We start from the raw sequence: 57079 nt of genomic DNA, 5'->3' as shown, positions 1-57079 counted from the left end.
CGGGAGGCATTCCCAGTCATGCGGCTCCAGAAACTCCCGGTTCCATCCATGAAGGCGGCGAACTCGGCTATGCGCTGGTGCACGCCTATGGCGCGGCCCTCGACAATCCCGACCTGATCGTCACCTGTGTCGTCGGAGACGGAGAAGCGGAGACAGGCCCCCTCGCCGCGTCATGGCACTCCAACAAGTTCTTGAGCCCGACGCATGACGGCGCGGTGTTGCCCATTCTTCATCTCAACGGTTACAAAATTGCCAATCCGACTGTGATGGGGCGAATGAGCGACGACGAAATACGCCATCTGTTTCATGGTTACGGTCATGAGCCGATGTTCGTCGAGGGCAGCGATCCCGCCATGATGCACCCGCTGATGGCACACACGCTGGAGCGCGCCATCGACAGGATTCGTGCGATCCAGGCTTCCGCTCGTGACGGTCGCGCAATGGTGGATCGGCCGAAATGGCCCATGATCGTCATGCGCAGTCCAAAGGGCTGGACTGGCCCAAAGGAAGTCGATGGCCTGAAGGTCGAAGGTTTCTGGCGCGCTCACCAAGTACCGATTGTCAACCCGCGCGGCAATCCCGAACATCTCAAGTTGCTCGAAGAATGGATGCGCGGCTACCGGATCGATGATCTGTTCGACAACGCCGGTCGGCTGCTACCTGAGTTGCAGGCTCTGGCGCCGCAGGGGCGCCGGCGCATGGGAGCCAATCCCCATGCCAACGGCGGTTTGCTGAAGCGCGAGCTGAAGCTGCCTGACTTCCGCGCCTACGCCCTCGATGTTCCCCATCCCGGCGGAACCGAAGGCGAAGCAACGCGCGTGATGGGGCAATTCCTGCGCGACGTCATCAAGCTGAACGCCGATGCGCGCAACTTCCGCATCATGGGTCCAGATGAAACAGCGTCGAACCGGCTAGACGCCGTATTTGACGTGACCGAGCGCGTCTGGATGGAGGGCATCGAGCCGTACGATGTCCATCTCGCCCAGGACGGCCGGGTGATGGAAGTGCTTAGCGAGCATCTATGTCAGGGCTGGCTGGAAGGCTATCTGCTGACCGGACGCCACGGGCTGATGTCCTGCTATGAGGCCTTCATCCACATCGTCGATTCAATGTTCAATCAGCATGCCAAATGGCTGAAAGTGTCCCGGGCGCTGCCCTGGCGACGCCCCGTTGCCTCTCTCAATTATCTTCTGACATCCCATGTCTGGCGCCAGGACCACAACGGCTTCAGTCATCAGGATCCGGGCTTTGTCGACCTGGTCGCTAACAAGAAGGCCGACATCGTCCGGATCTACTTCCCGCCGGACGCCAACACACTGCTCTGGATCACCGATCACGTGCTTCGGACGTATGACCGCATCAACGTCATCGTTGCCGGCAAGCAACCCTCGCCGCAATGGCTCGGCATTGAGGAAGCTGCGACCCATTGCGACGCTGGGATCGGTATCTGGCCTTGGGCTGGCACCGAAGATACAGGCAGCGAACCAGACGTCGTGATGGCCTGTTGTGGCGACGTGCCTACCCTGGAAACCATGGCAGCGGTGGATCTGCTGCGTCAAGCCGTACCCGGCTTGAAGGTCCGCGTCGTCAACATCGTCGATTTGATGACGCTGCAACCCAAGACACAGCACCCGCACGGACTGGATGACCGCGACTTTGATGGCATGTTCACCCGGGACAAGCCGGTGATCTTCGCCTTTCACGGTTATCCCAACCTGATCCACCGCCTGACCTACAGCCGCGCCAACCATGCCGGCATGCATGTACACGGCTTCGAGGAGGAAGGGACGACGACCACGCCGTTCGACATGGTGGTGCTGAACCGGCTCGACCGCTTCCATCTCGCCATCGATGTCATCGAACGCGTTCCTGGCCTCGGCATCACAGCAGCGGCGATCAAGCAGCAGTTTCGCGACAAGCTGCTCGAGCACACAACTTATGTGCGCGCCCATGGCGAAGACATGCCGCAGATTCGCGATTGGAGCTGGCCAGACCACTTCACCAAGCACACCGCCGACTGAGGACAAGCGATGCCTGATGCCGTCCTTGTCGTGAATTCCGGCTCCTCAAGCATTAAGCTTGCGCTATTCGATATCGTATCAGATGGAGAGCCGAGATTGCTCTGCCGGGGGAGTCTGGACGAGCACGACGCCGAGCCCCGCCTGACGATCAAGCAAACCGACGGGGCCATTCTCTATGATCAGCATCGCAAAGTCGCGGACGGCCACGGAGAAGAACTGCTGCTTGATGCGTTGAATTGGATCGATGGCTACCTTGCCAGTGACGATCTGGTTGCAGTTGGTCATCGCGTGGTCCATGGCGGATTGGCCTTCGCAGCGCCGGTCCGATTGACGGGATCGATAGTCAATGAGCTTGAAAAGCTGACACCGATGGCGCCACTGCATCAGCCACGCTGTCTATCGCCGATACGTGCGATCATGACCGAACGGCCGGAACTGCCCCAGGTTGCCTGCTTCGACACGGCGTTCCACCACTCACTTCCCGCCTCCGCCACCCGCTTTGCCATTCCACGCCAGCTCCATGACGTCGGCATCCGCCGCTATGGATTTCACGGCCTATCATTCGAGTTCATTGCCGAACGATTCCTGGAACTCTCACCATCTCCCGACGGGAAACGATGCGTTGTCGCACATCTGGGCAGCGGCGCCAGCCTATGCGCCATGCGCGATGGCAGCAGTATCGACACCACGATGGGTTTCACGCCGCTCGACGGCTTGGTGATGGCGACCCGCTGCGGCGCCATTGATCCCGGCGTGCTCCTCTATCTACAACAACAGCGTGGAATGTCGGCAACCGACCTCGAAAACCTGCTCTATCGAGAATCCGGGCTGCTTGGAGTGTCGGGACTATCAGGCGACATGCGAGCACTGCTCGCAAGTGAAAGCCCGTATGCCTCCGAAGCCATCGATCTGTTCGTGGATTCTATCGCCAGACAATCGGCGATGATGGTCAACAGTCTTCATGGTCTGGATTGCCTGATCTTCACCGGCGGGATTGGCGAGCACGCGCAGGAAATTCGACGGCGCGTTTGCGAGCAGTTGAGCTGGTTAGGTCTCGCCCTCGATTCAGACGAAAACGATGCAGGATCCGCATGCATCAGCACTAGGCATAGCAGTGTCGAAATCCGGATCATTCCGACGAACGAGGAGTTGGTCATCGCGCGCTATTGCGTAAGGAACCTAGCTGATGGCCTCTCCGATTCAGCCTAGGACACCGTCTCCTTCAAACTACCGAGAGACATTCGACGGGCTACCCGTCTGCACCATATAACCAACGAGGTCCCCATGATAAATCTTGAAACATACGCGCATGGCATCAGGGAAGCTCTGGACGAATGCCACGAGCACATGTCGCCTATGGAAGCTGGCGAACTGCAGATCGGCAAGCGCGCCACCGGTGGCGACTGGCAGGACATAACGGCCGAGACAGTCGATCGGCACAAGAAGATGATCACCACTTACGAAGGTATTCTGAAGGTACTCTCTGCCAAGCTGCAGGGCGGTTTTTAATGCAGGATCAGGCCACGAGCCACACATGAACGCGGTCGGTGGATCAACTCGTCCTTACCCGGTCGAATGGGAGCGACATCTCGTTCTCAATTCTGACTGGAGAATTTTTACGCGGCCGATCACGGCGGCGGATGAACCTTCGGTTCTGACGCTTCTCTCTCGCGTCAACAGGGGCGATCTCAGGCTTCGCTTCTTTGGTGCCATCAAGGAATTCTCCCACCCGTTTCTTGTAAGCTTGACGCAGATTGATTACGCTAAGGCCATGGCATTCATCGCGTTCGATGAGGCGAGCCAGGAGCCGCTTGGCGTCGTCAGAATGCATCGCAAAGAAGACGGCGTTTCCGGTGAATATGCCATCCTCCTTCAATCGGACCTCAAAGGCAGAGGGCTCGGTTGGGCTTTGATGCAGTTGATTATTGAGTATTCCCGCTCCGAAGGGCTTAAACAGATCGTTGGCCAAATCATGCGCGAAAACACGATCATGCTTCAAATGTGCAGAGAGCTGGGTTTCGAAGTCATGGCCGACACAGAAGATCACGGAATTTATGATGTCACTTTAAACCTCTGAGTAAACGGAGCGGCTGCAACTCGGCATCAGAAGCATTTCATGATGATGTCCGCTTTGCGCCAAACGCGGACATTATTCACCCTGCAACGAAGGCTGCAAAAAGAAGTAGGTGCCAACGATCTCGCTTGGTTCTAAGGCGCCAAATACTGCAACAATCGTGGATCGTCGCGAATCTCGCCGGCCGAACCTGTCAGCGCAACCCGGCCGCGATCCAGCACGTAAGCGCGGCTCGCGACCCGAAGCGCGAGATCCAGATGCTGCTCGACGATGACGACGGCAATGTCCTTCGCCAGCAGGATCAGGCGCTCGGTAATTTCCTCGATGACACCGATCCAGACGCCCTCAGTCGGCTCATCCAGCAGCAGGATTTTGGGATCGGACAGCATGGCGCGCCCGATCGCCAGCATCTTGCGCTCACCGCCGGACAATGTGCCGGCAAACTGATCGAGCCGCTGGCCGAGCTTGGGGAAAATCTCCAGCACGCGGTTGACTGCCCCGCTGTCGCGATTGGTCAGCGCGCCGACGGCGAGATTGTCCCGCACCGAGAGTTTCGCGAACACCGAATGTTCCTGCGGGACATAGCCGACGCCGCGGCGGATGCGCTGCTCGGTCGGCAGTTTGCCGACATCGCGGCCATCGAGGCTCACCGCACCGCCGAGCACCGGCAACTCACCGACAATAGCCTTCATCAGCGTGGTTTTGCCGGCACCGTTGCGGCCGAGAATGGCGACGCCGCCGCGCCACGGCACGCTGAGCGTAACGCCGAACAGCACCTGGCTGCGGCCGTAACCGGCGTCGAGCGACTGGATATCGAGGAATTTATCGTCAGGCACGGCGGAGATAGACCTCCTGGACTCTGGGGCACGACTGCACATGCTGCACCGAGCCGGTCTGCAGGATTTGGCCCTGATCCAGCACCGTGAGGCGGTCGCAGATATCGCGGATGAAATCGAGATCGTGCTCGACGATGACGAGCGAACAGCGCGCCTTGATCGGCTGCAGCAATTCGCCGGTGACGCGCCGCTCTTCCAGACTCATGCCGCCGGTCGGCTCGTCGAGCAGCAGGAGCTTGGGCTCGGGCGCCAGCGCCATGGCGATCTCAAGCCATTGCTGCTGGCCGTGAGACAGAGCGGATGCCGGTTCGTGGGCGCGATCGACGAGGCGAAACTGTTCGAGCATCGCCATGACTTTGTCGTGCAGCACGCCGCGGGTGCGCGACAGCGCGAGATTGAGCAGCGATGTCTGCGCCTGCAATGCCAGCAGGATGTTGTCGTAGAGCGTCAGAGCCGGCAGCACGCTGGTGATCTGGAATTTCAGGCTCATGCCGGCACGGGCGCGCTCCGCCGGCGAGGCCTGCGTGATATCGTGGCCGCCGAAAGTGACGGTGCCTTGCGTCGGTGTCTCGGCGCCGGCGATACACTTCATTAACGTGCTCTTGCCGGAGCCATTGGGACCTATCAGTCCGTGAAACTCATTGTGGGCGATGGTAAGATCGGCGCCGTTCAGCGCCGTGAGCTTGCCGAATATCTTGATGAGGCCTTTTGCTTCCAGAAGCGCCATGACTATCGCTTCCCCGGACGGCCGAAGCTGCCGACGCGCTCGCGCTCTGACAACAACAGGCTGACCAGTCCTGCGGGCCGGAATAGGATGACCAGCAGCAGCAATACGCCAAGAATGATCGGCCAGATGTCCTGATAGCTGTTCGACAGCCAGAAGCTGACAGCCTCAATGACGACCGTGCCGATCACAGCACCGATCAGTGTGCCGGAGCCGCCGAACAACACATAGAGTACCACCTGGGTGGAAATCACGACGCCCAGCATGTTGGGCCAGACGAAGCCTTCGTGAAACGCATAGAGACTGCCGGCGAGCCCCGCGATAGCCCCGCTCAGCGAGAAGATGATCGCCTTGAGGTGCTGCACTTTGTAGCCGAAGAAGGCGATGCGCTGTTCGTTCTCGCGCAGGCCGGCCAGCGCGAGGCCGAATTGCGAGCGCATCAGGAAACGACAGAGCAGATAGACCACGATCAGGAAGCCGATGGCCATGTAGTAATAGGCCGGTCCCTCTGTGAGCTCATAGCTGCCAATTGTCATCGGCGGGATCGAGGGAATGCCGTTCTGGCCACCGAGATAATACCACCCCCGCGCCAGACGATCGCAGGCATAAGAGCCGGTCAGCGTGCCCAGTGCCACGAAGATGACGCTGGCGGGATGGCGACCAAGCAGCAGAAAGCCGCCGAGCAGCAACGCAAAGGCAAAGCCGATCAGAAGGCCGGCGGGCAGCACCAGCAGGATGGACGTAATGCCGAGATCGCGCGCCAGCAGCGCCACGCCATACCCGGCAGAGCCGAAAAACACGGCCTGGCCGAAACTCATGATGCCGGCATAGCCCCAGACCAGATCGAACGACAGCGCAAACAGGCAGAGGATCAGCACGCGCGTGGCGTAGACGGTGAGATAGTCCTGCAGCACCAGCGGCAGCAGCAGGCCAATGACCAGCACTGCGATCTCGATCATCGGCAGCACGCGCCATTGGCGCGATGCGCTGATGCCTCGCGTCGGAGATACGGCAGAGAGTGGCGTCATCTCGGTCATCAGGTCGCCGGCATGAGAGAAAGAGAAGCGGGAGTGATATCGGTCACTCCCGCGAGGTTCGGATTATCGACTCAGCATTCCTTGGGATCGACGAGACCGGCGCTGCGCGCGACGACTTCATACTTTCCGCCCTTGGCCACCGCCGTGTACATCTTCATCTTGCAGTGCCGCTGACCGGGGACCATCTCGGCCGGACCGCCCGGGCCTTCGGCGATCTTGGCATGGTCGAGCGCCTTGGCAACCGCATCACGATCGACACTGCCGGCTTCCTTGACGGCCGCCTCCCACAGTTTCAGGCTGCGATAGGTGCCGGTCGCGGCGCTGCCAGCCGCAAACAGGAAGTTGCCGGGAAACTGCTTCTCATAGGCGGCTTGCAGCTTGGCGCTGAACGGATCTTCCGGCGTCAGCGCCTTGAAGTAATCGAGGCAGCTTGCGAGGCCCTCGATTTCGGCCGGCTGATTGATGCTGAGCGTGTTCTCGTCATAGTAGACGCAGGCGAGCCGCCCGCCATTCTTGAGGAATCCCGCTTCGGAGAGCTGCTTGAAGAATGGCCCGACACCTGGCGGAATGACGGTGTTGAAGACGACATCCACCTTGTTCGAAATGATGCGGTTCACGGTCGACGAAAAGTCGATCTGGTCGAGCGGGTAATACTCCTCAAACACGACCTCGCCGCCATTGGCCTCGATCACCTTGCGTGCATAGACGTTCAACGTATGCGGCCAGACATAATTGGCACTGGGCAGCGCAAACTTCTTGCCGCCATTCTTGATCAGCCAGGGGATGAATTCATCGCATTGCTGCGCCGGCGTCGGTCCGGTGCAGAACAGATAGGGCGTGCATTCCTTGCCCTCATAGAGCTGCGGATAAATATAGAGCGTCTTGCCGCGCGAGACGATGACGTCCTTGATGGCGTTGCGCATCGACGAGGTAATGCCACCGATGACCAGATCGACCTTTTCGCGCTGGATCAGCTTACGGACATTGCCGACCGCGACGGATTCATTGGACGCGGTGTCCTCGATATACAGCTCCAGCGGCCGGCCCAGCAGGCCGCCGGCATCGTTGATGTCCTTGATCACCATCCTGGCCACATTGGCGTCAGCATTGCCGGCATAGCCCATCGGCCCGGTCAGATCGGTACCGACGCCGACCTTGATCGGTCCGGCAGCCGCGTTGGCCCAGTCCGGCCGGATCACCCAACTGCCGACACCAGTGGCGATGGCCGTACCGAACAGCGCCGCATTGCCGAGAAAGCGGCGACGGCTGAGAGTGTTGGCGTCTTGAGACATTGGACTAAACCCCTTTTCCTGCAACGAGGCCCTGCGGCCGGAATTTGATGAAGATGATGGCGAGCACAAATACGGCGACATCGGCGATAACGGGCGAGATCACCCAAGGCAGCGCCGCACTCAGCGTGCCGATCAGGCCGGCGCCGGCGACCGGACCTGCAAAAGAGCCGATGCCGCCGACCATGACGGCGACGAAGCCCTGAATCAGAAAGCGAATGCCGAGATCGGCGAACAGCGTGAACACCGGGACGATCAGCGCACCGGCCAGTCCCGCCAATGCCGCGCCGAACGCGAAAGTCGCACCATAGATTGCGTTGGTCGAAATGCCGGAGGCCCGCGCCAGCGCCGGGTTCTCCAGCGAAGCGCGGATGCGCAGGCCGAACGCAGTGCGCGCCAGAAGCAGATAGCTCCCTGCCATCACCAGCGCGGTGATCACGATGATCACCAGACGCCAGGTTGAGAAATGCATGCCGCCGATGGCCACCGAGCCGCCGACCGGCTCCGGCACCGAGAGATACAGCCCACCGATCAGGCCGCGCACGATCTCGCGAATGATCAGTCCGAGCGCATAGGTACCGAGCATGGCGACGATCGGCGCAGCATAGAAGCGCCGGACGATCAGCCGCTCGAGCACGAAGCCCAGTGCGCCGACAACAAATGGTGCCGCGACCATACCGAGCCACACCGGCAAACCCGCGGTGTGAACAATGTAGGTGACATAGGCCCCGAGCAGAACAAACTCGCCCTGCGCGAAATTGAAGATGCCCATCATGCTGGCGATGATCCCCAGCCCCAGCACGACCAGCACGACGATCGCCCCGAAACTGGCGATCTCGAAGACCGCCATGATCAGATTATCCATGCGTGATCACCGATCCTCGCTTCTGCATGGATGCCTCACATCGTCTTCCAATCGGCGGACTGCTCGAAGGCATGAGCCGCGCGATAGATGGTCATCTCGTCGAAATGCTTGCCGACCAGCATCAGCCCGACGGGCAGACCATCGACCATGCCGCAGGGAATCGACATCGCCGGGTGATGCGAGATATCGAACGGCGAGGTGTTGGAGATCATCTCGAAGGCACGGCCGACGACTTCTTCACGCGGCGCGCCGGGACCCGGCAGCGGCGTCGCCTTCATCGGCGTGGTCGGCATCAGCAACAGATCATAGCTCGCCAGCGCCTTGTCATAGGCAGCCGTGACGCGACGCGAGATGTTCAGCGCCTTACCGTAGAAGCGTGGTCCGAAATTATTGTTGATATAGGTGCCGAACAGCAGCAGCAGCTTGGTGGTTTCGGACAGCGAATCCGCCTGCCCGCGCCAGCCGCGATGGGCGTCCATCAGCGACGTCGAATAGAGATCCGACCGACTGAGGCCATAGCCGTCGCCCACCATCATGGTCTGCGTCATGCCTTCGGTGCCGATCGGGGTCCACACCGCCGCCGCGGTGAGATGCATCGGGATCGAGATCGTCTCCACTGTCGCGCCGAGATCGGCGAAGCGCTTGGCGGCTTCGCGAACGCTACGGTTGACCGCGTCCTCGGCGCCGAGCTGCTCGAAACCTTCCTTGACGATGGCGATCTTCATGCCCTTGACACCGGCGCCGAGCGCCTTGGTGTATTCCGGCACTTCCGGCGACTTGATCCGCGGATCATAACCGTCATCGCCGGCAAGCACTTCCAGCAACAGCGCATTGTCGGCGACATTGGATGTCATCGGGCCGGTGTGATCGACGAAAATCTCGATCGGCATGATGCCCGTATAAGGCACCAGACCCCAGGTCGGCTTCATGCCATAGGTGCCGGAGAAGGACGACGGCATGCGGATGGAGCCGCCCTGATCGCCGCCGATTGCCATGTCGACTTCGCCAAGCGCCACGACAACGGCGCTGCCGGACGAAGACCCGCCGGCGGAATAGCCCATCTTGTGCGGGTTATGCACGTTACCCGTCGAATTGGTGTGGCTGCCGCCGGACATGCAGAAGGATTCGCAATGCACCTTGCCCATGATCTCGGCGCCGGCATCCAGCATGCGCGTGACGATGGTAGCGTCGAAATCCGGCACATAGCCTTCCAGCGTGGAGGAGCCGTTCATCATCGGCACACCGGCCAGCATGATGTTGTCCTTCAGCGCGACGGTCTTGCCCTTGAGCTTGCCGCTGGGCGCACCCTTCACCACCGACTTGCGATACCAGGCGTTGCGCGTGTTCTCTTCCGGCGCGGGCCGATAGCCAGGTGTACGCGGATATTTCACTTCGGGTACTTCGTCGGGCATCGCCGCCACGACGTTGTAGGCATCGACGGATCCCTGCATCAGCGCGCGGAACGAGGTGACGTCCTCATCGGACAGCGCGAGGCCGCACTGATCGGCGACGGCGAGGAGTTGATCGGGAGTGGGAAGTGAAACGGCCACGATGATTTCTCCTGATATCCACGATGCAACCGGCGCGGTATTTCTTCGGGGATGCCCACACCGAAAAGGCGACGACGGTGTCGCCTTTCACGCATCATTAGAAAGAGAAATATTTTCCTTTTCAAGTATTATTTTTCGGGATCGTCCTGATCGGGTCTGCGACTGACCTAGAATGTCCGGATGAGCCTGAAATCCAGACCGTCTGCTTCGGCAAGATAGATCGGCATTTTCGCCCGCCCGCCGCGCATGCTGACCTCACCGCGGGCGCCGTGATAGGCCACGCTGGACGCCGCGTTCAGCATCGGCCGGACGTCGAATGAGCCCGCCTTGGTCGCCACGGATTCGAGAAACCTAAGCCCCTCGTAATTCGACTGCGCGACCGATCCCGGCACAGGCGCACAGCGTCCGAACGATGCTTCATATTGCGCACGGAATGCATCATTCGCCGCCGACGCACGGTCGACGAAATAGCCCGATGCACAATAGAGCCCCTCGGAGCTATCCGCGCCCATGCCGAGCAGCAGCGTTTCATCCATGGCCCCCGCCAGTCGGAGAGCCTTCGACGAGAGACCATGTTCGGCGAAGGCGCGGTTGAACACGATGCTGTCGGTGCCGATCAGCGAGATGACCACGACATCCGGCTTGGCGGCCCGGATACGGGCGATCTGGGCATCGTGATTCTGCTCGCCAAGCGCAACGAATTCCTCACCCACCACGCGCCCTCCGGCGCCGGCGATGTATGTCTTGGTGGCCTTGTGGGCCAGCCACGGCCAGACGTAATCGCTGCCGATCAGATACCAGCGCTTCGCCTTCTTTTCATTCGCCAGCCATTCGATGGCCGGGCGCGACTGATCGCGCGGCGTCTCGCCGATCGCCATCACGCCGGGCGTGCGTTCTCCGCCTTCATAGACAGGCGTATAGATATAGGGCACGCGCCCGGCGATCACCTTGCGCAACGCGACGCGGACCGCGCTGATATGCGAGCCCATGATGACATCGACATCGCCAGCCGCGATCATGTCGGCTGCCGTGCGGACAACGCCATCGATATCGCCGCCGGCGTCATGAAACACCGGCTCGATCTCGCGCCCGAGAATGCCGCCGCGCCGATTGATCTCCGATGCCGCGAGCATCATGCTATTGGTGCCCGCCAGGCCCCAGATCCCGGCCGGGCCGGACAGGCCGATAAAATTGACGACGCGCAGCTTTTCGCGATTGCGACGCCGCGGAAACAGATCGGGACGTGCAATCGCGTCACGACCTTCCCCGCTGTCCTGAAAGCCCTTCAGCAACCATGGCGCCGGCATCGGCAGCGCGCCGGTTGTTGCAATCTGCAGTGACGAGAGCATGTCGCTCTCCTTTCGACGTTGTCAGCGGCGGTGCGGCGTCAATTTATCGGCAGTAAAATCGTGCGAAAGAAAATATCGTAGAGGAAAATATTGAATATTCAACGATTCCCGTGCATATGGATCAGGCAAAGTCGCTTAATATTCATCACCCCTTCCAGCAAAGTCTCCCAGCCGTGGCCAAATCGCCGAGCACGCCCATCACCGAACACCTCGCTTATCTGCTGGCGCAGGCGAACCGGGAGATTAATCGCCAGCTCGATGCTCGCTTCAAGAAGGAAGGCGTGCCGGTCGAACAGTGGCGCATTCTGAAAGTGCTGTCTGACGGTAAGGGCCACTCCATGGGCGACCTCGCCGATGCGGTTCTGCTGAATCATCCGACCCTGACCAAGATGGTCGATAGGATGGTGTCTGATGCACTGGTCTACCGGGTGCAGGACCCCGACGACCGCCGCAAGGTGGTGATGTTCATATCCGACCGCGGCAAGACACTGACCCAGCGGCTGAACTCGCTGGCGCTGAGCCAGGAAGCCCATATCGCCGAGAACTACGGCAACAAGGCAACGGCCGACCTGAAGCGCCTGCTGGAAAGCCTGATCGAAAAGGCGAACTAGGTTTTCCATCTCTTCGCACCGACCATTATCTGGGCCGTCGACAAACTAGGTCGATTTCGATCAGAGCGTCATAAGCGAGGCCCGTGACGCCGACACAGGTCCGCGCCGGCAAACGATCCGGCGGAAAATAGCTGCGATAGGTCTCGTTCATCGCCACGTAGTCGCGCTTGAATTCGGTGAGATAGATCCGCGTCATGGTGATGTGCTCGAAGCCGAGATCGAGCCCCGCGAGCACCACGCGCAGATTTTCCATCACCGCTTCGGTCTGTGCCACGATGCCATCGGGCAGCACGCCCGGCATTGCCGGCGTGTCCGGCATCTGCCCGGTGACGAACACGAAGCCGTCGGCCTCCACAGCATGGCTGAACGGCGCGACCGGCTTCGGCCCGCCGGAGATCATGTGAAATTGCAACAGCGCGTCTCCTGGACCTTATGATTTTGACGTGTGATCGAACACCCGCTTGCTCAGAATGGCATGAACGCCCCAATTGCCGTCGACAACCTGCGTCACGCCGAAGTCGACGGCGACCGACATCAACGCGATCGCCTCATCCTCGGTGAGACCTTTGATGTTCATCAGGAAGCGCCGCATCTTGCGAAAGGCGTCCTTCATCGCGAGATCGAGCGACGAGGTCGCATAGACCTCGCTCTGCCCCTTGGCGCCGAATTCAGCGAGATAGTTCGGATGGCTGAAGCCCATCAGCACCCAGTCACTCTCGGTCTCGATCAGCGGATAAGTGAGATCGGCGAACGCCTGGCCGGCGAGATTGCCCTTCTTGTGCAAGACCACCTGGAAGGTTCCGGTCATCGAACATTCGATCGCCGTGCCACCGAGTTCGCCGTCGCCCTGCGCGGCATGGGGATCGCCGACGGACAGCAATGCGCCGGGCACCGATACCGGCAGATAGACCGTCGATCCCTTGCCGAGCCGCCAATTGTCGAGATTACCGCCAAAATAGGCTGGCGGCACAGAATCGACGAGATCGGCTTCTCGCGGCGCCACGGCAATGACGCCGAAATGCGGACGCAGAGGAATGCGAATGCCGTCGAGCACGTCATGCCGACGGCGCACAGAGGCCGGCGTAATCGGAATGCCCGGATAGTCGTAGGTGTTGTGCACGGTGCCGAACGGATCGGTCTGCGGCTCCCAGCGATACGAGTAGAGCGCGCGCGCATATGGCACGTCGTCGTGATCGAGAATTTCGTAGATCGTCACCGCCTCACGCGCATTCTGCTCGGCGAGAAATTCCTTGTAGTGATAGCCCCACCATGCCGCGACACTGCTGCCGAAAACCTGACCGTCGAAATCCGGATTTCGACTGGCGCGCGGCACGATGTCGAGGATGCGGATTTCCAGCACGTCGCCGGGCTGCGCGTCCTTGATCGCCACCGGCCCGGTGCAAATGTGGACGCCGAAGCCCTCGCCAGCACCACGGCCATAGATCGAGGCGTCCATCGGACCGGCACCGCGGCGATCGACATTCTTCTGATCGCGCGTCCAGCGGAACACGCTTTCAGCGCCGACATCACCCTTGATCATCCGCTCGGGATCGTCGGACGCGTGCTGCGTCAGTGTTTCGATGGTGATCGTGTCACCGGAATTGATCTCGATCTGCGGCGGCAACGAGCGGCTGAAATAGCCCCAGTGCACGCGAGATGCATCGGCGGCGAGATGATGATGCCGCTGATTCTTCGAAGCATCCGTGATGCCGTGCGTGATCGTCGCGGCCGGCGCCGGCTGCGCAATCTTCCCCGCGGTCGATGGCGCGTGCTGGCTGCGCAACTGCGCCAGCGCTTCCTGCGGCCAGCCGCGTTGTCCCGCCGCCGTCGCCGATGCCGTCAGGCGCTCGGCTTCATTCTGGCGGAATTCGCGCGGCGACAGGCCGAAGCGGTGACGGAACGTGCGGCTGAAATGCGCGGAGTCATTGAAGCCGGCACGAAAGGCAATCTCGGAAATCGAGTGATGTGCCTCGGACGGATTCGACAGATCGGCCCAGGTGCGCTGCAGCCGGCGTTCGCGCAGGTAATGCGTAAAGCTGCTGCCGGTGCCTTCGAACAGTTTCTGCAGATAACGTTCGGAGATGCCCTCGGCCTGCGCCACCTTGGCCGGCGTCAGATCCGCATCGTCGAGGCGTCGCTCGATGGTTTGGCACAGCCGATGCAAGGTCGCAGCCTTGGTCGCCGTGCCGCTGAGATCGGCCATCGGCTCGGCCAGTTGACGTGTAAAGGTCGGCAACAGATCGGCAAGACTTTGTGCGATCGCCGACCATTCGGCATCGGATAATGTTTCGAGGTTGCGGGCCGCCTGTTCCATCATACGCGCGAACACATCTCCGAAGCCGCCGGGGCCTACGATCTGGACATCGGCGATGGCGGGTGCACTGGCGCGGCGACTGTGCAGCGGATCGGACGTCACCGAGAGCACCACCGCGCGCATGTCGCGCTGGAACGATACGCTCCAATCGCCCTTGCGGGGTAACAGCAGCAGATGCCCGACGGCGACGATCTGATGTCCGGCGGCCGTCTTCAGCGCGACGCCATCCTCAAGCGGCAGCAGCACCAGGGGATGGTCGCTGGCCAGATCCGACAGGGGCGAGATCGCCTGCGCGCCAGCAGACAATTTGGCCAGTGCAATACCTTCGAAGGTGCGACGAACCGCGGTGGCGTGGCCGTGATGCGTGGTCGTTGCAGCCGTCGGCTGCAGGCCAATCGAACTCAGGACGTCGCGCCATGCTTCGGGACGGTCGTCTTCAGAATAGGATTCACTGGTGAACGGACGGAGGCTCATGCATCGACCTTCATAGCCGAAGCGAAGCAACCTCCGTGCCATCCCGAAGGACGCAGCGCCCTGCCCTGCAACTTCCCCGATCACCGCGCTATCATCCTCATAGCCGAATTCAGTGCAATTTCATCCGCTTAGTCGCAACGGAAGACATTCTTGCGGATTGTGCCATGGACGCCCCAATTGGCATCGACCACCTGCGTCACCCCGAAATCCGCACCGACCGACATCAGCGAGATCGCCTCGTCTTCACTCATCTTGTGCACCGTCATCAGGAAACGCCTGAGCTTGCGGAACGCATCGCGCATCGCCCGATCGAGGCTGGAATGATTGGCGACGTCGAGCTGTGCATTGGCGCCGAGTTCGGCGAGATAGTTCGGGAAGGTGAAGCCGTAGACCGACCAGGCATCGGGCGTTTCCAGCATCGGATGGGTCAGGCCTTCGAGGGGCGTACCGCCGAGGTCACGATGCTTGTGCAGGATGAACTCGAAATCGCCGGTCAGCGAGGTCTCGATGGCCGTGCCGCCGAGCTCGCTGTCGCCCTGCGCGGCATGGGGATCGCCGACCGAGAAGAACGCGCCGGGCACCGCCACGGGATAGAACATCTTGGCGCCCTTGCCGACGCGCCAGTCATCGATATTGCCGCCTGTATAACTCGGCGGGATCGACGACACGAAATCCTCCTCGGATGGCGCGAGGCCCATGGTGCCGAAATGCAGCCGTGCCGGCACCCTCACATTGGGCAGGATGTTATCGCGTTTCCTGATGGTCGCGTGATCGACGCGCACGCCGGGATAATCGATGGTCGGATGCAGGATGCCATCGGGATCGATCTGCGGCGTCCAGACATAATTATAGACCGCCTTGGCAAACGGCTCGCCCGACGTATCGAGCTCGAAGATCGTCACGACCTCGCGCGGCTTCGGTTCCTCGATCAGGTCGTGATAGTGGAATCCCCAATTGGCGGCGACGTTGGAGCCGAAGCACTTGCCGGCATAGCAGGCCTTGCAGGCCGGCCGCGGGCGCACGTCGAGAATACGCACTTCCAGCACATCGCCCGGCTCCGCGCCTTCGATCGCCACCGGCCCGGTGAGCAGATGCACGCCGACGCCTTCGCCTGAGCCGCGGATGAACGGACCTTCCGTCGGGCCGGAGCCGCGGCGGACGACGGCCTTGTGCTCGCGGGTCCATTTGAACACACTCTCCGCGCCGGGATCGCCTTCGATCATGCGCTCGTAATCGTCATTGGCATGATGCGTCAGCGTTTCGATGGTGGCACGGTCGCCCGACTTCAGCGTCAGCGCGGGCGTGACCACCTTGCTGAAATAGCCCCAGTGAACGGTCTTTGGCGACACTGGAAGAAGATGATGCTTCATGCTGAGGCCCTCGGTAGAAAATGGACGAACTTCACAGGCGCGGCGATCACGAGACTTCCGCCTCCATCGCATTGAGGAAACGCTGCGCGACGGGATTGCGCGGATTGGTCAGGACTTCACTCGCTGGGCCTTCCTCGATGATCGCGCCTCCGGCGAGCAGCACCACGCGGTCGGCCACTTCGCTGGCAAAGCGCAGCTGATGCGTCGAGATGATCATGGTCAGACCGTCCTCGACAGCGAGGCGGCGGATCACTTCGAGCACTTCATTGACCAGTTCGGGATCGAGCGCCGAGGTCGGCTCGTCCAGCAACAGCACGCTCGGATTGGGTGCGATCGCGCGGGCGATGGCAACGCGCTGCTGCTGGCCACCGGACAGATGCCGTGGCAGCGCATCGGCGCGGTGGCTGAGACCGACGCGCGCCAGGAGTTCATCGGCACGGCGCTCGGCATCGGCGCGCGCGACGCCGTGCACCCAGCGCAGCGGACCGGCGATGTTTTCCTTGGCCGTGAGGTGGCCGAACAGGTTGAACTGCTGGAACACCATGCCGACGCCGACCTCGGCGCGGGCATTCGCCAGCAGCCGCGGCGACAGCGGCTTGCCATGCGCGTTGAAGCCGAGCTGGCGGCCGGCGACCTTGATGGCGCCGCCGTTCCACAGTTCGAGATTGTTGATACAGCGGAGCAGCGTGCTCTTGCCGGAGCCACTTGGTCCGAGCAGCGCGATCACTTCACCGATCCTGACCGTGATGTCGACGCCGTCGAGCACTACATTCCTGTCGTAGCTCTTGCGGAGATCGGAGACCTCGACGGCGACATTGTTGCGCGCCAGCATCTCCGCGCGTTTGGTGCGATCGGCGCGTTCCGGCCGCATCCGCGGCGGCGGCAGTTCGGCGACACCGCCGTCGGGCAGGATTTCCGGCGGAGCGCCGGCATCCGGAACCAAGGGATCGTCGATACCCGGGGCGCGGTACCACGGCAGGAAGCGCATAAATGTAGTTTGCTTCGCCGTGCGATCGAGGTCGAACTTCCATTCCAGAAGCAGTTGGATGCCGGCGATCGCCGCTGTGAGCAGCAGATAGATCAAACCGGACGCGAAGAAGATCGAAAAGAAATCGAAGGTCGAGGACGCTAGCTGCGTCGAGCGCAGCGTCAGCTCCTGCACGGCGATGACGGAGGCTAGCGACGAATTCTTCAGCGCGCTGACCGCTTCGTTGCCGAAAGCGGGGATCATCGACCGGATCGCCTGCGGCGCGATGATCCGGCGCATCAGGACGCCCGGGGTCATGCCGAGCGCCTGACCGGCCACCACCTGACCGCGGTCAACGCCGAGCACGCCGGAGCGCAGCATCTCGGCGATGAATGGCGCTTCGTTGCCGGCCAGCGCCAGGCCGGCTGCGAGAATGGCGGGAAGCTTGATGCCGATCTGCGGCAGGGCGTTATAGGCAAACACCATCTGCAGGATCAGCGGGGTGCCGCGAAAGATCACGGCATAGACCCGGGCGAAGGATGCCAGCGGCTTGAACCTGCTGAGCTGCATCCATGCCAGGATCACACCGAGGATCAGCCCGCCGCACAGACCGAGGGCGGTGACCTGCAAGGTCGCCTGGATGCCCTCGATCATATACGGCATGCTGAGATAGTGGAGGAACAGCTCCATGGAGGCAGAAAGCCCTTACGTGAGAGTGATCCTTGCTTGCGGGCCGGCGTTACTTCACCGTCAGCAGGCCGGGCTCCATCAGGTTTTCCGGATCGAGTTTCCACTTCTTCAGCAGTGCGAGCTGATCACCGGACTTGTAGATCTCGGTGAGTGCGGCCTTCACCGCATCGCGGAACTTGGGCTTGTCCTTCGGCACGGCAATGCCGACCTGATAGGGGATCGTCACCGCGACCGCCTTCTCGAGCTTGTCCGGATAGGCTTTCACCGCGTTGTCGACGGTGTTGACGTCGTTGATATAGGTGTCGGCGCGGCCGGCAAGGATCGCCTGAATGCAGTTGGCATTGTTGTCATAGAGCTGGATGGTCGGCTCCGCTTTGCCTTCCTTCTTGCATTCCGGCCCCAGCGCCTGGATCAGCGGCACTTCGACATAGCCGGTGTTTTCCGCCGCAGCCGTGCCGCACAGCGAGGTGTTGATACCGGTGATCTTCTTCGGATTACCCTTGGCGACGAGCACGCCGTCGAACACCTTGGAATAGGTGATGAAATCGGCGGCCTTGGCGCGCTCCTCGGTGGCATAGATGTCGGAAATCACGATGTCCGCCTGGCCCGATGCCAGCGTGGTCAGCAAGGTCGCGAAGGTCACAGCTTTGTAGGTCAGCTTGAAGCCAAGGCATTCGCCGATCTGCTCACCGAGATCGATATCGAAACCGATATATTTGTTGGGATCCTTGGGATCGATCGATTCATAGCCCGGTGTATGCGGATTAATGGCGTTGACGAGTGTCTTGCCTTTCCAGTCCGGATATTTCGCCTGCAACTCGGCGCAAGCCGCCGGCACGGCCGCCTGCGCCGACATCGGAACAAAGGTGCCGACCGCCAATAGCGCGCCCACTGCCGCCGCACGCCATCCGATCATCGCGCCCGTTTCAGGCCAAAGCCTACGGATGTCAGCAAAATGCAACTTGACCATTCGATCGCTCCTTCGACGTTGTCATGGCCTGAACCATGTTCCTAACCTCGAAGAAGCCTACGGGCGCATGTCCGCAGAAAGCTTGTCCCGGGACGTACAATAATTTGGATCGTCCGCTCCCATGATTTGGGCAGAGCTGCCACATTAATGGGCGGCGGGGCTCTTACCAGGCAGATCGTATTCACCAAATGACGGCTGCGCGCCAGAAGCGGCGTCGAGCCATCGGCTCCGCAGTTTACATCGATCGGTTAGATGGAAAGATGATCGGCGGCGCTCGCGCGTACAAGGACGACCAGCGACCCTGGTATGATTGCATTAGCTTCTGCAATTCACGATGAGAGATGCACCGGCCACACGCCCGTTTGGCTACCGCAACTTGGCACTTTTGAAAATCAGAAGCATCGCTCTCAAAACCGATAATTTATCGCAGTCATGGGTTGGGCAACTCTAGGGAGCAAGATACGCATCCGCGGATCGGCGGCGAGCAGCTCAAGGGTGCTCGTGAAGGATACCGCTCGCTCCGAGCGGTCAGCTCCTTAGAGGTCCATAACCATGGTACTGCGCGATCAGTTCTTGGCCGGCATGAGCAATGCGGCCTGCACCGTGAGTATCGTAACGACGGATGGCACGGCTGGCCGCCAGGGCGCGACGGTATCGGCAATGTCGTCCGTCTCGGCCGACACGCCACAGCCAACCTTGCTCGTCTGCATCAACGAGACCAGTGCGACCGCCCAAGCGATCAAGGTGAACGGCGTGTTCTGCGTCAACCTGCTGCGGGACGATCAATCCGGCATTTCGGACTGTTTTGCGAAGCGATGGACCACCGGGGACGGCGACAAATTCTCGTGCGCGACATGGGCTTCCGACGTCAACGGCTCTCCCCGTGCGGTCGATGGACTGGTCGCCTTCAGCTGCACCCTGTCATCGTGGAAGAAGATCGGCACCCACTACGTTTTCTTCGGCGAAGTCCAGGACGTTGCCCTCGCCACAGAGGGATCGCCTCTGATCTACGCGAACCGCGCCTATCGGTCTGCCGTGCCCATCGCCCCGCGATCGGCCCCGGCATCCGGTTGCAACGCTAGCTGACGATTGGTCGTCAGCGCGTAAGATACATGCGTGCCGTGACCGGACTACTCGCTCATCGATCATGTCGAGAAGCGCGCGCGGACGGAGCCCTCCGCCCCGCCTGTTCCGGAATAACTGCCGTACCGTCGATCTCCACGAGCCATTCTGGTCCCGCCAGGGCCTGAACCGCGAGCCCTGTCGACACTGCGACGAACCTGCTCCGGAGCCTGCCAGTACGGACTAGCTTGCGTGCCCGACCGCGCGTCGCGCCGATGTATCGTAATCGGTGTAGCGCCGCTGCGTTGAGATGCGGTCCGCCAGATGCTTCGCATCATGCCAGACGCCCCAGATGAATGCAGACCCACGGCGCGACTGCCAGGGAAGTCCCAGAAAATAGATCCCGGGTTCGGAAGACACGCCACGCTGGTGCTTCGGCTTGCCCACCGCGTCGAATGCATCGACTTTCAGCCAGCTATAGTCGGTGGCAAAACCCGTGGCCCAGACAATCGATGTGATGCCGGCTGCTGCGAGATCCAGTTCGCGCACCGGATCGGTCACACAGTTGGGATCGGGCCTGACGATGCGCGCGTCCGGCTCAGGCGGCAAGTCCAGTCCAAACCGCGCGATATAGGCATCGGCCTCGTCCAGCAAGCTTCTGTAGGACGCATCGCCCAGGGCGATGTTGTCGGCGAGGTCATTCGCGAACAGCACCTTGCCCTGATCATACATTACCGTCGAACCGACGAGATGCATGCCTTCGGCCGCCAGTCGCCGGAAATCGACGGTTTGGCCGCCACGCGCGCCGCTCACCGCAATTGTGACGTGCTCGGTGCCCGGCTGCTTCGTTTCCAGGTCCCATTTTCCGAGCACGCCGAGCCACCAGCAGAAGTCGCGACCGCGATAGGCCCGCGGCGGACGTTCGTGCGGCCCGACCGACAGATGGACGCGCCTGCCCGCACGCAGCAATTCGTCGGCAATCTGGCCGCCGGACGAGCCTGCGCCAACGACCAGGACGGCGCCTTCCGGCAACTGGCCGGGATTGCGATAGTCGTTGGAATGCAGCTGGATGATGTCTGCGCGTTGCGGAACGATCTGCGGAATGACCGGCACCTGAAACGGTCCGGTCGCCGCGACCACGTTCATCGCTTCGAAATTGCCCGCGGAGGTCCTGACCATGAATCCCGGCTGTCCGGCCATCCGTTCGACCGATGTCACATCGACGCCGCAGCGCACCGGCGCTGCGATCATTTCGGCATAGGACACGAAATAATCCGCGACGCTTTCCTTGCCTGGAAACGAGTCGGGATGCGCACCGGGAAATTCCATCCCCGGAAAACGATCGTGCCATGCGGGGCCGTTGGCCACCAGCGAATCCCATCTGGCGGTCCGCCAGCGGTCGGCAATCCGATGTCGTTCGAGCACCAAATGCGGCACGCCCGCCATGCCCAGATGTTCGCTCATGGCGAGACCAGCCTGGCCTCCGCCCACCACAATCGTGTCTACGCGCTCGATCGGCATCCCTGTATCCACTTCTGACCGCCCGAAACGCTCCACGGCCGGATCATCCACGCATCGATGCTGAAGCAACGCACCAGCACGCGAACATTATCATTTGGCTTCCCAGTGCTTAGGCTCGACCGATGTGAAGGCTCCGCGCACCGATCGACGCATAACGACGAACGCTCAATGCGCGTAGGACGGATCTTCCGCATCGAGCAGCTTTTTCATTTCGGCGAAGTGCGCTTCGGAAAAATCGGTAAGGCCTTCCCAGTCGTGTGCGGTGCGTTCGGCGATATCGTCGGGCAGCACGTTCAGTGGCTGACCGGTGGCATAGGCCTGCACCAGGGTCTGGCACGCACGCTCGATGGTGTACATGTCGTCAAACGCCTCACCGACCGTCCTCGCAGCAATCATCACGCCATGATTTCCCATCATCAGGCGCGAGCGGTTGCCCAGCAGCTTTGCCAGACGCGCGCCCTCCTGCTCGCTGTCGGCCATTCCGGAATATGCGGCATCCAAAGCGACACGATTGAAATAGCGCGCCGTGTTCTGGTCGATCGGTTTGATGTCAGGATTGGCCAGCGTGGCGATGGTCGTGACGAAGGGTGGATGCAGATGCAGCACGACGCGCGCCTGCGGAAGCAGGCTGTGCATCTGGCTGTGGATCGACCACGCGGTTGGATCTACGGATGCCTGACCTCCGAACGAGCCATCTGCATCGAGATCGAACAACACGAGATCGCTGGCCTTGATTCGCGAGAAGTGTCTCCACTTCGGATTCATCAGGAATTTGCGACCATCGCTCGACACTGCCGCGCTGAAATGATTGGCGACAGCCTCGTGCATGCCCAGCCTTGCAAACAGGCGGAAGGCAGCCGCGAGGTCAATTCTCAGCTGGCGTTCGTTGGAAGCATTCGGTTCGGTGGTCAATGACTGTCTCCGATTTGCGAAACATATGCTGCGCACCGCCGCGGGCTGCGACGATAGTCTGTCGAGGCTCTGGCTTCGACGCGCCAACGTTGATCGACGCTGTGAAGAGGCGACCCAACGGCGCGCACCGAAGACCGGACGTTTGTCATCACATCTGAATGATGCGGCTCGAACGCTACTCGGCGGATGCGCTGGACTTGTGATTGAGCTTACTGAACCTGCCGGTTTCGGCCTAATTCGCTTTCGCGAAGGGCACCTTCCGCTTTTCCGAGGCATGCCTGCATAGTTGGCAGCATTGATCCTGAACCGGGCAGGATCGGCGCGAGCCGGCGCGCCCTGCTCACTTCTTTCCGGATAACGGATGATCGACGCCGGGGGCCACCATGCCGGGTATGTAGTCCTCGGAAATCAGTGCCTGGCAATGCGCCTGAAACGTTTCGATCAGGCGCGACTTGGTCAATTGCGCCAGTGTCGCGACGCCGATCACCATCGGGCGGTATTCACCGACAAGCTTCACCCGGACGACCTTCCTGCCGTCGAGCGCCGTATCAGATCTCGGCCTCACATTGGCCAGCGTATAGCCATAGCCATTCGCAACCATCGTGCGAATGACATCCTGATATGCCGAACGTCCGCCGATGCGCGGCTCGAACCCCTCGCCCATGAACAAAGCGAGGAAATATTCGCGGCTTAGCGGGAGATCCAGCAGCAGCAACGGCTCGTCGATGAGCTCGGTAAGCGATACGGCCGATCTGGATGCAAATCGGTGGTTCTCGCTGACCACGACATGCACGGGCAGCTGCGCCAGCGGCGTGAATGCGATCCCCGATGGCAACTGCAGGTCGTAAGTGATGACGACATCGATCTCGGCACAGCGCAGCCCTTCGAGAAGTTGCTCCTGGTTGAGTTCGATATGCCTGATCTGGGTATCCGGAAATGCGGTGGTGAACGAATGCGCCAGTTCCGGCATGACCATCGGCGCCAGTGTCACCAGACAGCCAACCGTGATCTGGCCACGGACCTGCCCGTCGACATCGGAGGCGACCGAATAGAGTTGCTCGGCCTGATTGAGTACGTTCTTCGCTTCCCGGAGCAGACTTCGCCCGGCCGGCGTCAGCGACAGACCGAGCGCGTGATGCCGGACGAACAGTTGGACGCCCAGCTCTTTCTCAAGGTGTGAGATGGCCGTCGAGATCGACGGCTGCGATATGTTGATGCGTTCGGACGCGAGCGTAATACTGCCCGTCTCCCCGGCAGCCACGAAATACTCCAGCTGTCTTAACGTAAAACGCATTGCGAACCCGCGATCTTGCCATCGGCGTTACGGGCCGCCATGTCGATGCGAGTGTTTCCAAGCAGGCCCGGACGCTCGCATCCAGGCTTCCGCGATCCGATGCTCGCTTTTTATACACCTGTCCCGATGGGCGCGGTCAAGCCGGCTTTCGCCAATAGCTGATGACCTCCATCAGCAGGAACAGCACCGTCACAACGCCCAGCACGACAACGGACGCAGCCGCTAGGGTCGGGTTGATCTGGAGGAAGATGTCGCTCCAAAGCTGTTTGGGGAGCGTCGTGATCAGACCACCGCCAATGAAGAGCGCGATCGTCAACTCCTCAAAGGAGATGAGGAAGGCCGTGATCAGCCCCGCAACGATGCCACCGCTGATCAATGGCAGCGTAATCCTGAAAAATGCTTTGCGAGGTGAGGCCCCGAGCGTGAGCGCCGCGTCATCCAGCCGCCAGTCATGCCCGCGCAAGGTCGACAGGACGATGATGAAGACGACGGGCGTTGCGATCACACTGTGGCCGAGCACGAGGCCGACATCTGTCGCGATCAGCGACATCTGTGCGAACAGGTAGAACAGGCCTATCGAGATGACGAGATGCGGCACGATCATCGGCGACATGAAGAAGATGAAGATGGCGCCCGCCAGTCTGCTTCCCGAGCGGACGACCGCAAAGGCAACGGTCCCCGCCACCATGATCGTCAGCGCCGCGCAAGCCACGCCGATTCCGAACGACCGCGCGGTGGCAGCCATCCAGATCGGCGACGCGAAATAAGTGTCGAACCAGCGAAGACTGAAGCCAGGCGGCGGAAAGGCAAGGAAGCTCCCGCTCGTAAACGCCATCGGGATGATCGCAATCACGGGGACGAGCAGGATGGCGATCACGAGCAAACTGTACAATCCGAGCAGGCGGGATCCCGGCAATCCACGAAACGTATTACGATAGCTGCGCGCCACCGGGTCGAAGATGTTGCCGATGCGGCCGGCGAGCCGGAGGCCAAAGCGACGGACACGGCTGTCCGGCTGCGATTGCCCGCTGCCGCCCCCCATGCCCGAAAGACCGAATACGCGGTCGAACAGCACCACTGCGATGATCGCCCCGGCGAGCAGGATCACACCGAACGCGCTCCCCTGCTGAAGATTCTGCAATTCGTTGATCTGCTCGATGATCAACTGCCCCACCATCGTCTCGCGCGGGCTGCCGAGCAGCGACGGGGTGATAAAGAAGCCGAGCGACGTGATGAAAATCATCAGGCCGGCGGTCGCTACGCCGCGCATCGAAAGCGGAAGAAAGATCCGCCAGAATGCCTGCGTCGGACTCGCGCCCAGCGTCGTCGCAGCCGAGAGAAGTGACTTGTTGACTTGGTTCAGTGTCGGCATCATTGCGATAACGCAAAGCGGCACCAGCGTGTGTACGATGCCAAACAGCACGACCGTCTTGTTGAACAGCAGCCGATCGCCGGCTCCGCCCATCGACATGATGAGCTGCGCAAAACTGCTGTTCCGGCCGAACAGGACGAGCCATGCAAAGTTCTTGACCAGAGCGCTGGTCCAGAATGGCAGCAGGATCAGCATCATCATCAATCGCTGGCGCCTCGCCGAATGCCGGCTTAGCCAGTAGGCCAACGGATAGCTGATCAGCACGCAAAGCACCGTCACCTGGATGGCGACGGTGAATGTGGTCGTCATGACGCGGCTGTAGGATGGCGATGTGAAGACCGCCAGCAGGGCCTTCAAAGAGAAGCCGCTGTCGCCTCCCCATATGGCCGACACGAGTATGTGCAGCGTTGGCCACAGGAAGAAGATCAGCAGGAATGCCACGCCTGGCAAGGCAAGCCAAACAGGTCCGAAACGAAAGCTCGGCTTCTCCGTCACCGAGAGGATTTCTGAAGATAGGTCTAACGACGTCACGTCCCCCCCCGATCGCTGACTGCTACAGCGAATTCTTGTTGGCGACGGGATAGAGCCCGAGATTCTCTCTCAGAGTCTTCCCCTTGTAAGCCGTCTTGTAGATGCCGCGCTCCTGAAGGACCGGCACGACCTCATCAATGAACTCCTTCAGCGAACCCGGAACAACTGCAGGCGACAGCATGAAGCCGTCGCAACAGCGCTGCTCGATCCAACTCTCCATGAAGTCAGCGACTTCGTTGGCCGTGGCGCACATGGCCTTCGACCCCCTGGTATATTTATTGGCCATCTCGCGCAGCGTGAGCTTCTGGCCGCGGATCATGTCCGCGATCTGATTGAAATAGGCCTGGTGCAGATTGGACGAGGCCGGAATGCGATCGACGGGCACCGGCTCGTCCAGCGGCAGATCGAGCAGATTGACCTCCAGATCATTGCTGAGCGCCATGACCTTCACTTCGACCGGAACCAGCGACTGCAGATATTCAAATTTTTCCTTTGCTTCCTCGCGGGTCCGGCCAATCACCGTGCTCAATCCGGACAGAACGAAGAGCTGCGATTCATCTCGGCCGAACTTCGGCATCCGGCCCTTGAGATCGCTGTAGAACGCCTTGGCAGCCTCGGGCTCGGCGCCTGTCCCGAACACGATTTCGGCGGTCTGCGCGGCCAGCTCCTTGCCGCTCTCAGATGCGCCAGCCTGGATGATCACAGGATGCCCCTGCGGCGGTCGCGCGATATTGAGGCCGCCATGCACCGTGAAATATGCGCCCTTGTGATCAACGGTGTGAAACTTTTTGGGATCGAAATAGATCGCCTTCTCCTTGTCGAAGACAAACGCATCCTGATCCCAGGTGTCCCAATAGGATTTCACGAGTTCAAGGCATTCGCGCGCTTTGGCGTAGCGCTCGCCATGCGGCGGCAGCCGGTTGAGGCCGAAATTGCGGGCTGCATAGTCATTAGCCGACGTCACCACGTTCCAGGCGGCGCGTCCGCCTGTGATGTGATCGAGCGACGCGAACTGCCGCGCGATATTGTAGGGTTCGAAGAAGCTGGTCGAAACCGTCGCCCCGAGGCCGATCCGTGACGTCGCGCCGGCCAGCGCTGCAAGCAGCGTCACTGGCTCCATTACGTTCTGGAACAGCGGCGATCGTGTCCAGATGTCGAGATTGTCGGTGCGCGCCGCAGGCGTATCGGCGATAAAAAAGAGGTCGAGCAAACCGCGCTCGCAGAGCTGCGCGACCTCTTTGTAGTATTCGACATCATTGACGCGACCGGCCTCGGCGTCCGGATGCCGCCAGGCGCCCTTATAGATCCCATGCGGATGGACAAGCGCCGATAGAACGATCTGCTTTTTGGATGTCATCGTCAGTACCAATTCGAATTCACACTAGCGAGGTTGGACGTTGCGGCGAACTCGGCTCAGGTGAGCAACCATTCGTCCATGCGCTTCTTGACCATCTGCCTGTTGGATTGCGACCACCAGCGCGGATCCAAGGGCACGAGACCGGCGAAGTTCGCCGGATTGGTCGCAAGGATCTTCGCGCGCTCCGGCGCGATCGAGTCGAAGGCCTTCTTATTGGTCGGGCCATTCGCCACTAGATTCGAATAGGCGGCCTGCCGGTCCGGACGCATGCAGAAGCGGATGAATTCCTTGGCCAGCGACTGTTTGGGGCCATTGATCGGCATGGCCCAGCCATCCACCGAATACAGTCCCTGCCAGACGGGCGTGAGCTTCGCGCCGCCCTGGATCGCGCTATACACGCGCCCCGACCAGGTATCGGCCATGTCGACCTCACCGCTCTGCAGTATCTGGGTGTTATGCGCACCGCTGGTCCACCAGACCGACACGTTCTTCTTGATCTTCTCGAGCGACCTGAACGCGCGATCGACGTCGATCGGATAGAGCTTGTCCGGCGCGACGCCATCTGCCAGCAACGCCATTTCCAGCGAGCCCCAGCCCGCGCGATAGAGGCCACGCCGGCCGACGAATTTTTCAGTGTTGAAGAAATCGGGCCAGCTTTTCGGTCCGTTGTCGCCGAATTTCTCGGTGTTGTAGGCCATGAGAATGCCGAACACGGAGAAGCCGAGCCAGTTCTCGGTCAGCATGCCCGGGACCAAATCTCCGGTTTCATCCTTCAGATCAAGCGGTGCGATATAGTTCTTTCCCTCCTGAAGGCGAAAGATGTAATCCGGGATCATCATGCAGGCGTCCCAGAGATAGGTCTTCGTATCGACCATCAGCTTGAACTGCGTGACGGGATCCGGGTCATGCGCAACATTGACGACCTGAATGCCGGTTTCCTTCTTGAACGGCTCACAGAAGGCCACACGAATCGCGTCGCCGGCCGCGCCCCCGACATCCGCGACGGTGAGAGACTCGGCCGCAAACCCTGACTTTGTCAGGATCGACGGCATCGCCAGCGCGCTACCTCCGAGGACGGTGGCCTTGAGGAGCGTGCGTCGGTTCAACGTGGTGCGCTTCATGAGGTGTTCCTTGATGGTCGACTCGGATGAAAAGATGGGTGGCATCCTGGTAGGCTAGCTCTCGAGGATGCGAATATGCTGGGAATCCCACGCTAACGAGACGCGTTCGCCCAGCCGACCACGCTGCGCGCCGCCGGGAACGCGGACCGTGAAGACCGAGCCATGCGGCAACTCGACCATCATGCGCGTCTCGGAGCCGGCGTAGATCTGCTCGATGATCGTGCCGTCCAGGAGGCCTGCCCCGCTGTCGCCGATGCGGACATATTCGGGCCGGATCGCAACACTGCAGACTCGACCGGGAGTCGCATTCTTGGGCGTGCCTCCGATATCGATGGCCCGGTCGCTGATGTCCGACCGGATCTGCGTCGCATTTACCATTTCGCCACTGATGACATTCGACGTCCCGATGAATGTCGCCGCGAAAATACTCTTCGGCTTGTCATACAGTTCGAGCGGCGTTCCGAGCTGCTCGATCGCACCGTCATTCATCAGACAGATGCGATCGGACAGCGCGAGCGCTTCCTCCTGATCGTGAGTCACGAAAACGATCGTCGAGCCGGTCTCCCGGTGGATCCGCTTGATCTCGACTTGCATGGCCTCGCGGAGCTTGCGGTCGAGCGCCGAGAGCGATTCATCCATCAAGATCAGCGACGGCTTATAGACAAGACATCGGGCCAGCGCGACGCGCTGCTGCTGTCCGCCCGACAATTCGTGCGGAAAGCGCTTGCCGAACTTTTCAAGCCCGACCATGTCGAGCGCACCGGCAACCTGCGTTGCGGACACCCGGTCCGACTGCCCGCGCATCTGCAGCGGAAATGCAATATTCTCCTGCACCGTCAGATGCGGGAAGAGTGAGTAGTTCTGAAACACGACGCCGATATCGCGCTTGTAGGGCTCCAGATCGGTCTGATCTCGGCCATCGATGATCAGCCGACCGCTGCTCGGCTTCACGAGGCCCGAGATGAGCTGCAGCAGCGTCGTCTTGCCGGAGCCCGACGGTCCAAGAAGTGTGAGCAGTTCGCCGGTGAAGATTTTAAGTTCGATCGGATTCAGCGCTGCTGTGGCATCATAGAATTTGCAGATACCCTGAGCATGCAGCTTTACTGCATCGCTCGCAGAGGGTGATGTCGATGCCATCGGGACCAGGCTTCCATGCACTAAGTCAAACCTCTTCTCTGCCGCTCTGAACGAAAGCTAGCCGTGCCTCATCTTCGGGTAAATTAGGAAAAACCGCCGCTGTTCTTTGGATTTGCCGAAACGCGTTTTTTTGCTCAATTAGGAAGCCGAAGCGTTCGACAAATGCTCACTCTTTGAGCCTGAAGCTCATATACCGGGGATCTTGTTGGACAATCGTGGCGTCAATTTAATCGCGAGGTAGGGACCTTGCTGTTGCTCAAATCCGGACATTCTGCAGGCCAGTTGGCAGAGTTGGTGAGGGATGACCTTCGTCTTAGCGCGTCCACACCCCGTGCCTGGTGAAAGAAGGAGCATGACGGGCCCTTACGGGCTCTCCTTCTTCCTTCGTGCAGTCAATGCTGTGAGTATTGTCGCGACAAAGCAGCGGGCCGATCGCAGCGAGGCCGAAGCGCGATTATTCGGGTGACCCACAAAGTCGAAGCCCCTTGCCGGGGCAAATCTACCAATAGCAACGCCGGTGGCGACATGTCGCCACCGGCGGATGCTCATATGCTGTGTTGACTCAGGCCGCTTTGGCCGTTGCCACGTGATTGGCGAGGACATCCATCAGCGCAGGCGAAAGGCAATCATAAGGCTCGAGTCCCAATTCCTTGAGACGCGACCGTATTGCGGTCATGTCGCTCGGCTTCACGCCGGATTCAATCACCGACGAGACGAAAGCGGCGAAGCCCGGCGCGGCCGAGCCGGATTCTTCGAACAATTCGGGATGTATGAAGTCGAGGCCGTAAAATGCATGGCCCTTGTTCTCGATGCGGCCGAACATGTGGGTGCCGCATCCGGTGCAGGCATGGCGCTGGATGGTTGCGGCCTGATCGACGATGCGCAGCTTGTCGCCGTTTTGCAGTACGGTGACGTTTTCACGCGGAACCACCGCGACGACGGAGAACGTCGCGCCGCTCGGCTTCCAGCACTTGGTGCAGCCGCAGGCGTGATTATGAGCGACGTCACCTTTGACGCTGACCTTGACCGGCTTGTCGCTGCATTTGCAGACCAGCGTTCCGCCGGCAAAATGGCCCGAACCTTGTTTGACACCGCCGTCAACGGACGGGTGGATATGAACAGTCATCAGTCTATCCTCCTGGTATGATGCGTCACTTGTGTGAAGCATTGTTGTATTGGCACTCTGGTGTTGCAGCTTGCATTCAGAACACGACCACCGATCGGATCGATTTTCCTTCGTGCATCAGATCGAATCCCCTGTTGATCTCTTCCAGCTTGAGCACATGCGTAATCATCGGATCGATCTCGATCTTTCCGTTCATGTACCAGTCGACGATCTTGGGAACGTCGGTACGACCGCGCGCGCCGCCGAAGGCTGTGCCTTTCCAGACGCGCCCTGTGACGAGCTGGAATGGCCGGGTCGCGATCTCTTTTCCGGACTCCGCAACGCCAATGACAACGGAGACACCCCAGCCGCGATGGCAGGCTTCAAGCGCCTGGCGCATGACCGTGGTATTGCCGGTGCAGTCGAAGGTGTAATCGGCGCCGCCATCGGTCAGCCCCACCAGATGCTGAACAATGTCGCCATCGACCTTCTTCGGATTGACGAAATGGGTCATGCCGAAGCGGCGGCCCCATTCTTCCTTGTCGTCATTGATGTCGACGCCGACGATCTTATCGGCCCCGACCATCCGTGCGCCCTGAATGACGTTGAGGCCGATGCCGCCAAGGCCGAACACTACGACATTGGAGCCCGGCGTGACCTTCGCCGTATTGACCACGGCACCGACACCCGTGGTGACGCCGCAGCCGATATAGCAGCTCTTGTCGAACGGGGCGTCGTCGCGGATCTTCGCCACTGCGATCTCCGGCAGCACCGTGAAGTTCGAAAAGGTCGAGCAGCCCATGTAGTGGTAGATCGGCTTGCCCTGATAGCTGAAGCGCGAGGTCCCGTCCGGCATCACGCCCTTGCCCTGGGTGGCGCGGATCGCGGTGCAGAGATTGGTCTTCTGGCTCAGGCAGCTTTTGCATTGCCGGCACTCCGGCGTGTAGAGCGGAATGACGTGATCGCCGGGCTTGACCGAGGTTACGCCGGGACCGACCTCACGCACGATACCTGCGCCCTCATGGCCGAGGATGGAAGGAAAGATGCCTTCGCTGTCGAAACCATCGAGCGTATAGGCATCGGTGTGGCAAATGCCGGTCGCCTTGATCTCGACCAGAACTTCGCCTGCCTTCGGCCCTTCGAGATCGATATCGACGATCTCAAGCGGTTTCTTTGCTTCGAAGGCGACTGCGGCGCGGGTCTTCATTCTCAACTCCCTCGGTCATTTGATCTTGCGTCATCCGGTCCCGTGCGGTCCGAGCCCGCGTCATCCGGCACTGCAGGTCAGCGGATCGCTTGTGATCCGCATCAGTGTGGTTTCCCCATGCAGGCGCTCTCGGCCTCGGTATAGGCTGCGGGTTTTTCCTCACGCTTGCCCGGGCGCACACGGCCGACTGCATCATTGGCGCGCGCACGCAGATAGACGTAGAGATCGTCCATATAACAGGCGACATTGGTGTTATCGCCAAAGGCCGGCATGACGCTTTCCTGCGACGTGCTGACATTCTTGCGACCGCTGGCGACAACACCGAGGAAGTCGCCATAGCTCATCGTTTTCAGCGAGTCCTTCAGTGCCGGTGCGTAGGTCGATCCCATCCCATCCGGGCCATGACAAACGTGGCATTCCGAGTGATAGCGCCGGTAACCCGAATATGTGTACCAGTCGATGGTGCCATCGGCGGAAACGTTGAAGGTCGGATTGCCCTCCTTGTCCAAATACTTGCCGTCTTCGGATTTAACGGCTTTCGGATCGCCGGCATTCTCGGCGAAGCTCGTATTCCCAGAGGCCACGACAACAATCGTGGCAATGACAGACCAGATGTGACGCAATAGCTTGTCCTCGGCATTCGATTTCAGAAAAGACCGGCGCATGGACGAAGCCATGCGCCGGTGACTGATGCGTCAGTTCACTGTGGGAGTGCAAAGACCGTCAGCGCGCCGCCGAGTGCGGTATAGTTGGTCAGAGCTGCGTAACCACCGACGGCACCGAGACCGGCAGTCGGATCCGTCAGACCCGCTGCGAGACCGATGCCGGCCCAGCCGCCGACGCCTGACAGGACGGCGATATACTGCCGGCCATTGTTTTCGTAGGTGGTGACGTTGCCGATGATGCCAGACGGAGTCTTGAACTTGTAGAGTTCCTTACCCGTCTTGGCATCGACCGCCTTCAGGTAGCCTTCCAGCGTCCCGTAGAACACCACGCCACCGGCAGTGGCGAGCGCTCCCGACCAGACCGAGAACTGTTCCTTGTTGGACCAGACGATCTTGCCTGTCTTGTTGTCCCAGGCAATGAAGTTACCCATATGGGTTTCGCCCGGAGGCGGATACATCGACAGCGTCGCGCCCACATAAGGCTGACCGGCGGTGTAGTTCACCTTGAACGGCTCATAGTCCATGCAGACATGGTTGGTCGGCACATAGAACAGCTGGGTATCCGGCGAATAGGCTCCGGGCTGCTGATCCTTGGTGCCGAGTGCTGCCGGGCAGACGCCCTTGGTGTTGACGTCTTCACCTTGCTTCTCGGTGGAGTACTGATCGACCACTTTCGGGCGGCCATAGGTCGGCGACGACTTGTTCATGTCGACACCGGTGGTCCAGTTCACCTTCGGATCGTATTTTTCGGCAACCAGCAATTCACCGGTGACACGGTCCATGGTGTAAGCGAGGCCGTTACGATCGAAATGCGTCAGCAGCTTGCGGTTTTGGCCGTTCATTTGCTGATCGCTGAGGATCATTTCGTTGACGCCGTCATAGTCCCATTCGTCATGCGGAGTCATCTGATAGACCCACTTGGCCATGCCTGTGTCGGCATCGCGCGCGAAGATGGTCATCGACCACTTGTTGTCGCCCGGCCGTTGCTTCGGATTCCAGGTCGAGGGATTGCCCGAGCCATAATAGACGAGGTTCAGCTCCGGATCGTAGGAGGTCCAGCCCCAGGTGCAGCCACCGCCGATCTTCCACTGATCGCCTTGCCACGTCTTGATGCTGGAGTCCTTGCCGACGGGCTTGCCGAGCGCGGTGGTCTTCTCCGGATCGACCATGATCTGGTCGTCCGGTCCTTCCGAGAAGGCACGCCAAGCGAGCTTGCCGGTCTTCAGGTCATAGGCAGTCATGTGGCACTGAACGCCGAATTCGCCGCCCGAGATGCCGATCAGGACCTTGTCCTTGACCACGAGCGGGGACGACGTGCCCGTTGCACCCTTGCCAGGGTCGCCGTTCTTGACGGTCCAAACTTCCTTGCCGGTCTTGGCGTCGAGTGCGACCAGCGTGGTATCGGCCTGGTGCAGGAAGATCTTGCCATCCGCATAGGCAACGCCGCGATTGACGGTGTCGCAGCACATCACCGGAATGACGTTCGGATCCTGCTTCGGTTCATATTTCCAGACGATCTTGTTGTCCTGCGACAGGTCCATTGCGTAGACCTTGTTCGGGAACGGCGTATGCACATACATCATGTTGCCGATGATCAGCGGACCGCCTTCGTGGCCGCGCAGAACACCGGTAGAGAAGGTCCAGGCCACCTGCAGCTTGCCGACGTTAGCCGCCGTGATCTGGTTCAGCTTCGAATAGCGCGTATTGGCGTAGTCGCCCGCTGGCATGACCCAGTCTTTCGGGTTCTGCGCCATCTTTGTCAGTTCATCATTGGCGATGGCAACACTCGCGGCAGAGGCCGCCATTGTGCCAAGACAGGTCGCAAGCAGCACCTTTCGCATCGTGATGTCCTCCCAGACATAATGCCGGGTCTCGTCAAGCGGCCCAGCTTCATTTTGGTATCTATGAGTAGCAAGATCCGCTGCTGCGTACTTGCCCAAGAGCGAAGCAGGCTTGCTCGACAGAGAACCCGTGCAAGATAATTTTCTCGTACATTGACGAAAAACCTGAACGGTATCTGGAAAGACCACGCCTTTCGCACTGCACACGGATCGCCGCACTGCGACCTAAGGGTGATGTTTCACTTGACGGGGCTGGTATCGAGTCAGAGGATCGACAAGGAGAAGTGAGTTACTCTGACCACAATTCACGAGCTGCGGGCTGTGCCGTTACATATTGTTTCGCACATTTTTCCATATGTGCTTCGTTCGATATGTGCTTCGTTCTGTAAGTATAGTTCCGTCTCGTGACGAATTGTTACGTGACGACCTTTCATCGGTGAATTGTTCATGTCCGATACGCTTAGTTCTCTCAGCACATCCGGATTGACGCCGACAAGGCAGATCCAGGTTTGGTCAGATGCCCTGACCGATCTGTGCGGGCGTTTTGACATCGATCCGCTGGAAGCATCCACATTCGATGCGCTGATCAGCTGCACATCGGTTTCGCGGCTGAAATTGTGTCACATCGAGGCGAGCCAGCACCGAATCGGCCACGCGGCCCCGCGAATTCGGCAAAGCGATCATCCCTACGTGAAGATCGTGTTCCAAACTTATGGCGTTTCGCATTTCGAACAGGACAGTCGCCGGATCGATATCGGGCCCGGCGATTGCCTCGTCTATGATGTGTCGTGTCCGCATACCATCGTCAGCCCGGCCTTCACACGCCATGACGTCGTGATCGTGCCCAAGGAGCTGCTGCATGAGCGCGGCCTCGGTGCGGGAAATCTGGCCGCCTGCAAACTGTCGGCGCGCGCCGGCACCGGGCGCATCGCACACGAATTTGTACAGGCCGCCTTCCACGAAGCGACCAGACTATCGCCAAACAGTGCCATCGGTGTTGCCGATTCACTGATTGATCTGTTGCTGTTGCCGCTGCGCGAAGTCGACATGACGCTTGATCGTGTCGGGCCGGAAGCCATGTATGTCCGCGCGCAGGGTTTCATTCGGGAACATTTGCGGGACCCCGAGCTCAGCATCGATCAGATCTCGTCCGCACTGCACTGCACCAAACGTTATCTGCATATGCTGTTCAGCGACCGCGGGATAACTGTCAGCGACTATATCTGGCAGGCGCGGCTGCAGAATTGCCGGCAGGAACTGGAAGCGCAGAACGGAAAGACGATCACGGACGTCGCATTTTCCTGGGGCTTCTCAAGTTCCTCGCATTTCAGTCGCGTGTTCCGGAAATATTTTGGCGTGGCTCCATCCGCGATACACAAAGCGCATCACGGCCATCAGCGGCCTGCTCTCACCGAGGAAGTGTAGTTTCACTTCGGTTGCACGTGCACATTTCGCGCCGCAACCTGATGAGTTAAGTTGAAAGACGTCGCCTCACTGCTTATCGTGCGGCGGCGCAATCATCGCGCAAACTCTGAGGAGACCAAGATGAGCTGGAAGACTCCGAAGATCGTGGAAGTGCAGGTCGGCATGGAAATCAACATGTACGCCTGCGCGGCCCGTAAGTAACAGATTGATCGTCTTGATCGATCTCTCCCGGCTCGCAGACTGCGGTTTGTGAGCCGGGCAGAGGCCGCTGAACCCGCGTTGCGGCTGTCAGGCGTCCTTCGTATCGAAAATCAGAAGCTCTACGCCGCCATCCGCAAAATTCGCGAGGTCGCCTGCTGCAGCCTGCCCTTCCGGCGAGGCGAGGCCCAGCTTGAGCGCTGCAACCGTTTCGAAATCCAGCGCGGCGACCAGATGAATATCGCTGTCACCCGTCGGCGTTGTGACGCCCCCTGTGCTGACACCATAGTGTCTCAGCCCCGGAATCTTCTTTGCCAGCGGGATATGTACAGATTGATAGTATTTGTCGAAGGCTGCGGGCTTCTTCGGTGTTTTGTAGAGGACCAGGAGTCTCGCCATGGACATATCCTTCCCTGACTATTGGCACTAACGGCGCGCCGCATGCGTATAGCAACCGATCCTGGTGCGATGTTCAAGTCAATCGCAGAGACGTCTTCGCGGCTGGGCCAATTTCGACTAGGCTCGCGCGGTGCATTATCTCTATATATACGCCTCTCTTCGATGACAGGATTGGATGCAGGTGCAGCGCGGCGTCAGGACAGTCTACGCGGCGATTCTTGCATTCAGCACGCTGGCCGTGCCGAGCGCTCAGGCCGGTGACATCGATACCGAGCATATTTTCGGCTTCATGATCGGCAGTGACGTCGGCCGGGTGGGCGAGCGGGAATTCCAGAGCGAGACGACCGGGCGATTCGGCAAATCCGGCGGTCGCTATCGCGCGGGCGAGCAGGAATTCGAACTGGAGTTCGTTCCCGCCAAGGACATTCGCATCGAGATCGGCAGCAGTTTCTCGGCCCATCGGATCACTGGCGTTCCCGGATTCGCCGATCAGCGCACGCTCGCCTGGCAGGGGGCATCGCTGGATTTCCGCTACAGATTTCTTGATCGCGAGACGGCCCCCGTCGGCATGACGCTCGCGATCGACACACAGTTCAACGGGATCGACGAAACGAGCGCAGCGCGGGTCAGGAGCTACGGCACTGGGCTCACGCTGGCCTTCGATCGGGAGATCGTCCCTGACGTTGCTGTTGCGGCGCTCAATCTGATCTATCAGCCGGAATGGACGCGCTATGTCGATACTGGAACGCGGGAACGCGAGGCGAGCATCGGAGCGGCGCTCGGCGTCATGATGCAGGTGCGCCCCGGCATCCTTCTCGGAGGCGAGGCGCGCTATATGCGCCGATATGAAGGGATCGGCCTTGGCGAACTGGCTGGTCAGGCGCTGTTCGTCGGGCCAACCGCCTATGTCCAGCTTTCGGACCGATCACGACTGACTGCCAGCTGGAGCACGCAAGTATGGGGCCGCTCCGAGGTGCCGGGATCGTCGCTGGATCTGGTCAGTTTTGAGCGTCACCAGGCCCGTCTGGTTTACGGGATCAATTTTTAGCCTGGAAATCGCCGAAACTTCGCGCTGACGGGCGCGTATTTCAGATGTTATCGTCCGGTACGATCTGGGATGCCGACATGAATATGATCAATCTGGTCCTGACAGTCTGCGCGGTAATGTCGCCGAACACCTGCGAAGAGCGGAACCTGTCGTTCACGGCAGACTTCTCACTGCATCAATGCGCCATGGCAGCGCCGCCCTACATCGCCCAGTGGATCGGCGAACACCCGAAATGGACCGCGGTGAAGTGGCGCTGCGAATATCCGCATAGCCATGACAAGGCATGATCGTTACTTGTTGCAGTCCTGCAGGTCCTTGTCCGCAATCGAGAATACCGCATCGGCCTTGATCTCGATATTCCTGACCACGCACTGGCGCGCCTCGGAATAGCTGACCTTGGCGTCGTAACTGCCGGGCTCTATCCCCGTGATGCGCAGCCGCTCGTCGTGATCGACTTCCTTATCCTTGTCCGCCAATGTCAGGTTGGCGCTCCATTGCTGCTTTCCTGCCGGGGATAGCTGGAACCCGGTAATGGTCGATGTCGTCAGGTTCCAGAGCCGGATGCCCTTGCCGGCTTTGCCCTGGGCATGAGCATGGCCTGCGATGAGCAGCAATATGACAGCCATCGATAGAGATGCGCGTGACATGTCCCCTCCATATCTGTTCGGCTTATTGAGCCGTTTCGTTTTCTTAGTATAGTTTGCCAGTCGTCTTCGCCAGCTTTGCGAGGCTCTCGTGGGACCCGATCGAATGACAGGATATCTCGTCACGCTTGCGGCCGTTGCCGTTTTGTCGGGATCGGCAAGGGCGGCGGAGGTCAATGACTATCCGACCTCCGCGCGCGCCGAATATGTCTTCGGCTGCATGAAAGCGAATGGCGAGACCCGGCAGTCGATCGAGCAATGCTCGTGCTCGATCGATGTCGTGGCGTCGCTGGTGCCCTATACCCGCTATATCACGGCGGAAACGGCGCTGAGCATGTCGCAGGTGCGGGGCAATCTGAGCGCCCAGTTCCGGACCTCGGAGCAGGCTAACAGCGCCATCAATGACGTCAGGCGTGCCCAGGCCGAGGCTGAGGTGCGCTGCTTCTAGCGCTATGCTGTGCATGATGCGCTGCGTTACATGCCGGAGCCATTGACCTTCCACTCATGCCTGAACTGATGTCCATCGGTGTCCTTGGCCTCGGCGCGGAACGTCTTTGCGCCATTTGAGACGTAAGTGAATCGAATATTCGGGTCTTCGGAGATCGAGATCCCGCCCTCCACCGACAGGACCGGGCTGTTGTCCTGCCAAAGCTGGAGCCGGTCGACATAGAGGGCCGGGATATAGAGTTGCGAGACCTGATCCATCTGCAGGCCGGAATTATTGGGGTGGCCGATCATGACCTGCGCCTCGCGCGTACCGCTTTTTTCCTCGTTTTGCGCTCCAGCAAACTCCCTGTAGCGCATCTGGCCCAACCGGCCCTTGGCCTCTTCGGCATTCTTCGCCGCCGGCGCAGAGCAGCCACCGGATGCCTTCACATAGGTTTGCACCACATGGAGTTTGCCGTCACTGGTCTCCGCGACGGCATGGACGTTGGTGTAATTGTTGATTCGAACACGGGTGGAAATCTCCGAGACGTTTGCGTCGGCCCCGAGCTTGAATTTCGCGGCCATGGGCGCCGGGTTCTGGTCGATCACCAGCGTGATCGTCACCACCCGCGAGCGTGCGTCGAATGTCGGCTTGAGGCGCAACGTCACCGGCACGATGGCAGCATCCTCCGCGCGCGTCGGCATCTCGAGTGCGATCAGGTTGCTGCCGTCTTCCATCGGTCGGCTGTCGAAAATATCCTGCACCAGCCCCGGCCATGGATCGTAAGGCTCCGGACCGGCCGCGGACACAGAATGCGGACTGAGTACGGCGCTCAGCAGGATGGCGGCACAGACGCTGCGGATTGCAAATTCCGGCATGGTACGGCCCTCGCAAGGGAAGAAGCGACGCGCTTGATACTACCCCAACCGGCGGTCATTCCCATTCAAATTGTGAGTATGCTGCAGTTGCGTTGCGGACGTTGTAGTCGTCAAAAAGCTCCCATTTGCCGCGCTCGGCTTCTGCCGCGTGTTTCGTAGCTTCCGCGATCGGTTTGCCATCGATGACGTCCTTCCGGATACCGGACGCGAGTGTTTCGAGATACCGGCGTTCAGCGGCGAGGGCTTGCGGCCAATCGCTCACTGGACCATGGCCGGGAACGACGCGTTCGGCCGGCAGCGCCGCGAGATCGTCCAGCAGCTTGAGCCATGCCTGGATGCTGCCATCGAGCACCGGAATATGGCGGAGAAAGACCAGATCTCCAGCGAACAACGTCTTCGTCGCCGTGTCGAATACCGTGACGTCGCTATCGCTATGGGCGGTGGGCCAGGCTTTCACGATAAGTGTGCGCCCGCCGAGATCGAGGACGAGCTCTCCATCGACGAGCCGGGTGGGCGGTACGATACGGACGTCATCGATCAGGGCGTCGCCCATGCTGCGCCTGAATGCGTCGAGATAATACTGCCCGCGTGCGGCCAGTGCCTGCGGCAGCCTCATATGACCGACAAACTCGGTTCCGTCAGCGACGAAGGCGGCGTTGCCGAACATATGATCGGGATGACCATGGGTGTTGATGACGTAACGAATGGGCTTGTCTGTATGTGCGCGAATGGAAGCCAGCAATTGTCGCCCTTCCCGCACGCTGCCCCCGGTGTCGATCACGGCAACCGCCCGATCGCCGATCACGACGCCGATATTGGCGACGGCGCCGTCATTGTCCGACGACATCAAGGCGATGCGCCCCTGATGCATGAAGACGCCCGGCGCGATTTCACTGATCGCCAAAGTCTGTTGTTGCGCGCGAGCAGATGCGAGCATTGCCAGCATGATGAGCGCTACATGCATCGCAAAGCGAGATGTCATTTGCATCTCCATATCACTCCGGGGCAAGCAGCGATTCTGCAATCATCCGGAAAGTGCGGCGCAACATCGGAAGCGCCCCATTGCATCTTGCACGCTTAAAACGAGAGGCCTAGGTTTTTGTCGTGTCACCCATCAAATGTGAACGGCAGGTAGCGCATGCACCACAGAGCGGAACGATCCGAAAAACGTCGCGCGCTACTCACGTCGCTCTTTGCGAGTGCGCTGTTGCTTGAGGGCATATGCACCGCGCTTGGCCAGACTGCTGCGACCGATGATCTCTCGATCGAACTGGTCGATCCACAGTCGCTGCGTGTTTGCGCCGATCCGCGTAACATGCCGTTCTCGAACGAGAAGGGCGAGGGCTTGGAGAACAAGCTAGCCGAGCTGTTCGCAGCCAAGCTGAACAAGAAGCTCGATTACGTCTATTTCCCGCAGGCGACGGGCTTTGTTCGCATGACTCTCGGCGCGCATCGTTGCGATGTCATCATGGGCTTCCCGCAGGGCGACGACCTCGTCCAGGGTACCAATCCCTATTACCGGACGGCCTATGCCCTGGTGTCGAAGACCGGCGCAGGTCTCGATGACGTCACGACGCTGGATGACGCCAGGTTGAAGAGCAAACATATCGGCATCGTGGCGGGGACGCCGCCCGCGACCAATATGGCGGTCAACGGCTTGATGGTGAATGCGAAGCCCTATCCGTTGGTGATCGATACCCGCATCGATTCATCGGCACTGGCCATGATCAAGGATCTCACATCCGGCGATATCGACGCTGCGATCCTGTGGGGGCCTATGGCCGGCTTCTACGCCAAGAACGCCAATCCTCCGCTTCATGTCACGCCGCTGGTCAAGGAAACCACGGGCCCCCGGCTCGTCTATCGCATCGGCATGGGCGTGCGCTCCGCGGATCAGAACTGGAAGCGGCAGCTCAACCGGCTGATTCAGGAAAACCAGCCGGCCATCAACAAGGTCCTGCTCGATTTTGGTGTTCCCATTCTCGATGAGAACAATCGTCCGATCGGGCCGGAGGCGGCGGCCAAGGCGCCGTGACCATGCGTTACGCCATCCTTCTCGCGATGGCACTGGTGATGGTCACGACGGCCCAGGCCCAGGATATCGTCCCCGAGCCCGATGACTATCGCACCGACAATTATCGCACGCCGGTGCCGGCAACGCTGAAAGGCGGACGCGTCATCACGACGAAAGACGCCGAGGCGATCTGGCGCGACAAACGTGGCACCTTCATTGATGTCATGCCGCGTCCGCCGAAGCCGGCCAATTTGCCGCCGGAAACGGTCTGGCGCGACAAGCCGCGGCACAACATTCCGGGCAGCCTGTGGCTACCCGACACCGGCTACGGCAGGTTGGCCGCCGAGACCGAGGCCTATCTGCGGGATGGTCTCGCGCGCGCATCGGCCGGCAACCGTGCTGCGCTTCTGGTGATCTACTGTCAGGCCGATTGCTGGATGTCGTGGAATGCCGCAAAGCGCGCGCTGTCCTATGGCTACAGCAATGTCGTCTGGTATCCGGAAGGCACCGACGGTTGGGAGCTGGAGGATCTACCGCTGGCGGATGCGCAGCCTGAACCACGGCCGCAGGCGAACTAGGGCGTGACCCCATAAACTTGGAGCGGACGGCAGACGCCCATCGCGGGGCGGCTAGCCATTGCATACGAGGAAGCCTTGGCAGAGATCGAGCTGGCTAATTCGTTCTCGGCGGCCAGCGCCGGGCCGCCAACCAGCCCGCCAGAGGCGCGCCAAAGGCCAGGCACCACATGAATTGCGCAACGAATGGAGCGACGGCGGCCATCACCGTTGCGAGCACGAGTGCAAAGACCGGAAAGACCGCGATTGCCAGCAACTCGGAATTGCGGCGACCTCGCAGCGCCAGAGCCCATAGCAGCGCGTTTAAGCTGGCAATGACTGTCAGATGGAAGCCGTAGCTTACTGCGACGACACTATCGAGCCGATACGCGCCGTAAAGTCCATTCGTCACCGGAAGCATGACAATCGACAGCAGGAAGATCAGATTGAGGAAGACTTCGCCGCGGCTGCCTTCCGGCGCGAAAGTGAGCCGCCGATGATGGCTGAGCCAAAACACGCCGGCCACGATAAAACTGATCATCAGCGCGATGACAGGTTGTGCGTAGGCACCCACAAGCTCCATCCAGGCCGGCGCTTTTGCGAACCTGCTGGCCTTCGGCAGATCGTAGGCGAGCAACGTCATCGCAACGCCGAAGATGGTGTTGCTCAACGCCTCCAACCGGCGCATTTCGAAAAGGCCGATCTGCTTCAAGCTCGCTCCCCCTCAAAGCCGCCGGACACGAGACCTGGACATGCTTTCAGCTGCTGGATGTCGGACATGGATTGCCGGTGCGGGCAAGGTAAGAGGTCGCGACGCTTCGATAGTGATCATCAAAGCACGTTGGTCGCTGTAGGGACAGGCCGCCATGTCCGAGTTCGATCATTCACGTCGATTTTGGCATGTCCGGGATATGTCCGCTTACGGGGTGATCGCGGAAGTACGGTCCTCCGTTCTTTGCCGGTTGAAGGCACCGGCCTAGACGTGCTTCGAGCGTCCAAACCGGAGCAATATCGGCGCGTCGCGACCTGATACGACGAACTCGCAGCCAACTATCTGGCGTTCGTCAAGCTCGTATCAATCCGAATTTGGCTACACTCAAATGAGTCCACGCCCTGGCACGCGATGTTATTCCATCTCCTGCTGGATGGTGCGGCTAAGCGCGAACAGCCGCTGGTCGATCAGCGTCGGCACCTCGCAGACGAAGGTGACGACGCGACGTCGGTCGTCGAAGATGCGGGCTTCCCATAGCAGCTTGTTGTTGAGTTCGTCGATCTTCGCCTGATCGGGTGGTGACGCACTCTGCAGCGTCTGCAGCATGGCCGTGTCGGCGCGGACCCGATCGGCCGCTTCGCGCTGCTTGCGCGTGACGCGTTCGAGACCGGCCAGCACTGTCGCGCGCTGCGCGTTCAGACTGTCGAACAGCCCGGCGAAGATCAGTTTGCCTGACCTGGCCTTGTCCGGCGATCGCGACAGAAAATCCGTGATCGCCTTCTGCGCTTCCTCAACGGGTACGCGCCGTGTCGCCAGACGTTCGACAAGCGCGCTGACCTCGGCGTCGTCCTTCCAGGCGCTGGCGACATCGTCGATCGGCGGTCCGGCCCAGACGGCAGCCAGCGAGATTTCCGGCACCTTGGCCTGAACGCACGGCCAGTCGGGATAACGCGGATCGGCGGCCTGCGCAGTGCCCGACCAGATCAACAAGAGTGCTGTGATGATGCCGATCGGTCTGTTCATGTCTCGCCCCCGGCTGGTGCCCGGCGGGCGAAGCCGCGGCCGGGATCGTAAGCAATGATTGCAGCGATGGTGAAGACAGCGGTACAGCCCGCGACAACGGCAAGGGAGACCCAGTTGACCTTGTCATAGAGCGCGAAGCGGATCAGTTCGACCGCATGGGTGAAGGGATTGAACAGGCAGAGATAATAGAGCATCGGGCTGCCCTCCTGCACGCGCCACAAAGGATAAAGCGCGGACGACGCAAAGAACATCGGGAAGATCACGAAGTTCATGACCCCCGCAAAATTCTCCAGTTGCTTGATGCGCGACGATATCAGCATGCCCAGCGATCCCAGCATCAATCCGGACAGGATCAGTGCCGGTAGAACAGTGAGATAGCCGATGAGCGGCGGAGCGATGTCCCAGAACCATGCAATCAGGAGAAACGCATAGACCTGCAGCAGGGAGACGACGGTCCCGGCCAGCAATTTGCACACCAGCAGGAACCAGCGCGGCAGCGGGCTGACCAGAAGCGTCCGCATATTCCCCATCTCGCGGTCATAGACCATCGATAACGAGGACTGCATGCCATTGAACAGTTGGATCATCGCGATAAGGCCGGGCGCGATATAGACCTCATAGAGAATATAGGTCTCGTAAGGCGGGATGATCGAGATACCAAGCACCTGCCGAAAGCCGGCGGCGAAAATGAACAGCCAGACCAGCGGACGCACCAGTGCCGAAACGAAACGTTCGCGCTGATGCAGGAAGCGCAGCGCCTCCCGCCACAGGATGCCGTTGAGGCAGGTGACATAGTTGCCGAAGCCCAGCTTGCGACGCTCATGCGTGACGAATGTCGTACTCACGATGACCTCCCGCGTCGGTCGGCCGCCTCGGTCATACCCCGGAAAGCCATGTCGAAATTGGGCGCGCCGGTTTCGCCGAGGATCTGCGTCACGGAACCGCGCGCGAGCACATGACCGTGATGCAGCACGACGAGATCGTCGCTGGCGGCAATCTCGTCAAACAGATGTGTTGCCCACAGCACGCCGATGCCTTGTTCCGCGACCAGCATCCGGACATGCGCAAGAATATCGGCGCGCGCCTGCACGTCGAGGCCAACGGTCGCTTCATCCAGCAACAGCAGCCGCGGCCGGTGCAGCAGTGCGCGGGCGATCTCGAGACGTCGCATCTGTCCGCCGGAGAGATCGCGCACCCGGCTGTTCACCCGGTCGGCAAGACCAATGCGCGCAATCACCTCGTCGCCGCGCAAGCGGGCCTCGCGCCGCGCGATACCCTGCAGCGCGGCATGATAGAGCAGGTTCTGCATGACAGACAGATCGAGATCGAGCGTACGTGGCTGAAACACCACACCAAGCAGCCGCAAGGCATCGCTCGGCGTATCGCTGATGTCGTGGCCGAATACGCCGATCCGCCCAGCCTGAATGCCGAACAGCCGGGTGATCAATGCGATCAGCGTACTCTTGCCCGCGCCATTAAGGCCGAGCAGAGCCGTGAAACTCGCCGGCGCGACATTGAAAGAGACATCCGAGAGCGCCTGCCGACGACCATAGCAATGGCTGATGCCTGCGACCGACAGAGCGGGCGTGACCGCCGGCGCGTCAATCGGCTCCGGCGCGTCGTGCGCGAGCTGTTCAGGGCGCGATGTGTCGATCGTGGTCATGGCCGTGCCATGGCGACGCCCCAGGGCAATTCGCCGACCTGAATGGTCTTGATGACCTTTTGCGCCGCGACGTCGATGACCGAGACATCGTTGGAGACGCCGTTGGTGACCAGCAGATATTTCTCGTCGGGGGTAAACGCCATGTGCCAGACCCGCTGGCCCACCAGCAGATACTTGATCACTTTGTGGGTCGCCGCATCGACGATGGCGATCCGGTTGGCGGGGCCGAGCGCTATGAAGGCGGTCTTGGCATCCCGGGTCATGCCGATGCCGACCGGCTGAATGGCTTCGCGCCGCAGCCCGGGAATATTGAACTCGATCTTGTCGGTCACGACCCGCTTGGCGGGATCGATCACGGACACGGTGCCGCCGATCTCGGACGACACCCACAGTTCCGAGCCGTCACGCTTGAATTCGGCAAAGCGCGGGCGTGCGTCGACCAGGACATTGGCAACGATCTCGCGCGTCGCGGTGTCGATGAAATGCGCCATGTTGGTGGTTTCGGACGTGTTGATCAGGATCTTGCCATCAGGGCTGATCGCCATGCCTTCGGGCTCGACACCGACCTGCACGTCGCCCATGCGCACGCGCTTTTCGAGATCGATCACGGTCACCGTGTTGTCGTTCTCATTGGCGACATAGAGAACCTTGCCGGCGGCATCCTGGGTGAACAGCTCGGGGTCAGGACCGGACGGCAGCGAGTCGACCACCTTCTGGCTGGCAACGTCGATGATCTGGATGGTGTCATCGTCGCCGACCGCGACCAGTACCGATTTGCCATCGCGCGTCAGTTCGATGCCGCGCGGACGCTGACCGACCTTGATGGTCGCAGTGACGGTCCAGCTATCAGTGTCGATCACCGAGACCGTGTTGCTCTTCTCGTTCGACACATAAGCGAGAAAGGCCGATGCAGGCGCTGCTGTTACGAGCCATGCCGCCGCTCCACACAGCCAGACACGACACAGCATCTTCGATTTGTTCATCATCATTGCAGCCTGCATTTGCTTTCCGGACGATCTATACCGAGCGTGTCGAGCTCCGAGACCTGATGCAGGAAGCCTTCCTGCGGCGAGACCGAGATCACCATGCGCCCGTCGACCAGCAGGATCGGTTGGCGTAGCTGCAGGTTCCAGTCGCGGATCGTGAGCCGCTGCCCCTTGAAGCCGGCAATGGAGAAATCGGGCGACTTCAGAAACGCCAGAATGGCTTTGCCATCGCCCGAATTTGTGCGGGATGCGGCTTCACCGATCATGCGGGTCGCGAGCCAGGCCTGCATGTCGCGCGCTGTCATGCGGCGCGCATTCAGTTTGGTGAAGCGGTTCTGGATCTGCACGGCACCCCATTGATCCTGTGCAGCATGCCAACTGGTCGGCACCAGACCCGCCGATCCAGCGACCGGCCGCGGATCCCAGGTGCGATACGGCAAATAGGAGGCAAAGACTTCGCTCTCGTCGGCGGCGACCATGACGTCATAGGCCGGTGCCTGTTGCGTGAAGACCGGGATCTGGCGCTGGATCAATGTGACGCCGCTATCGGTGCGTCGCGCGCCGCCGGTGTCCTCGAACACACGTTCCTGCACGATCTTTGCGCCGAACCGCGCGGCGGCCCGGCGATAGGCGTCGGCTTCAAGTCGATCGTCGTCATGCGAGCCGATCACGAGCAGCCAGCGTTTCCACTGCTTCCACACCAGATACTGCGCCAGCGCATCCGCCAGCATCGATCGCGTCGGCGCAATATGGATCACATTGGCCCGGCAGTCCGCCTCGCGCAGCCGATCGTCGGCAGCACCCACATTGAACAGGATGCCGCCGCGGTCACGCACCGCATCGGCCGCCAGCAGCAATGCATCGGGCGGCAGATCGGCAACGATGAAGGTATTGCGGCCAGCGAGATCGCGAGCGGCTCCGGCGACATCGTCGCCCTCCTTCACACGGACCTCGTCCAACCCGAACTGCTGCTTCAGGAACTTGCCCGTGGTGTTGTTGTCCTCGATGGCGAGCCGCGCACCGGCAATGCCATCGTTCTCGGACGGTAATTCGACCAGCGAAAGAGTTGCCTTGATGCCGGCCTGACCGAGATAACCGATGCTGATCGTCAGCGGTTCGGCCGCCAGCGCAGACGACGTCACGGCGCAGAGACTGATCGCGCCGATCAACCACCGTATCATGTTCCCTCCGGCTACTCCTTCCCGGCTTGGCGCCGGTGAAGGGTCTCGTGCTTGAAACATGAACCAATTATCGTAGCTTGCAACCTCGGATTCTGCCGACGCGTTGCATTTTAATGATGCGAGGTCCGCGATGAGAGCCCTATCGATCACCGTGCTGTTACTGATGATGACAGCGACGGCTCACGCCGCAGCGCCTAAAGTGGCGGTGTTCAATTTCGAATGGCTGGATACGAGCCTCGAAGGCGAGGTGAAGGGACGCCGCAGCGACGAGCAGGCAAGACTGCTCCATGCTGCCGACCAGCTTCGCGAGGAGATGAAGCAATCCGGCCGTTTCGAGCTGCTGGATATGTCATCCCTCAATGTTGCGGCGCAAGGCCGTAACTTGCAGGCATGCGGCGGCTGTGACGTACAACTCGCGCAGCAGATCGGTGCCGACCTCGTCATTACGGGGCTCGTACAGAAGGTCTCGAACCTGATCCTCAATATGAACATCACCCTGCGGAATGTTCACACCGGGCGACTGGTCGCCACCATGAGCGCTGACCTGCGCGGCAACACCGACGAAAGCTGGTCGCGCGCGACGAGCTATCTGGTGCGCAACCGCCTGCTCGCACCGAATTACGGCGCCCCGCAGCCGCAGTAACGCAAGCCGCTGCTCACCCTTTAAGCCGCGCCGCGTGCCAGCGCAGATGATCGGCCATGAAGGTCGAGATGAAATAGTAGCTGTGATCGTAGCCGGGCTGGTGGCGCAGCGTCAGCGGAATGCCAGCCTTTGCGCAAGCGCTCTGCAGCAGTTCAGGCCGCAATTGTTCGGTCAGAAAATTGTCGGCGTCGCCCTGATCGACCAGAAATTCGGGGAATCGCGCGCCGTCCTCGATCAGCGCAACCGCATCGTGCTTTCGCCACGCCGCTTTGTCGTCGCCGAGATAGCCGCCCAGCGCCTTGATCCCCCACGGGACTTGCGACGGCGCCACGATCGGCGCGAACGCGCTGGCCGCGCGGTAACGATCGGGATGACGCAGCGCAATGGTCAGCGCGCCATGCCCGCCCATGGAATGGCCGAGAATCGACTGACGACTGCTATCGATCGGGAACTGGTTGGCCACGAGCTGCGGCAGCTCCTCGGTCACATAGCTCCACATGCGATAGTTGCGCGCATAAGGCTCCTGGGTGGCATCGACGTAGAAGCCGGCGCCCAGCCCGAAGTCATAGGCATTGTTGGCGTCACCGGGAACATCGGCACCGCGCGGGCTGGTGTCCGGCGCAATGAAGATCAGCCCCAATTCGGCGCATGCGGCGCGAAAATCGCCCTTTTCGGTGACATTGGCGTGGGTGCAGGTGAGGCCCGAGAGATACCAGACCACGGGCAGCCTGGCGCCGTCTTGATGCGGCGGCACATAGACCGAGAATGTCATGTCAGTTCCGGTCGCCCGACTGGCGTGTTTGTAGACCCCCTGCGTGCCGCCATATGATCGATTGAGCGAAACTGTCTGCATGGTCATGACTCTACAGGTTGGGTGCGGCAGCGATGCGACATCGCCGAAACGGGTGATATCTGGTCAGGAACGCCGGGTCAGGCGATGCCACGCTCGATGGCGAAGCGCACCAGCTCGACTGAGCTGCGGACGCCGAGCTTTTGCCGCATGAGTGACGATGTATTGGCGACCGTCTTGTAGGAGGCGTGAACCATCCATGCAATCTCGGCAAGGCTCTTGCCGGCACCGAGCAGTCGCAGGATCTCCATCTCGCGCGAATTCAGCTTCGACAGCGGGCTCTGCGTCAGCGCAGGTCCGGCAAAGGCTAGGCTTCGCGCCATCGCCGGTGGCAGATACACGCCGCCCCGCGCAACCTCGTAGACGGCCTCCAGCAGATCGTGTGGATCGCCGGTCTTGGAGACATAGCCCTTGGCGCCACTCTCGATCGCACGGGCAGCGAAGATCGGGTCGTCATTCATGCTGAACATGATGATGCGCATCGTGTCGTCGCGCAGCAGAATGCGCCGCGCCAGTTCATATCCGGACACTGTCGGCAGATTGATATCGATGATGCAGATATCGGGGTCCCCGGTCAGGAAAACCTGCTCCCCACTGGCGGCATCGGAGGCTTCCAGAAGTTCGATCTCCGGATCGTCCGCGAACACCGCGCGGCAACCCGATGTGACGATGGGGTGATCATCGACGATCAGAACGCGCATGGGTTAACCCCGTAAACTCTGTCGGCCAGAAACTCTGTTAGCAAGTCTCGACCTGCTCCTCGATTGCTGCGCTGCATCAGCCGCGCGCCTTTGGAGTGACATGATTGACAATCGAAGGTCGCCTCGATCCGATATGATCGCCGTCGAATTTCGCTGTCAAGTTCATAGTCGCGGCATGCAGGCGAGATGCGAGTGAAAGCATGGTCATGTGGCAGAATCTTTCGCTGCGCGCGCGGATCAATCTTCTGGTGGCGCTCGTGCTCGCTCTTGGCCTGGTCGCCAATGTCGTGCGGCTCGCGCTGGAAGCTGGCCCACGCGTCCAGGCCGAGGACCAGAGCGTGATCCGGCTGACACGTGAAGTCATCGAAAGTATCGGAACCAGCCTGAACGAAGCGCCGGATCCGAATGCGCGGCTCGATAAAATTGTCGCCGATCTCAATCGATTGCGACATGTCAGCATCATCAGGCAAGGCGACGGGAACATGCCGTCCCCAAAGAGTGACGGGCATGACCGGAGCGACGGCGCAGGTTCTCCACCATCGTGGTTCGTATCATTGATCCATCCCGCGCGGATATCGGAGTCAGTGTCGGTGATGGTTGGCGACAAACAGCAGACGCTGCTGATCACGTCCCATCCCGATGACGAGATGCGGGAGATATGGGACGGCATCGTCACCCAGCTCGCACTCAGTCTGATCGTTGCAATGGTGTTGTTCGTCGTCACGAGCCTGGTCGTTCGGCGGGCGCTGGCGCCGCTCGATGCATTGTCGCAGGCCATGGTCGATATCGAAGCCGGGAACTATCAGGCGCGCGTCGCCCCCACGGGAGCACCGGAACTCGCCGCACTCTGCATCCGGCTCAATCATCTCGCTGCCACATTGGGCGATGTGCTCGAGGACCGGCGGCGTCTGGCCCAACGGGCCGTCTCGCTGCAGGATATCGAGCGCAAGGATATCGCACGCGAACTGCATGACGAGTTCGGGCCGTATCTGTTCGCCCTGCGCGCCCATGCCGGCGCAGTGATGCGTCTTGCCGATCACGATCCGTCGGGCACAGGTGCCTTGTCGAGGCATGGCACTGCCATTCTGGCGCAGGTCGATGTCTTGCAGCAGTTCAATCGCCGCATTCTCGAACGATTGCGGCCGGTCGGGCTGACGGATCTCGGTTTGTCCGGTGCCATTACGGTCTTGCTGCGTCTCTGGCGCGAATCCCATCCGGAGGTCGTTATCGAGAGCCTGATATCCCCGACGCTTGCTCCGCTTGGTGAGGTTGCCGAACTAACCGCCTATCGCGTCGTTCAGGAGGCACTCACCAATGTGTTCCGCCATGCGCAAGCCTCTGCCGTGAGCGTAGTCATCGAACCGGTGATGGGGGCGGCGGCGAAGCCTGACTATGACAATGTATTGGTCCGCGTGCGTGACAATGGCCGCGGCCTCGATCCTGATCGCAATGGCGGCTTTGGTCTGGTCGGCATGAGAGAGCGGGTCTGGGCCCTGGGCGGGACGCTCACGGTCAGATCTGACGTGGACGGCGTGACTGTCGAGGCTATCATTCCCGTGACGGAGCCGCTGCCAAATCCGCCTGTAACGCGCGATCGGGAATTTGTCCCGACTTTATCGGGAAAATAACTGAGACGGATTTCGACATTTGCAGATAGCGCAGCCTCTCACACTCGCTAGTATCACGCTACCGAACGGTGCCATCAGAGCGCCGACGCGGAATGGGGTGAAACAGATGCGCGTAAGAGTGCTGGTCGTGGCTTCGCTGTCGACGGGTTTTCTACCGGTTTCCGAAACGGCTTTTGCGCAAAGTCCACCTGGAGAGCCGCAGGTGCTGCCTCCGGTGGTGGTGTCCGCCCCCGCCACCGCCAGCAAACGCGGCCCGCGGCGTCAGACCACCCAGCGGGTCACCGAGCGGCCGCGTACGGTCTACGTCTATCCGACCACGCCAACGTCGCGTTCCGGCATCGACATCGACAAGGTCACGGCGAGTATCAATTATGTCGATGCGCGCGCGATCGAACGTGCCAATTCCCTGAACGTTACTGATGCCCTGCAGCAGCAAGTGCCCGGCATTCTGATCAACGAAGTCGCGGGCAATCCCTTCCAGCCCGATCTGCAATTTCGCGGCTTCGTGGCATCGCCGGTGGCTGGCACGCCGCAGGGGCTCGCAGTCTATCAGAATGGCGTGCGTATCAACGAAGCCTTCGGCGACACCGTCAATTGGGACCTGATCCCGACCGCGGCAATCCGCTCGGTCAGCGTGGTCACCAACAATCCCGCCTTCGGCCTCAACGCGCTGGGCGGCGCGGTCAACATCCAGATGAAGGACGGCTTCAACTATCAGGGAGCCGAGCTCAGCACGATGGGCGGCTCGTTCGGCCGCATCCAGGGCTCGGCGCAATGGGGCAAGCAGGTCGAGGGCTTCGCCGTCTATGGCGCGCTCGAAGGCCTGCATGACAAGGGCTTCCGCAACTTCGCGACATCGGACGTCCGACGCTTTTATGGCGATGTCGGCTATCGCAGCGACAGCAGCGAGCTTCACCTGAATATGGGCGTCGCCAACAACAAGTTTGGCGCCTCGGCGACCGTTCCGGTCGAACTGCTGCAGCAGAATTATGGCGCCACCTATACAACGCCGCAGACCTCGAACAATCGCGTCGGCTATCTCAATTTCACGGGAAAGGTCGAGGCGACGCCGACCTGGACGGTGGAGGCGTCGGCGCATCTGAGATTCTTCCGGAACAAGACCCAGGATGGCAATCCAACCGGCACCCAGCCCTGCGAAGATCCGACCCTCCTGTGCTTCGGCGATGACGACACGCCGGCCAACGGCCTGAACGGCGCGCAAATTGCCAATCCTTTCGCGCCCGGCGCGGTTCTTGGCGAGAATGATCGTACCTCGACGCGCTCGACCACGGTGGGCGGCTCCCTGCAGGCGACCAATACCGATCAGTTGTTCGGCCATAACAACCGCTTTGTCGTCGGCGCCAGCTATTCGTCCAGCGCCAGTCATTTCACGGCCAGCGCCGAACTCGGCACGATCGGCCCGGATTACATCGTCACCGGCAGCGGGATTGCCCTCGGTCAGTCCGGCGATCCGATCGCGATCGGCCCGGTGTCGCTGCGCACCACCAATCGCTATGGCGGCATTTACGCGCTCGACACCTTCGATGTGACCAATGCCTTTTCGATCACCGGCGGCGGCCGCTTCAACACGGCGCAGATCGTGCTTGAGGATCAGATCGGCACCGCGCTCAACGGTGACCACACTTTCAACCGTTTCAATCCGATCATCGGCGGTACCTACAAGATCACGCCTGAGCTGACGGCCTATGCCGGCTATTCGGAAGCCAACCGCGCGCCGACCCCGCTGGAACTCGGCTGCGCCGACCCCGCCAATCCCTGCATCGTCGGTGCCTTCCTGATCTCCGACCCGCCGCTCAAGCAGGTGGTTTCACATACGATAGAAGCTGGCCTGCGTGGCACGAAGGAGCTGAATGCGGGCACGCTGGGCTGGAAGCTCGGCGCCTTCCGCGCCACCAACACCGATGACATTCTCGCAATCCCGAGCCCGGTGCTGCAAGGCTATGGCTATTTCCAGAATGTCGGCTCGACGCGCCGGCAGGGCATCGAGGCGGAAGTCACATTGCGTGCGCCGACCCTGCAGCTCTATGCCAGCTATGCCTTCGTCGATGCGCGCTTCCTTGATCCGCTCGCGATCGGATCGAACAGCCCGTTCAAGGATGACGACGGCAACGTCCAGATCCTGCCCGGCAACCAGATCCCGGCGATCCCGCGTCACCGCGTCAAGGCCGGGTTCGACTATGCACTGACTGACGCTTTCAAGGTCGGGGCTGATGCGCTGTTCGTCAGCAGCCAGTATTTCGTCGGTGACGATTCCAACCAGGCACCGAAACTTGAAGCCTATACCGTGTTCAATGCCCACGCGTCGTACCAGATCGACAAATCCGTGCAGGTCTTCGCCCGCGTCGACAACATCCTCGACCGACGCTATTCGACATACGGGACTTTCTTCGAAACCGACTCGGTGCCGAATTTTGCCAATGGCGGCGCCCAGTTCACGGACGCACGTTCGGTCAGCCCGGCGCGGCCCCGCGCCTTCTATGCCGGTGTGAAGGTCAGGTTCTGACGGGCGTGGGCGATCAGGTCCGCGTCCAGTAGCGATAGCCGAGCCACCCGAGCAGGAGTGCGCTGGCGAGCCACAACACGATGATGGCGATCATGCCCGATCTGCTGGTCGGGCGTTCCGCAGCTTCGCGCGCCTTGATCCGGTACTCGGCCATCACCTCGCCCGGGACCAGCGCCACCACGAGCCAGATACCCAGCGGCACGATGATCAGGTCGTCGAGATAGCCAAGGACCGGCACGAAATCCGGAATGAGATCGATCGGCGACAGCGCATAGGCGGCGACAGCGATCGCGAGAACTTTCGCAAACCACGGCACCCGCGGATCGCGCGCGGCGAGATAGACGGCATGCGTGTCCGTCTTGATGTTCCGGGCCCAGCTTTTGATCCGCATCAACATGAATGCGTCGTATCGCACAAGTCAGCTTCAAGATAGCCATTGATATTGCAGCAGAAGTTGGCGGATTTCGTTTCCCCATACGGAGGCTCGGATCTTGCCGCCCCAGCCACAGAGAGCCCCGGATGCGCCCTTTGGCGTGTTGAGGAGCTGCCCGTTTCGTGGGAAGACGGCGGAAAGCTGAAAGAATTTCCGGGAGCGAGATGCCATGACCTACCGAGCACCGATCAACGACATGCTGCTGGCCCTGAATCATGGCGCCGGCCTGCAGGCGGCCCTGAAAGCCGGGCATTATGGCGATTTCGACGCCGACATGACCGCTGCCGTGCTCGAAGAAGCCGGCCGCTTTGCCAGTGACGTTCTGGCGCCGCTCAATACCGTGGGCGACAAGAACGGCATCAAGCTTGCCGACAACAAGGTCACCACCGCCCCCGGCTGGCCCGATGCCTATGCGCGCTGGACTGCCGCCGGCTGGAACGGCGTCTCCGGCCCCGAAGCCTTCGGCGGCCAGGGCCTGCCGCTGGCGATCAATGCCGCCTGCACCGAGATCTGGAGCGCGTCGAACATCGCCTTCGGCCTCTGCCCGTTGCTGACGCTGTCGGCCATCGAAGCGCTCGACGCCCATGGCAGCGATGAGCTCAAGAAGATCTATCTGGAAAAGCTCGTCACCGGCGAATGGACCGGCACCATGCAGCTCACCGAGCCGCAGGCCGGCTCCGATGTGGGCGCGCTGCGCTCGCGCGCCGAGCGTCAGGCCGATGGCAGCTATCGCATCTCCGGCACCAAGATCTTCATCACCTATGGCGATCACGACATGACCGACAACATCGTGCATTTCGTGCTCGCACGATTACCCGATGCGCCCGCCGGCACCAAGGGTATCTCGCTGTTCCTGATTCCGAAATTCCTCGTCAACGCCGACGGCTCGCTCGGCGAACGCAACGATATCCATGCGTCGGGCGTCGAGCACAAGCTCGGCATGCATGCCTCCCCCACCTGCACCATGACCATGGGCGACAAGGGCGGCGCCGTTGGTTACCTCATCGGCGAGGAAAATCGCGGCATGCTGTGCATGTTCACGATGATGAACCAGGCCCGGCTCGGCGTCGGCCTTGAAGGCGTCGGCATTGCCGACCGCGCCTATCAGCAGGCGCTGGCCTTCGCGCAGGAGCGCAAGCAGGGCCGCGGCATCGGCAGCAAGACGGCCGGCATGGACCCGATCATCGTGCATCCCGACGTCAAGCGCATGCTGATGCAGATGCGCTCGCTCACCGCCGCAGCGCGCACCATCTGCTACGCGACCGCCGTGGCGCTCGACGTCGCCGCGCGTTCGCCCAACGCCAAGGTGCGCACCGAAGCGGCGGCACGCGGCGCACTGCTGACGCCGATCGCCAAGGCCTTCTCCACGGATATCGGCAATGAAGTGACGTCACTGGGCGTGCAGATCCATGGCGGTATGGGCTTCATCGAGGAGACCGGCGCTGCGCAGCACTACCGCGATGCGCGCATCACCGCGATCTATGAAGGCACCAACGGTATCCAGTCGATCGATCTCGTCACGCGAAAACTCGCGGCATCAGGCGGCGAAGCGGTATGGGCACTGCTCGATGAACTCGGCGGCATCGTGTCGCGCGTGGAGGCCTCCAACGATCCCGGTTTCGGCACCACCGGCACAAAACTCCGCGACGCGCTCGGCTCGCTGGAGCGTTCGAGCAAGTGGCTGCTGGAGAAGCTAGCCTCGGCGCCAAACGACGCACTGTCCGGCGCCACGCCCTATCTGCGGCTGTTCGGCTCCACCCTCGGCGGCTGCATGCTGGCCAATGAGGCGCTTGCAGCGCGCGACATCGACGGCGGCAGCGACGCGACGCGCTATGTCACACTGGCGCGGTTCTTCGCCGAGAATGTTGCGGTGCAGGCTGGTTCGCTTGAACGCACCGTGATGGACTCCAGTGAATCCGTGATGTCGGCCGATGCCGTTTTGCTGGCATAAACCATCGCCCTCCATATCGGCCGCAGCGGATTGATGTAATATCCGGCAGAGGAAACGTGCCAGCCGCGCTTTTTGCGGGGCGCTGCAAGGAGCTGCAAGGGATTGACATGACCGAACATCTGATCGTGACCGACGACGAGGCCACGCGCGTGATCACGCTGCGCCGGCCGGAAAAGAAGAACGCGCTGACGCAGGACATGTATCACGCCATGTCGGACGCGATCGACACCGCGCAGAACAATCCCGATATCCGCTGCATGATCATCACCGGCGGCTCCGGCGCCTTCACCGCGGGCAACGACCTGCAGGATTTTCTGAAGGACAGCGCCGAAAAGGCCGAGTCCCCACGCGCGTCGAACGCCGTGAAGTTTCTGTATTCGCTGGCGCAGAACACCAAGCCGATCATCGCCGCGGTGGATGGCATTGCCATCGGCATCGGCACGACCATGCTGTTCCACTGCGACTATGTGCTGGCCTCGACCACCGCAACCTTCTCAACGCCGTTCATTCATCTCGGCCTGGTGCCGGAAGCCGCCTCCAGCCTGCTGTTCCCGCGTACCATGGGTCATCAGCGGGCCTTCGCCGCGCTGGTGATGGGCCGCACGATGACGGCGGAAGATGGCCAGGCCGCCGGTTTCATCAACGAAATCGTGCCGCCCGGTCACACCGAAGTCGAAGCGCGCAAGGTCGCCCGCGAAATCTGCGCACTGCCGGTGGAAGCCGTGGCAATCTCGCGCCGGCTGCTGAAGCTCCCGCCCGAGGATCTCACGCGGCGCATCGATCAGGAGAGCCATCTGTTCGGCGAGCGCATGAAGTCGCAGGAAGCGAGCGCGGCGTTCAAGGCGTTCTTCGCGCGCAAGAAGGGGTGATCTAACCTCTCCCCGTGCTTACGGGGAGAGGTCGCCGCGTCTTCGCGGCGGGTGAGGGGCAT

At 60.8% G+C, this 57079-nt stretch carries 54 protein-coding genes (1 of these 54 cut by a window edge); 18 read left to right on the top strand and 36 right to left on the bottom strand.

Annotated elements, in window-relative coordinates:
• The 4 genes from CHC01_RS20270 to CHC01_RS20260 form a co-directional block, all read left to right on the top strand.
• On the top strand, positions 1-2021 hold the 3' portion of the coding sequence (locus tag CHC01_RS20270; protein WP_176454664.1) for a phosphoketolase family protein. 382 nt of this gene lie to the left of the window's left edge; the window shows 2021 of its 2403 coding nt (coding positions 383-2403); its start codon lies off the left edge, out of view; it ends in the stop codon at positions 2019-2021.
• 9 nt (positions 2022-2030) lie between these two features.
• Entirely contained in the window at positions 2031-3230 is a 1200-nt protein-coding gene (locus CHC01_RS20265; RefSeq protein ID WP_089266031.1) for an acetate/propionate family kinase, read from the top strand.
• A 75-nt stretch (positions 3231-3305) separates the two neighbouring features.
• Complete coding sequence (locus CHC01_RS31975; RefSeq protein ID WP_141137133.1) at positions 3306-3530, top strand: hypothetical protein; 225 nt, start codon at positions 3306-3308, stop codon at positions 3528-3530.
• A gap of 25 nt (positions 3531-3555) precedes the next feature.
• Positions 3556-4098 (top strand): GNAT family N-acetyltransferase, encoded by a 543-nt coding sequence (locus CHC01_RS20260; protein ID WP_089266030.1) that lies wholly within the window; start codon positions 3556-3558, stop codon positions 4096-4098.
• A 131-nt stretch (positions 4099-4229) separates the two neighbouring features.
• Here the strand turns inward: CHC01_RS20260 and CHC01_RS20255 are convergent, their stop codons facing one another.
• The 7 genes from CHC01_RS20255 to CHC01_RS20225 all read right to left on the bottom strand — a co-directional run bounded on the left by CHC01_RS20255 (position 4230) and on the right by CHC01_RS20225 (position 11745).
• Positions 4230-4973 (bottom strand): ABC transporter ATP-binding protein, encoded by a 744-nt coding sequence (locus CHC01_RS20255; RefSeq protein WP_374725616.1) that lies wholly within the window; start codon positions 4971-4973, stop codon positions 4230-4232.
• Positions 4924-5658: an ABC transporter ATP-binding protein gene (locus tag CHC01_RS20250; RefSeq protein WP_089266029.1), complete on the bottom strand. Its 735-nt coding sequence runs from the start codon at positions 5656-5658 to the stop codon at positions 4924-4926. The genes CHC01_RS20255 and CHC01_RS20250 overlap by 50 nt, the downstream gene beginning before the upstream one ends.
• Before the next feature lie 2 nt (positions 5659-5660).
• Entirely contained in the window at positions 5661-6683 is a 1023-nt protein-coding gene (locus tag CHC01_RS20245) for a branched-chain amino acid ABC transporter permease (RefSeq protein WP_244558474.1), read from the bottom strand.
• 80 nt (positions 6684-6763) lie between these two features.
• Positions 6764-7984 carry a substrate-binding protein gene (locus tag CHC01_RS20240; protein ID WP_089266027.1) on the bottom strand — a complete coding sequence of 407 codons (1221 nt, stop codon included), beginning with the start codon at positions 7982-7984 and terminating at the stop codon, positions 6764-6766.
• A gap of 4 nt (positions 7985-7988) precedes the next feature.
• Positions 7989-8846, bottom strand: coding sequence for a branched-chain amino acid ABC transporter permease (locus CHC01_RS20235; RefSeq protein ID WP_089266026.1), 858 nt, complete (start codon positions 8844-8846; stop codon positions 7989-7991).
• A gap of 35 nt (positions 8847-8881) precedes the next feature.
• Positions 8882-10396: an amidase gene (locus tag CHC01_RS20230; RefSeq protein WP_089266025.1), complete on the bottom strand. Its 1515-nt coding sequence runs from the start codon at positions 10394-10396 to the stop codon at positions 8882-8884.
• 167 nt (positions 10397-10563) lie between these two features.
• On the bottom strand, positions 10564-11745 hold the full coding sequence (locus CHC01_RS20225; RefSeq protein ID WP_089266024.1) for a substrate-binding domain-containing protein: 1182 nt from the start codon (positions 11743-11745) through the stop codon (positions 10564-10566).
• A 173-nt stretch (positions 11746-11918) separates the two neighbouring features.
• Between CHC01_RS20225 and CHC01_RS20220 the strand changes: the two genes are divergently transcribed.
• Positions 11919-12356 carry a MarR family winged helix-turn-helix transcriptional regulator gene (locus tag CHC01_RS20220; RefSeq protein ID WP_175366344.1) on the top strand — a complete coding sequence of 146 codons (438 nt, stop codon included), beginning with the start codon at positions 11919-11921 and terminating at the stop codon, positions 12354-12356.
• A gap of 25 nt (positions 12357-12381) precedes the next feature.
• On the opposite strand, the gene CHC01_RS20215 is transcribed toward CHC01_RS20220, so the two are convergent.
• From CHC01_RS20215 to CHC01_RS20195, 5 genes are all read right to left on the bottom strand, one after another.
• The gene (locus tag CHC01_RS20215) at positions 12382-12768 is read right to left on the bottom strand and encodes a RidA family protein (protein WP_089266022.1); all 387 of its coding nucleotides are present in this window, start codon (positions 12766-12768) and stop codon (positions 12382-12384) included.
• 18 nt (positions 12769-12786) lie between these two features.
• Positions 12787-15144 (bottom strand): acetamidase/formamidase family protein, encoded by a 2358-nt coding sequence (locus CHC01_RS20210; protein ID WP_089266021.1) that lies wholly within the window; start codon positions 15142-15144, stop codon positions 12787-12789.
• A gap of 128 nt (positions 15145-15272) precedes the next feature.
• Positions 15273-16514, bottom strand: a complete 1242-nt coding sequence (locus tag CHC01_RS20205) for an acetamidase/formamidase family protein (protein ID WP_089266020.1) — start codon at positions 16512-16514, stop codon at positions 15273-15275.
• 46 nt (positions 16515-16560) lie between these two features.
• Positions 16561-18171, bottom strand: coding sequence for an amino acid ABC transporter permease/ATP-binding protein (locus tag CHC01_RS20200; protein ID WP_089266019.1), 1611 nt, complete (start codon positions 18169-18171; stop codon positions 16561-16563).
• Between the two features lie 49 nt (positions 18172-18220).
• Positions 18221-19087 carry an ABC transporter substrate-binding protein gene (locus tag CHC01_RS20195; protein WP_244558473.1) on the bottom strand — a complete coding sequence of 289 codons (867 nt, stop codon included), beginning with the start codon at positions 19085-19087 and terminating at the stop codon, positions 18221-18223.
• Between the two features lie 606 nt (positions 19088-19693).
• On the opposite strand from CHC01_RS20195, the gene CHC01_RS20190 reads away from it, so the two are divergent.
• Positions 19694-20227: a flavin reductase family protein gene (locus CHC01_RS20190; RefSeq protein WP_089266017.1), complete on the top strand. Its 534-nt coding sequence runs from the start codon at positions 19694-19696 to the stop codon at positions 20225-20227.
• Between the two features lie 219 nt (positions 20228-20446).
• On the opposite strand, the gene CHC01_RS20185 is transcribed toward CHC01_RS20190, so the two are convergent.
• From CHC01_RS20185 to xoxF5, 11 genes are all read right to left on the bottom strand, one after another.
• Positions 20447-21724, bottom strand: coding sequence for a flavin-containing monooxygenase (locus tag CHC01_RS20185; RefSeq protein WP_089266016.1), 1278 nt, complete (start codon positions 21722-21724; stop codon positions 20447-20449).
• Between the two features lie 165 nt (positions 21725-21889).
• The gene (locus CHC01_RS20180) at positions 21890-22636 is read right to left on the bottom strand and encodes a class II aldolase and adducin N-terminal domain-containing protein (protein WP_244558439.1); all 747 of its coding nucleotides are present in this window, start codon (positions 22634-22636) and stop codon (positions 21890-21892) included.
• Between the two features lie 340 nt (positions 22637-22976).
• The gene (locus CHC01_RS20175; protein WP_089266014.1) at positions 22977-23930 is read right to left on the bottom strand and encodes a LysR substrate-binding domain-containing protein; all 954 of its coding nucleotides are present in this window, start codon (positions 23928-23930) and stop codon (positions 22977-22979) included.
• Between the two features lie 136 nt (positions 23931-24066).
• Positions 24067-25833: an ABC transporter permease subunit gene (locus tag CHC01_RS20170; RefSeq protein WP_089266013.1), complete on the bottom strand. Its 1767-nt coding sequence runs from the start codon at positions 25831-25833 to the stop codon at positions 24067-24069.
• Positions 25834-25855: 22 nt separating this feature from the next.
• Entirely contained in the window at positions 25856-27190 is a 1335-nt protein-coding gene (locus CHC01_RS20165) for an LLM class flavin-dependent oxidoreductase (protein WP_089266012.1), read from the bottom strand.
• A gap of 56 nt (positions 27191-27246) precedes the next feature.
• On the bottom strand, positions 27247-28311 hold the full coding sequence (locus CHC01_RS20160; RefSeq protein ID WP_089266267.1) for an ABC transporter substrate-binding protein: 1065 nt from the start codon (positions 28309-28311) through the stop codon (positions 27247-27249).
• A 54-nt stretch (positions 28312-28365) separates the two neighbouring features.
• Positions 28366-29448, bottom strand: a complete 1083-nt coding sequence (locus CHC01_RS20155; RefSeq protein WP_089266011.1) for an ABC transporter ATP-binding protein — start codon at positions 29446-29448, stop codon at positions 28366-28368.
• A 562-nt stretch (positions 29449-30010) separates the two neighbouring features.
• Positions 30011-30574 carry an S-(hydroxymethyl)glutathione synthase gene (gene gfa / locus CHC01_RS20150; protein ID WP_089266010.1) on the bottom strand — a complete coding sequence of 188 codons (564 nt, stop codon included), beginning with the start codon at positions 30572-30574 and terminating at the stop codon, positions 30011-30013.
• A 76-nt stretch (positions 30575-30650) separates the two neighbouring features.
• Entirely contained in the window at positions 30651-31760 is a 1110-nt protein-coding gene (locus CHC01_RS20145; protein WP_089266009.1) for an S-(hydroxymethyl)glutathione dehydrogenase/class III alcohol dehydrogenase, read from the bottom strand.
• Positions 31761-31861: 101 nt separating this feature from the next.
• The gene (locus CHC01_RS20140; protein ID WP_231081034.1) at positions 31862-32353 is read right to left on the bottom strand and encodes a c-type cytochrome, methanol metabolism-related; all 492 of its coding nucleotides are present in this window, start codon (positions 32351-32353) and stop codon (positions 31862-31864) included.
• A 107-nt stretch (positions 32354-32460) separates the two neighbouring features.
• Positions 32461-34266 carry a lanthanide-dependent methanol dehydrogenase XoxF5 gene (gene xoxF5 / locus CHC01_RS20135; protein ID WP_089266008.1) on the bottom strand — a complete coding sequence of 602 codons (1806 nt, stop codon included), beginning with the start codon at positions 34264-34266 and terminating at the stop codon, positions 32461-32463.
• Between the two features lie 447 nt (positions 34267-34713).
• Here xoxF5 and CHC01_RS20130 point away from each other — a divergent pair, with 447 nt between their 5' ends.
• Together CHC01_RS20130 and pqqA are read left to right on the top strand one after the other, a co-directional pair.
• Complete coding sequence (locus CHC01_RS20130; RefSeq protein WP_170849575.1) at positions 34714-35691, top strand: helix-turn-helix domain-containing protein; 978 nt, start codon at positions 34714-34716, stop codon at positions 35689-35691.
• Between the two features lie 120 nt (positions 35692-35811).
• Positions 35812-35892: a pyrroloquinoline quinone precursor peptide PqqA gene (gene pqqA, locus CHC01_RS20125; protein WP_081421972.1), complete on the top strand. Its 81-nt coding sequence runs from the start codon at positions 35812-35814 to the stop codon at positions 35890-35892.
• Positions 35893-35979: 87 nt separating this feature from the next.
• Here pqqA and CHC01_RS20120 read toward each other — a convergent pair whose 3' ends face one another.
• On the bottom strand, positions 35980-36288 hold the full coding sequence (locus tag CHC01_RS20120) for an EthD family reductase (RefSeq protein WP_089266006.1): 309 nt from the start codon (positions 36286-36288) through the stop codon (positions 35980-35982).
• Between the two features lie 175 nt (positions 36289-36463).
• Between CHC01_RS20120 and CHC01_RS20115 the strand changes: the two genes are divergently transcribed.
• Positions 36464-37336: a DUF6662 family protein gene (locus CHC01_RS20115; RefSeq protein ID WP_244558438.1), complete on the top strand. Its 873-nt coding sequence runs from the start codon at positions 36464-36466 to the stop codon at positions 37334-37336.
• Between the two features lie 77 nt (positions 37337-37413).
• A complete protein-coding gene (locus CHC01_RS20110) occupies positions 37414-37623 on the top strand; it encodes a hypothetical protein (protein WP_068734580.1) in 210 nt (69 codons plus the stop codon).
• 3 nt (positions 37624-37626) lie between these two features.
• Here the strand turns inward: CHC01_RS20110 and CHC01_RS20105 are convergent, their stop codons facing one another.
• Positions 37627-37983, bottom strand: a complete 357-nt coding sequence (locus CHC01_RS20105) for a hypothetical protein (protein WP_089266005.1) — start codon at positions 37981-37983, stop codon at positions 37627-37629.
• 103 nt (positions 37984-38086) lie between these two features.
• On the opposite strand from CHC01_RS20105, the gene CHC01_RS20100 reads away from it, so the two are divergent.
• Positions 38087-38428: a hypothetical protein gene (locus CHC01_RS20100; protein WP_089266004.1), complete on the top strand. Its 342-nt coding sequence runs from the start codon at positions 38087-38089 to the stop codon at positions 38426-38428.
• A 26-nt stretch (positions 38429-38454) separates the two neighbouring features.
• On the opposite strand, the gene CHC01_RS20095 is transcribed toward CHC01_RS20100, so the two are convergent.
• The gene (locus CHC01_RS20095) at positions 38455-39285 is read right to left on the bottom strand and encodes a quinoprotein dehydrogenase-associated SoxYZ-like carrier (RefSeq protein ID WP_089266003.1); all 831 of its coding nucleotides are present in this window, start codon (positions 39283-39285) and stop codon (positions 38455-38457) included.
• Between the two features lie 55 nt (positions 39286-39340).
• Positions 39341-40267 carry a quinoprotein relay system zinc metallohydrolase 2 gene (locus CHC01_RS20090; protein ID WP_089266264.1) on the bottom strand — a complete coding sequence of 309 codons (927 nt, stop codon included), beginning with the start codon at positions 40265-40267 and terminating at the stop codon, positions 39341-39343.
• Positions 40268-40423: 156 nt separating this feature from the next.
• Here CHC01_RS20090 and CHC01_RS20085 point away from each other — a divergent pair, with 156 nt between their 5' ends.
• Together CHC01_RS20085 and CHC01_RS20080 are read left to right on the top strand one after the other, a co-directional pair.
• On the top strand, positions 40424-41320 hold the full coding sequence (locus CHC01_RS20085; protein WP_089266002.1) for a substrate-binding domain-containing protein: 897 nt from the start codon (positions 40424-40426) through the stop codon (positions 41318-41320).
• A gap of 2 nt (positions 41321-41322) precedes the next feature.
• A complete protein-coding gene (locus tag CHC01_RS20080) occupies positions 41323-41877 on the top strand; it encodes a PQQ-dependent catabolism-associated CXXCW motif protein (RefSeq protein WP_089266001.1) in 555 nt (184 codons plus the stop codon).
• A gap of 94 nt (positions 41878-41971) precedes the next feature.
• Here CHC01_RS20080 and CHC01_RS20075 read toward each other — a convergent pair whose 3' ends face one another.
• From CHC01_RS20075 to CHC01_RS20050, 6 genes are all read right to left on the bottom strand, one after another.
• Positions 41972-42541, bottom strand: a complete 570-nt coding sequence (locus tag CHC01_RS20075; protein WP_089266263.1) for a TMEM175 family protein — start codon at positions 42539-42541, stop codon at positions 41972-41974.
• Between the two features lie 438 nt (positions 42542-42979).
• Positions 42980-43588: a hypothetical protein gene (locus CHC01_RS20070; RefSeq protein WP_089266000.1), complete on the bottom strand. Its 609-nt coding sequence runs from the start codon at positions 43586-43588 to the stop codon at positions 42980-42982.
• Entirely contained in the window at positions 43585-44433 is an 849-nt protein-coding gene (locus tag CHC01_RS20065; RefSeq protein WP_089265999.1) for a lanthanide ABC transporter permease protein PedC, read from the bottom strand. The genes CHC01_RS20070 and CHC01_RS20065 overlap by 4 nt, the downstream gene beginning before the upstream one ends.
• Entirely contained in the window at positions 44430-45251 is an 822-nt protein-coding gene (locus CHC01_RS20060) for a lanthanide ABC transporter ATP-binding protein PedB/LutE (protein ID WP_089265998.1), read from the bottom strand. Before CHC01_RS20060 ends, CHC01_RS20065 begins: the two co-directional genes overlap by 4 nt.
• The gene (locus CHC01_RS20055; protein ID WP_502695677.1) at positions 45248-46237 is read right to left on the bottom strand and encodes a YVTN family beta-propeller repeat protein; all 990 of its coding nucleotides are present in this window, start codon (positions 46235-46237) and stop codon (positions 45248-45250) included. The genes CHC01_RS20060 and CHC01_RS20055 overlap by 4 nt, the downstream gene beginning before the upstream one ends.
• Positions 46237-47418, bottom strand: a complete 1182-nt coding sequence (locus CHC01_RS20050) for a lanthanide ABC transporter ABC transporter substrate-binding protein PedA1 (RefSeq protein ID WP_089265997.1) — start codon at positions 47416-47418, stop codon at positions 46237-46239. The genes CHC01_RS20055 and CHC01_RS20050 overlap by 1 nt, the downstream gene beginning before the upstream one ends.
• Before the next feature lie 130 nt (positions 47419-47548).
• Between CHC01_RS20050 and CHC01_RS20045 the strand changes: the two genes are divergently transcribed.
• Positions 47549-48061, top strand: coding sequence for a DUF3280 domain-containing protein (locus tag CHC01_RS20045; protein WP_410001845.1), 513 nt, complete (start codon positions 47549-47551; stop codon positions 48059-48061).
• A 13-nt stretch (positions 48062-48074) separates the two neighbouring features.
• On the opposite strand, the gene fghA is transcribed toward CHC01_RS20045, so the two are convergent.
• Positions 48075-48920 carry an S-formylglutathione hydrolase gene (gene fghA, locus CHC01_RS20040; protein WP_089265996.1) on the bottom strand — a complete coding sequence of 282 codons (846 nt, stop codon included), beginning with the start codon at positions 48918-48920 and terminating at the stop codon, positions 48075-48077.
• 71 nt (positions 48921-48991) lie between these two features.
• The gene (locus CHC01_RS20035; protein WP_068734560.1) at positions 48992-49612 is read right to left on the bottom strand and encodes a response regulator transcription factor; all 621 of its coding nucleotides are present in this window, start codon (positions 49610-49612) and stop codon (positions 48992-48994) included.
• 206 nt (positions 49613-49818) lie between these two features.
• Here CHC01_RS20035 and CHC01_RS20030 point away from each other — a divergent pair, with 206 nt between their 5' ends.
• The gene (locus CHC01_RS20030) at positions 49819-51240 is read left to right on the top strand and encodes an ATP-binding protein (protein ID WP_089265995.1); all 1422 of its coding nucleotides are present in this window, start codon (positions 49819-49821) and stop codon (positions 51238-51240) included.
• Between the two features lie 106 nt (positions 51241-51346).
• Positions 51347-53764, top strand: coding sequence for a TonB-dependent receptor (locus CHC01_RS20025; protein WP_089265994.1), 2418 nt, complete (start codon positions 51347-51349; stop codon positions 53762-53764).
• A 13-nt stretch (positions 53765-53777) separates the two neighbouring features.
• Here the strand turns inward: CHC01_RS20025 and CHC01_RS20020 are convergent, their stop codons facing one another.
• Positions 53778-54161 (bottom strand): YkvA family protein, encoded by a 384-nt coding sequence (locus CHC01_RS20020; protein WP_089265993.1) that lies wholly within the window; start codon positions 54159-54161, stop codon positions 53778-53780.
• A gap of 205 nt (positions 54162-54366) precedes the next feature.
• Here CHC01_RS20020 and CHC01_RS20015 point away from each other — a divergent pair, with 205 nt between their 5' ends.
• Positions 54367-56148, top strand: a complete 1782-nt coding sequence (locus tag CHC01_RS20015; RefSeq protein ID WP_089265992.1) for an acyl-CoA dehydrogenase family protein — start codon at positions 54367-54369, stop codon at positions 56146-56148.
• A 107-nt stretch (positions 56149-56255) separates the two neighbouring features.
• Positions 56256-57017 carry a crotonase/enoyl-CoA hydratase family protein gene (locus CHC01_RS20010; protein WP_089265991.1) on the top strand — a complete coding sequence of 254 codons (762 nt, stop codon included), beginning with the start codon at positions 56256-56258 and terminating at the stop codon, positions 57015-57017.
• The last annotated feature ends 62 nt before the right edge of the window (positions 57018-57079 follow it).

The sequence above is a fragment of the Tardiphaga sp. OK246 genome (assembly GCF_900188215.1).
GTDB lineage: Bacteria > Pseudomonadota > Alphaproteobacteria > Rhizobiales > Xanthobacteraceae > Tardiphaga > Tardiphaga robiniae.
Note: the sequence above shows the minus strand (reverse complement) of the source record. Positions and strands in the feature narration are given on the sequence as shown.

What these genes read in the sequence shown, in the direction of transcription:
- CHC01_RS20265 (WP_089266031.1), top strand. Translation starts at nt 2,031, where the DNA reads ATGCCTGATGCCGTCCTTGTCGTGAATTCCGGCTCCTCAAGCATTAAG.
- CHC01_RS31975 (WP_141137133.1), top strand. Translation starts at nt 3,306, where the DNA reads ATGATAAATCTTGAAACATACGCGCATGGCATCAGGGAAGCTCTGGAC.
- CHC01_RS20260 (WP_089266030.1), top strand. Translation starts at nt 3,556, where the DNA reads ATGAACGCGGTCGGTGGATCAACTCGTCCTTACCCGGTCGAATGGGAG.
- CHC01_RS20255 (WP_374725616.1), bottom strand. Translation starts at nt 4,973, where the DNA reads ATGTGCAGTCGTGCCCCAGAGTCCAGGAGGTCTATCTCCGCCGTGCCT.
- CHC01_RS20250 (WP_089266029.1), bottom strand. Translation starts at nt 5,658, where the DNA reads ATGGCGCTTCTGGAAGCAAAAGGCCTCATCAAGATATTCGGCAAGCTC.
- CHC01_RS20245 (WP_244558474.1), bottom strand. Translation starts at nt 6,683, where the DNA reads ATGACGCCACTCTCTGCCGTATCTCCGACGCGAGGCATCAGCGCATCG.
- CHC01_RS20240 (WP_089266027.1), bottom strand. Translation starts at nt 7,984, where the DNA reads ATGTCTCAAGACGCCAACACTCTCAGCCGTCGCCGCTTTCTCGGCAAT.
- CHC01_RS20235 (WP_089266026.1), bottom strand. Translation starts at nt 8,846, where the DNA reads ATGGATAATCTGATCATGGCGGTCTTCGAGATCGCCAGTTTCGGGGCG.
- CHC01_RS20225 (WP_089266024.1), bottom strand. Translation starts at nt 11,745, where the DNA reads ATGCTCTCGTCACTGCAGATTGCAACAACCGGCGCGCTGCCGATGCCG.
- CHC01_RS20210 (WP_089266021.1), bottom strand. Translation starts at nt 15,144, where the DNA reads ATGAGCCTCCGTCCGTTCACCAGTGAATCCTATTCTGAAGACGACCGT.
- CHC01_RS20205 (WP_089266020.1), bottom strand. Translation starts at nt 16,514, where the DNA reads ATGAAGCATCATCTTCTTCCAGTGTCGCCAAAGACCGTTCACTGGGGC.
- CHC01_RS20200 (WP_089266019.1), bottom strand. Translation starts at nt 18,171, where the DNA reads ATGGAGCTGTTCCTCCACTATCTCAGCATGCCGTATATGATCGAGGGC.
- CHC01_RS20195 (WP_244558473.1), bottom strand. Translation starts at nt 19,087, where the DNA reads ATGATCGGATGGCGTGCGGCGGCAGTGGGCGCGCTATTGGCGGTCGGC.
- CHC01_RS20190 (WP_089266017.1), top strand. Translation starts at nt 19,694, where the DNA reads ATGGTACTGCGCGATCAGTTCTTGGCCGGCATGAGCAATGCGGCCTGC.
- CHC01_RS20185 (WP_089266016.1), bottom strand. Translation starts at nt 21,724, where the DNA reads ATGCCGATCGAGCGCGTAGACACGATTGTGGTGGGCGGAGGCCAGGCT.
- CHC01_RS20175 (WP_089266014.1), bottom strand. Translation starts at nt 23,930, where the DNA reads ATGCGTTTTACGTTAAGACAGCTGGAGTATTTCGTGGCTGCCGGGGAG.
- CHC01_RS20165 (WP_089266012.1), bottom strand. Translation starts at nt 27,190, where the DNA reads ATGACATCCAAAAAGCAGATCGTTCTATCGGCGCTTGTCCATCCGCAT.
- CHC01_RS20160 (WP_089266267.1), bottom strand. Translation starts at nt 28,311, where the DNA reads ATGAAGCGCACCACGTTGAACCGACGCACGCTCCTCAAGGCCACCGTC.
- CHC01_RS20155 (WP_089266011.1), bottom strand. Translation starts at nt 29,448, where the DNA reads ATGGCATCGACATCACCCTCTGCGAGCGATGCAGTAAAGCTGCATGCT.
- gfa (WP_089266010.1), bottom strand. Translation starts at nt 30,574, where the DNA reads ATGACTGTTCATATCCACCCGTCCGTTGACGGCGGTGTCAAACAAGGT.
- CHC01_RS20145 (WP_089266009.1), bottom strand. Translation starts at nt 31,760, where the DNA reads ATGAAGACCCGCGCCGCAGTCGCCTTCGAAGCAAAGAAACCGCTTGAG.
- xoxF5 (WP_089266008.1), bottom strand. Translation starts at nt 34,266, where the DNA reads ATGCGAAAGGTGCTGCTTGCGACCTGTCTTGGCACAATGGCGGCCTCT.
- CHC01_RS20130 (WP_170849575.1), top strand. Translation starts at nt 34,714, where the DNA reads ATGTCCGATACGCTTAGTTCTCTCAGCACATCCGGATTGACGCCGACA.
- pqqA (WP_081421972.1), top strand. Translation starts at nt 35,812, where the DNA reads ATGAGCTGGAAGACTCCGAAGATCGTGGAAGTGCAGGTCGGCATGGAA.
- CHC01_RS20120 (WP_089266006.1), bottom strand. Translation starts at nt 36,288, where the DNA reads ATGGCGAGACTCCTGGTCCTCTACAAAACACCGAAGAAGCCCGCAGCC.
- CHC01_RS20115 (WP_244558438.1), top strand. Translation starts at nt 36,464, where the DNA reads ATGCAGGTGCAGCGCGGCGTCAGGACAGTCTACGCGGCGATTCTTGCA.
- CHC01_RS20110 (WP_068734580.1), top strand. Translation starts at nt 37,414, where the DNA reads ATGAATATGATCAATCTGGTCCTGACAGTCTGCGCGGTAATGTCGCCG.
- CHC01_RS20105 (WP_089266005.1), bottom strand. Translation starts at nt 37,983, where the DNA reads ATGTCACGCGCATCTCTATCGATGGCTGTCATATTGCTGCTCATCGCA.
- CHC01_RS20100 (WP_089266004.1), top strand. Translation starts at nt 38,087, where the DNA reads ATGACAGGATATCTCGTCACGCTTGCGGCCGTTGCCGTTTTGTCGGGA.
- CHC01_RS20095 (WP_089266003.1), bottom strand. Translation starts at nt 39,285, where the DNA reads ATGCCGGAATTTGCAATCCGCAGCGTCTGTGCCGCCATCCTGCTGAGC.
- CHC01_RS20090 (WP_089266264.1), bottom strand. Translation starts at nt 40,267, where the DNA reads ATGACATCTCGCTTTGCGATGCATGTAGCGCTCATCATGCTGGCAATG.
- CHC01_RS20085 (WP_089266002.1), top strand. Translation starts at nt 40,424, where the DNA reads ATGCACCACAGAGCGGAACGATCCGAAAAACGTCGCGCGCTACTCACG.
- CHC01_RS20080 (WP_089266001.1), top strand. Translation starts at nt 41,323, where the DNA reads ATGCGTTACGCCATCCTTCTCGCGATGGCACTGGTGATGGTCACGACG.
- CHC01_RS20075 (WP_089266263.1), bottom strand. Translation starts at nt 42,541, where the DNA reads ATGCGCCGGTTGGAGGCGTTGAGCAACACCATCTTCGGCGTTGCGATG.
- CHC01_RS20070 (WP_089266000.1), bottom strand. Translation starts at nt 43,588, where the DNA reads ATGAACAGACCGATCGGCATCATCACAGCACTCTTGTTGATCTGGTCG.
- CHC01_RS20060 (WP_089265998.1), bottom strand. Translation starts at nt 45,251, where the DNA reads ATGACCACGATCGACACATCGCGCCCTGAACAGCTCGCGCACGACGCG.
- CHC01_RS20055 (WP_502695677.1), bottom strand. Translation starts at nt 46,237, where the DNA reads ATGATGAACAAATCGAAGATGCTGTGTCGTGTCTGGCTGTGTGGAGCG.
- CHC01_RS20050 (WP_089265997.1), bottom strand. Translation starts at nt 47,418, where the DNA reads ATGATACGGTGGTTGATCGGCGCGATCAGTCTCTGCGCCGTGACGTCG.
- CHC01_RS20045 (WP_410001845.1), top strand. Translation starts at nt 47,549, where the DNA reads ATGAGAGCCCTATCGATCACCGTGCTGTTACTGATGATGACAGCGACG.
- fghA (WP_089265996.1), bottom strand. Translation starts at nt 48,920, where the DNA reads ATGACCATGCAGACAGTTTCGCTCAATCGATCATATGGCGGCACGCAG.
- CHC01_RS20035 (WP_068734560.1), bottom strand. Translation starts at nt 49,612, where the DNA reads ATGCGCGTTCTGATCGTCGATGATCACCCCATCGTCACATCGGGTTGC.
- CHC01_RS20030 (WP_089265995.1), top strand. Translation starts at nt 49,819, where the DNA reads ATGTGGCAGAATCTTTCGCTGCGCGCGCGGATCAATCTTCTGGTGGCG.
- CHC01_RS20025 (WP_089265994.1), top strand. Translation starts at nt 51,347, where the DNA reads ATGCGCGTAAGAGTGCTGGTCGTGGCTTCGCTGTCGACGGGTTTTCTA.
- CHC01_RS20020 (WP_089265993.1), bottom strand. Translation starts at nt 54,161, where the DNA reads ATGTTGATGCGGATCAAAAGCTGGGCCCGGAACATCAAGACGGACACG.
- CHC01_RS20015 (WP_089265992.1), top strand. Translation starts at nt 54,367, where the DNA reads ATGACCTACCGAGCACCGATCAACGACATGCTGCTGGCCCTGAATCAT.
- CHC01_RS20010 (WP_089265991.1), top strand. Translation starts at nt 56,256, where the DNA reads ATGACCGAACATCTGATCGTGACCGACGACGAGGCCACGCGCGTGATC.